50 protein-coding genes and 1 pseudogene (2 of these 51 cut by a window edge) are annotated in these 56,374 nt (G+C 72.6%); 29 read left to right on the top strand and 22 right to left on the bottom strand.

From position 1 onward, the window contains the following. Nucleotides 1-196, bottom strand: partial view of a PRC-barrel domain-containing protein gene (locus tag ACFWFZ_RS02495; RefSeq protein WP_387115390.1) — the 5' portion only. 170 nt of this gene lie to the left of the window's left edge; the window shows 196 of its 366 coding nt (coding positions 1-196); its start codon is at nt 194-196; its stop codon lies beyond the left edge, outside the window. A 199-nt stretch (nt 197-395) separates the two neighbouring features. Here ACFWFZ_RS02495 and ACFWFZ_RS02490 point away from each other — a divergent pair, with 199 nt between their 5' ends. Beyond that, nucleotides 396-1,046, top strand: coding sequence for an HAD family hydrolase (locus tag ACFWFZ_RS02490; RefSeq protein WP_387115387.1), 651 nt, complete (start codon nt 396-398; stop codon nt 1,044-1,046). Nucleotides 1,047-1,260: 214 nt separating this feature from the next. Continuing rightward, a complete protein-coding gene (gene nadE / locus ACFWFZ_RS02485) occupies nt 1,261-2,091 on the top strand; it encodes an ammonia-dependent NAD(+) synthetase (RefSeq protein ID WP_387115385.1) in 831 nt (276 codons plus the stop codon). Nucleotides 2,092-2,240: 149 nt separating this feature from the next. Here nadE and ACFWFZ_RS02480 read toward each other — a convergent pair whose 3' ends face one another. The 3 genes from ACFWFZ_RS02480 to ACFWFZ_RS02470 all read right to left on the bottom strand — a co-directional run bounded on the left by ACFWFZ_RS02480 (nt 2,241) and on the right by ACFWFZ_RS02470 (nt 5,810). Beyond that, nucleotides 2,241-3,086, bottom strand: coding sequence for an IclR family transcriptional regulator C-terminal domain-containing protein (locus ACFWFZ_RS02480; RefSeq protein ID WP_387116287.1), 846 nt, complete (start codon nt 3,084-3,086; stop codon nt 2,241-2,243). An 836-nt stretch (nt 3,087-3,922) separates the two neighbouring features. Further along, complete coding sequence (locus ACFWFZ_RS02475) at nt 3,923-4,501, bottom strand: RNA polymerase sigma factor (RefSeq protein ID WP_387115382.1); 579 nt, start codon at nt 4,499-4,501, stop codon at nt 3,923-3,925. Nucleotides 4,502-5,159: 658 nt separating this feature from the next. Continuing rightward, a complete protein-coding gene (locus ACFWFZ_RS02470) occupies nt 5,160-5,810 on the bottom strand; it encodes a hypothetical protein (RefSeq protein ID WP_387115379.1) in 651 nt (216 codons plus the stop codon). 135 nt (nt 5,811-5,945) lie between these two features. Here ACFWFZ_RS02470 and ACFWFZ_RS02465 point away from each other — a divergent pair, with 135 nt between their 5' ends. From ACFWFZ_RS02465 to ACFWFZ_RS02450, 4 genes are all read left to right on the top strand, one after another. Next, nucleotides 5,946-6,623 (top strand): response regulator transcription factor, encoded by a 678-nt coding sequence (locus ACFWFZ_RS02465; protein ID WP_387115376.1) that lies wholly within the window; start codon nt 5,946-5,948, stop codon nt 6,621-6,623. A 76-nt stretch (nt 6,624-6,699) separates the two neighbouring features. Further along, nucleotides 6,700-8,097: a sensor histidine kinase gene (locus ACFWFZ_RS02460; RefSeq protein ID WP_387116284.1), complete on the top strand. Its 1,398-nt coding sequence runs from the start codon at nt 6,700-6,702 to the stop codon at nt 8,095-8,097. 54 nt (nt 8,098-8,151) lie between these two features. Beyond that, a complete protein-coding gene (locus ACFWFZ_RS02455; RefSeq protein WP_387115374.1) occupies nt 8,152-8,382 on the top strand; it encodes a hypothetical protein in 231 nt (76 codons plus the stop codon). A 285-nt stretch (nt 8,383-8,667) separates the two neighbouring features. Next, entirely contained in the window at nt 8,668-9,306 is a 639-nt protein-coding gene (locus ACFWFZ_RS02450) for a GNAT family N-acetyltransferase (RefSeq protein ID WP_387115371.1), read from the top strand. A gap of 35 nt (nt 9,307-9,341) precedes the next feature. Here the strand turns inward: ACFWFZ_RS02450 and ACFWFZ_RS02445 are convergent, their stop codons facing one another. Then, complete coding sequence (locus tag ACFWFZ_RS02445; RefSeq protein WP_387115368.1) at nt 9,342-9,626, bottom strand: hypothetical protein; 285 nt, start codon at nt 9,624-9,626, stop codon at nt 9,342-9,344. Nucleotides 9,627-9,637: 11 nt separating this feature from the next. Beyond that, the gene (locus ACFWFZ_RS02440) at nt 9,638-10,531 is read right to left on the bottom strand and encodes a nuclease (RefSeq protein ID WP_387116281.1); all 894 of its coding nucleotides are present in this window, start codon (nt 10,529-10,531) and stop codon (nt 9,638-9,640) included. Nucleotides 10,532-11,022: 491 nt separating this feature from the next. On the opposite strand from ACFWFZ_RS02440, the gene fusA reads away from it, so the two are divergent. From fusA to ACFWFZ_RS02395, 9 genes are all read left to right on the top strand, one after another. Continuing rightward, nucleotides 11,023-13,095: an elongation factor G gene (gene fusA, locus ACFWFZ_RS02435; protein WP_387115365.1), complete on the top strand. Its 2,073-nt coding sequence runs from the start codon at nt 11,023-11,025 to the stop codon at nt 13,093-13,095. A 112-nt stretch (nt 13,096-13,207) separates the two neighbouring features. Then, nucleotides 13,208-13,747 carry an FABP family protein gene (locus tag ACFWFZ_RS02430; protein ID WP_387115362.1) on the top strand — a complete coding sequence of 180 codons (540 nt, stop codon included), beginning with the start codon at nt 13,208-13,210 and terminating at the stop codon, nt 13,745-13,747. Nucleotides 13,748-13,942: 195 nt separating this feature from the next. After that, a complete protein-coding gene (locus tag ACFWFZ_RS02425; protein WP_387115359.1) occupies nt 13,943-14,695 on the top strand; it encodes a polysaccharide deacetylase family protein in 753 nt (250 codons plus the stop codon). 201 nt (nt 14,696-14,896) lie between these two features. Then, nucleotides 14,897-15,367: a DUF6069 family protein gene (locus tag ACFWFZ_RS02420; protein ID WP_387115357.1), complete on the top strand. Its 471-nt coding sequence runs from the start codon at nt 14,897-14,899 to the stop codon at nt 15,365-15,367. Between the two features lie 120 nt (nt 15,368-15,487). Next, nucleotides 15,488-16,192, top strand: a complete 705-nt coding sequence (locus tag ACFWFZ_RS02415; RefSeq protein WP_387115354.1) for a DsbA family protein — start codon at nt 15,488-15,490, stop codon at nt 16,190-16,192. A gap of 158 nt (nt 16,193-16,350) precedes the next feature. Then, nucleotides 16,351-16,701, top strand: coding sequence for a hypothetical protein (locus ACFWFZ_RS02410; RefSeq protein ID WP_387115351.1), 351 nt, complete (start codon nt 16,351-16,353; stop codon nt 16,699-16,701). Between the two features lie 603 nt (nt 16,702-17,304). Beyond that, on the top strand, nt 17,305-19,311 hold the full coding sequence (locus tag ACFWFZ_RS02405; protein WP_387115348.1) for an RICIN domain-containing protein: 2,007 nt from the start codon (nt 17,305-17,307) through the stop codon (nt 19,309-19,311). A 143-nt stretch (nt 19,312-19,454) separates the two neighbouring features. Then, nucleotides 19,455-20,129 (top strand): hypothetical protein, encoded by a 675-nt coding sequence (locus ACFWFZ_RS02400; RefSeq protein WP_387115346.1) that lies wholly within the window; start codon nt 19,455-19,457, stop codon nt 20,127-20,129. Nucleotides 20,130-20,504: 375 nt separating this feature from the next. Continuing rightward, a complete protein-coding gene (locus ACFWFZ_RS02395; RefSeq protein ID WP_387115343.1) occupies nt 20,505-20,840 on the top strand; it encodes a hypothetical protein in 336 nt (111 codons plus the stop codon). 153 nt (nt 20,841-20,993) lie between these two features. Here the strand turns inward: ACFWFZ_RS02395 and ACFWFZ_RS02390 are convergent, their stop codons facing one another. From ACFWFZ_RS02390 to ACFWFZ_RS02375, 4 genes are all read right to left on the bottom strand, one after another. Then, entirely contained in the window at nt 20,994-21,965 is a 972-nt protein-coding gene (locus ACFWFZ_RS02390) for an NAD(P)-dependent alcohol dehydrogenase (protein WP_387115340.1), read from the bottom strand. Further along, the gene (locus ACFWFZ_RS02385; RefSeq protein WP_387115338.1) at nt 21,962-22,195 is read right to left on the bottom strand and encodes a helix-turn-helix transcriptional regulator; all 234 of its coding nucleotides are present in this window, start codon (nt 22,193-22,195) and stop codon (nt 21,962-21,964) included. The genes ACFWFZ_RS02390 and ACFWFZ_RS02385 overlap by 4 nt, the downstream gene beginning before the upstream one ends. Beyond that, nucleotides 22,189-22,617, bottom strand: a complete 429-nt coding sequence (locus ACFWFZ_RS02380; protein WP_387115335.1) for a hypothetical protein — start codon at nt 22,615-22,617, stop codon at nt 22,189-22,191. Before ACFWFZ_RS02380 ends, ACFWFZ_RS02385 begins: the two co-directional genes overlap by 7 nt. A gap of 73 nt (nt 22,618-22,690) precedes the next feature. Further along, complete coding sequence (locus ACFWFZ_RS02375; RefSeq protein ID WP_387115332.1) at nt 22,691-23,443, bottom strand: SOS response-associated peptidase; 753 nt, start codon at nt 23,441-23,443, stop codon at nt 22,691-22,693. Between ACFWFZ_RS02375 and ACFWFZ_RS02370 the strand changes: the two genes are divergently transcribed. The 5 genes and pseudogenes from ACFWFZ_RS02370 (at nt 23,442) to nhaA (ending at nt 34,535) form a co-directional block, all read left to right on the top strand. Further along, a complete protein-coding gene (locus ACFWFZ_RS02370) occupies nt 23,442-23,708 on the top strand; it encodes a hypothetical protein (protein ID WP_387115329.1) in 267 nt (88 codons plus the stop codon). The genes ACFWFZ_RS02375 and ACFWFZ_RS02370 overlap by 2 nt on opposite strands. A 271-nt stretch (nt 23,709-23,979) precedes the next feature. Next, nucleotides 23,980-26,064 carry a flotillin family protein gene (locus tag ACFWFZ_RS02365; protein WP_387115326.1) on the top strand — a complete coding sequence of 695 codons (2,085 nt, stop codon included), beginning with the start codon at nt 23,980-23,982 and terminating at the stop codon, nt 26,062-26,064. 98 nt (nt 26,065-26,162) lie between these two features. Then, nucleotides 26,163-31,030, top strand: a pseudogene (locus ACFWFZ_RS02360) (DNA repair ATPase). A 399-nt stretch (nt 31,031-31,429) separates the two neighbouring features. Then, nucleotides 31,430-32,971, top strand: a complete 1,542-nt coding sequence (locus ACFWFZ_RS02355) for an alanine/glycine:cation symporter family protein (RefSeq protein WP_387115323.1) — start codon at nt 31,430-31,432, stop codon at nt 32,969-32,971. A gap of 262 nt (nt 32,972-33,233) precedes the next feature. Beyond that, on the top strand, nt 33,234-34,535 hold the full coding sequence (gene nhaA, locus ACFWFZ_RS02350) for a Na+/H+ antiporter NhaA (RefSeq protein WP_387115320.1): 1,302 nt from the start codon (nt 33,234-33,236) through the stop codon (nt 34,533-34,535). Nucleotides 34,536-34,654: 119 nt separating this feature from the next. Here nhaA and ACFWFZ_RS02345 read toward each other — a convergent pair whose 3' ends face one another. From ACFWFZ_RS02345 to ACFWFZ_RS02330, 4 genes are all read right to left on the bottom strand, one after another. After that, complete coding sequence (locus ACFWFZ_RS02345) at nt 34,655-35,215, bottom strand: hypothetical protein (RefSeq protein ID WP_387115317.1); 561 nt, start codon at nt 35,213-35,215, stop codon at nt 34,655-34,657. Then, nucleotides 35,212-36,492: a molybdopterin-dependent oxidoreductase gene (locus ACFWFZ_RS02340; protein ID WP_387115314.1), complete on the bottom strand. Its 1,281-nt coding sequence runs from the start codon at nt 36,490-36,492 to the stop codon at nt 35,212-35,214. The genes ACFWFZ_RS02345 and ACFWFZ_RS02340 overlap by 4 nt, the downstream gene beginning before the upstream one ends. A gap of 163 nt (nt 36,493-36,655) precedes the next feature. Further along, the gene (locus ACFWFZ_RS02335) at nt 36,656-36,973 is read right to left on the bottom strand and encodes a hypothetical protein (RefSeq protein ID WP_387115311.1); all 318 of its coding nucleotides are present in this window, start codon (nt 36,971-36,973) and stop codon (nt 36,656-36,658) included. 133 nt (nt 36,974-37,106) lie between these two features. Next, complete coding sequence (locus ACFWFZ_RS02330) at nt 37,107-39,005, bottom strand: NAD-binding protein (RefSeq protein ID WP_387116278.1); 1,899 nt, start codon at nt 39,003-39,005, stop codon at nt 37,107-37,109. A gap of 303 nt (nt 39,006-39,308) precedes the next feature. Between ACFWFZ_RS02330 and ACFWFZ_RS02325 the strand changes: the two genes are divergently transcribed. Together ACFWFZ_RS02325 and ACFWFZ_RS02320 are read left to right on the top strand one after the other, a co-directional pair. Continuing rightward, entirely contained in the window at nt 39,309-39,596 is a 288-nt protein-coding gene (locus ACFWFZ_RS02325; RefSeq protein ID WP_387115309.1) for a hypothetical protein, read from the top strand. A 191-nt stretch (nt 39,597-39,787) separates the two neighbouring features. Next, nucleotides 39,788-40,228, top strand: coding sequence for an STAS domain-containing protein (locus tag ACFWFZ_RS02320; RefSeq protein WP_387115306.1), 441 nt, complete (start codon nt 39,788-39,790; stop codon nt 40,226-40,228). 183 nt (nt 40,229-40,411) lie between these two features. Here ACFWFZ_RS02320 and ACFWFZ_RS02315 read toward each other — a convergent pair whose 3' ends face one another. Together ACFWFZ_RS02315 and ACFWFZ_RS02310 are read right to left on the bottom strand one after the other, a co-directional pair. Then, the gene (locus tag ACFWFZ_RS02315; protein ID WP_387115303.1) at nt 40,412-40,621 is read right to left on the bottom strand and encodes a hypothetical protein; all 210 of its coding nucleotides are present in this window, start codon (nt 40,619-40,621) and stop codon (nt 40,412-40,414) included. Nucleotides 40,622-40,786: 165 nt separating this feature from the next. Next, nucleotides 40,787-42,646: a hypothetical protein gene (locus ACFWFZ_RS02310; protein WP_387115300.1), complete on the bottom strand. Its 1,860-nt coding sequence runs from the start codon at nt 42,644-42,646 to the stop codon at nt 40,787-40,789. Between the two features lie 463 nt (nt 42,647-43,109). On the opposite strand from ACFWFZ_RS02310, the gene ACFWFZ_RS02305 reads away from it, so the two are divergent. Next, complete coding sequence (locus ACFWFZ_RS02305; protein WP_387115297.1) at nt 43,110-43,484, top strand: hypothetical protein; 375 nt, start codon at nt 43,110-43,112, stop codon at nt 43,482-43,484. Between the two features lie 194 nt (nt 43,485-43,678). After that, nucleotides 43,679-44,035, top strand: coding sequence for an ArsR/SmtB family transcription factor (locus tag ACFWFZ_RS02300; protein ID WP_387115294.1), 357 nt, complete (start codon nt 43,679-43,681; stop codon nt 44,033-44,035). A gap of 54 nt (nt 44,036-44,089) precedes the next feature. On the opposite strand, the gene ACFWFZ_RS02295 is transcribed toward ACFWFZ_RS02300, so the two are convergent. Continuing rightward, nucleotides 44,090-45,703: a phospholipase gene (locus ACFWFZ_RS02295; RefSeq protein WP_387115292.1), complete on the bottom strand. Its 1,614-nt coding sequence runs from the start codon at nt 45,701-45,703 to the stop codon at nt 44,090-44,092. Nucleotides 45,704-45,887: 184 nt separating this feature from the next. Between ACFWFZ_RS02295 and ACFWFZ_RS02290 the strand changes: the two genes are divergently transcribed. From ACFWFZ_RS02290 to ACFWFZ_RS02280, 3 genes are all read left to right on the top strand, one after another. After that, the gene (locus ACFWFZ_RS02290) at nt 45,888-46,787 is read left to right on the top strand and encodes an NAD-dependent protein deacetylase (protein ID WP_387115289.1); all 900 of its coding nucleotides are present in this window, start codon (nt 45,888-45,890) and stop codon (nt 46,785-46,787) included. A gap of 148 nt (nt 46,788-46,935) precedes the next feature. Then, nucleotides 46,936-47,394, top strand: a complete 459-nt coding sequence (locus tag ACFWFZ_RS02285; protein ID WP_387116275.1) for a VOC family protein — start codon at nt 46,936-46,938, stop codon at nt 47,392-47,394. Nucleotides 47,395-47,433: 39 nt separating this feature from the next. Beyond that, nucleotides 47,434-47,931 (top strand): hypothetical protein, encoded by a 498-nt coding sequence (locus tag ACFWFZ_RS02280; RefSeq protein ID WP_387115286.1) that lies wholly within the window; start codon nt 47,434-47,436, stop codon nt 47,929-47,931. 109 nt (nt 47,932-48,040) lie between these two features. Here the strand turns inward: ACFWFZ_RS02280 and ACFWFZ_RS02275 are convergent, their stop codons facing one another. The 5 genes from ACFWFZ_RS02275 to ACFWFZ_RS02255 all read right to left on the bottom strand — a co-directional run bounded on the left by ACFWFZ_RS02275 (nt 48,041) and on the right by ACFWFZ_RS02255 (nt 55,115). Beyond that, nucleotides 48,041-50,473, bottom strand: coding sequence for a SpoIIE family protein phosphatase (locus tag ACFWFZ_RS02275; protein WP_387115283.1), 2,433 nt, complete (start codon nt 50,471-50,473; stop codon nt 48,041-48,043). Nucleotides 50,474-50,867: 394 nt separating this feature from the next. Further along, entirely contained in the window at nt 50,868-51,068 is a 201-nt protein-coding gene (locus tag ACFWFZ_RS02270; protein WP_387115280.1) for a hypothetical protein, read from the bottom strand. A 176-nt stretch (nt 51,069-51,244) separates the two neighbouring features. Continuing rightward, a complete protein-coding gene (locus tag ACFWFZ_RS02265) occupies nt 51,245-52,603 on the bottom strand; it encodes a serine hydrolase domain-containing protein (RefSeq protein ID WP_387115277.1) in 1,359 nt (452 codons plus the stop codon). Nucleotides 52,604-52,925: 322 nt separating this feature from the next. Further along, a complete protein-coding gene (locus ACFWFZ_RS02260) occupies nt 52,926-53,624 on the bottom strand; it encodes an HAD family hydrolase (protein WP_387115274.1) in 699 nt (232 codons plus the stop codon). A gap of 48 nt (nt 53,625-53,672) precedes the next feature. Beyond that, nucleotides 53,673-55,115 carry an Ig-like domain-containing protein gene (locus ACFWFZ_RS02255; RefSeq protein ID WP_387115271.1) on the bottom strand — a complete coding sequence of 481 codons (1,443 nt, stop codon included), beginning with the start codon at nt 55,113-55,115 and terminating at the stop codon, nt 53,673-53,675. 166 nt (nt 55,116-55,281) lie between these two features. Here ACFWFZ_RS02255 and ACFWFZ_RS02250 point away from each other — a divergent pair, with 166 nt between their 5' ends. Together ACFWFZ_RS02250 and ACFWFZ_RS02245 are read left to right on the top strand one after the other, a co-directional pair. Continuing rightward, nucleotides 55,282-55,788 carry a GNAT family N-acetyltransferase gene (locus ACFWFZ_RS02250; RefSeq protein ID WP_387115268.1) on the top strand — a complete coding sequence of 169 codons (507 nt, stop codon included), beginning with the start codon at nt 55,282-55,284 and terminating at the stop codon, nt 55,786-55,788. Between the two features lie 77 nt (nt 55,789-55,865). Further along, nucleotides 55,866-56,374, top strand: partial view of an NAD-dependent epimerase/dehydratase family protein gene (locus ACFWFZ_RS02245; protein ID WP_387115265.1) — the 5' portion only. 490 nt of this gene lie beyond the right edge of the window; only the first 509 of its 999 coding nucleotides appear in the window; it begins with the start codon at nt 55,866-55,868; the stop codon falls past the right edge of the window.

Below are 56,374 nucleotides of genomic sequence, written 5' to 3'. Positions count from 1 at the left end.
TGCTGGCCGGCAGCAGGACTTCCTTGCCGAAGATCCAGACCCCGGTGTCCACGACCAGGTAGGCGTCACCGACCTCGTCGGAGTGCTTGTCCACCTTGCCGATGCTGCCGTCGGTCGCCTCGACCTTGTAGCCGGTCAGATCGGTGCCGGCCAGGTGGCCCGAGGTCGACTTGTAACTCCACACATGCTCAGTCACGCGGAAACAACTCCTCCGATGGACGGGGGACGGCGGGGGACCCCGGCCGTCCGTCCTTCTTCGTACGTCGTGCACGGGGGTGTTCGTGCGCCCCGCGAACTCCGCCTGCCCCGCCTCCGGCGCCTCATGCACGCGGCCGGGACCGCAGGGGCCGCGGGCCCGGGCGCCGCCGGCCCGGCCCGGACCCTATGCTGCGGGGATGATCAGGCCGATTGAACTCGTCATATTCGACTGCGACGGCGTCCTCGTCGACACGGAGCGCATCGCGACGCGCGTCCAGGTCGCCCTGGGGTCGGAGCTGGGTTGGCCGCTCACCGAGGGCGATGTGATCGACCTGTTCATCGGGCGGTCCAACGCCTCGGTACGGGACCAGGTCGCGGCCCGGCTCGGCGAGGAGACGGCCGATGTCTGGGCGAAGCGGTTCGAACAGCTGCACCGCGAGGCGGTGGACGCCGGCCTGACACCCGTCGAGGGGCTGCCCGAGGCGCTCGACGCGATCACCCTGCCGACCTGCGTCGCCTCCAGCGGCTCGCACGAGAAGATGCGCCACACCCTGGGCCGCACCGGTCTCTACGACCGTTTCGCGGGCCGCATCTACAGCGCCACGGAGGTGGCGCGCGGCAAGCCGGCGCCGGACCTGTTCCTGTACGCGGCGCAGCGGATGGGCGTCGATCCGGCGTCCTGCGTGGTGGTGGAGGACAGCCGTCCGGGTGTCGACGCGGCCCGCGCCGCCGGGATGCGGGCTTTCGGTTTCGGGGGCGGGATGACCCCGGCGGAACGGCTCGAAGGGCCGGGGACGCGGGTGTTCCACGACATGCGCGACCTGCCCGCTCTCATCGCGGCGGGATGACGGGGGCCGGGGCCGGCCGTCCCGCCGGCGTGCATCCCGTCGCGCGCTTCCCCGCCGGCCTGTTCCCCCGCCGGCCTGTTCCCCCGTCGGCGGCCACGGCCCCTGAGCAGGGCTTCGCCGCGCTTCCTTTAGAGTGCTTCCGGCCCCTCCTCGCGCCTGCGGCCCGCCCCGCGGCGCGAACCGAACTGTCCGAGGGCCCGACCGAGGAGCAATCGTGACCGACCAGGCGTCCATATCGCTGCAGCAGGAGATCGCCCGGGACCTCCAGGTGAGCGCGTCCTTCGACGCCCGGCAGGAGATCGAGCGCCGCGTGGCCTTCCTCGCCGACCGGCTGCTCTCCACCGGCCTGCGCTCGCTGGTCCTGGGCATCAGCGGCGGTGTGGACTCCACGACCGCGGGCCGGCTGTGCCAGCTCGCGGTCGAGCGGGTGCGCGCCGCCGGGCACGAGGCGACGTTCTTCGCGATGCGGCTGCCGTACGGCGTCCAGGCGGACGAGTCGGACGCGCAGTTGGCGCTGGAGTTCATCCGGCCCGACCGGGTTCTGACGGTCGACGTGAAGGCGTCGAGCGACGCCGCCCTGGAGGCGGTGCTGGCCGCAGGCGCGGTCTTCCGCGACGAGCACCAGCAGGACTTCGTACACGGCAACATCAAGGCCCGCCAGCGGATGGTCGCCCAGTACGCGGTGGCGGGCGCGCACGCGGGCCTCGTGGTGGGCACGGACCACGCCGCCGAGGCGGTGTCCGGCTTCTTCACCAAGTTCGGCGACGGTGCGGCCGACGTGGTCCCGCTCACCGGGCTGACCAAGCGCCGGGTCCGGGCGACGGCGGAGGCGCTGGGCGCGCCGTCCACGCTGATCTGGAAGACCCCGACCGCGGACCTGGAGACGCTGAAGCCGGGTCTGGCCGACGAGGAGGCGCTCGGCGTCACCTACGACGACATCGACGACGTCTTGGAGGGCAAGCCGGTCGACGCGGCCGCCCTCGACATCATCGTCAAGCGCTACCGCGCCACCGAGCACAAGCGCCAACTGCCGATCGCCCCCTGATGTCCGTCAGACAGCCGACCGGGCCGGGCACGGCCTCCGCGTGACCGTGCCCGTGCCCGTGCTGCCGTCACCGTACGTCGGGGAACAGGCCCGGGTGGTGTCCTACCGGGCCCGCGCCGGGGAGCGGGGCGTCGCCCGCTGCGGGACGCTCAGGCGGAGGTGGACAGGATGGGGTCCTCCGGCCTGCGGGCCGCGGGCCGGGTGCTGTCGGCGGCGACCAGGGCGAGCAGGACGGCGGCCGCCTCGCCCTGCAGGATCCGCGCGGCCTGCTTCAGCCGGCCCGGGTCGGGGACGGGGATGGACAGGGCCACGCATTCCGGGCTGCGGCCGGCGGTGATCGGCACCGCCGCGCACACCGTGCCGAGGGCGTACTCCTGGAGGTCGAGGAGGGGCGTGGTGGGCGGGCGGCCGTCGAGTTGCAGGAAGAGGATCCGCTGACTGGTGAGGGTGTGGGTGGTGAAGGGCGTGAGCGGGTGGCGGGACAGGTGATCGCGCCGGTCGTCGTGGTCCAGTTGGGCCAGAAGCGCCTTGCCCAGCGCGGAGGCGTGGGCGGCGGCACGGAAGTCGACCCACTCCTCGACGACGGGTGCGGCCGGGCCGTCCGCGTACTGGGTGATGGCGACCTCGCCGTCGGTGTACCGGGCGACGTAGACGGCGGCGCCGACCGCGTCCCGCAGCCAGGCCAGGGTCTCGCGCAGATGCCCGCGGCCCTCTCCGCCGTCCGTCTCGCTCGGCAGCAGGGCGTGACCGGCCGCGTAGGCGTCCGGTCCGATCGGCGCGGCCAGGTTGGCGCGGACCAGTTGCTCGACGGCCCGTACGAGGACCAGCTGCGGCAGCTTCGTCTCACGGGCGATCTGCGTCAGGTTCACCCCGCCCGAGTAGCGGTTGACGACCTCCAGGACGCGCAGGGCCTGGTGGACGGATTCCAGCGCCGGCGGCGCCGGGCGTTCTTCGGGGGATCTGCGGGCGGCATGGGTCGGCTGCGGCTGTTTCAGCGCTTCGAGGGGCCACCCGTTGGCCTGCTCCGTGAGGTGCAGCGGGTTGAGCCGGGCGTTCTGGGCGACGGCCACGGCGACCTGCGGGCCGGGGGTGTAGACCTCCCCCAGGTCGGGGTGCTCCTTGCGGGGGCGTGCCATGAGGGCCTGCCGCAGCCGCGCCGGGAGCCGCAACGGCGGCCGACAGGCCCGGCCCGTCCCGCTCCTCAGGGAGGTGAGGTCCTGGGTGGTGATGGGCGGGGACGTCCAGATGACGGAGGCTCCGAGGGCCTCTTCGAGGTCGGGCGGCAGTTGGGGCAGGGGCGGCAGGTGTTCGTCGGGCGGCAGGAGGCGGGCCTGACGCTTCCAGTACCGGGCGGTCGCGACCTCGGCGCGCGAGAGGTGATGGAGGTAGAGGCAGCGGGCGGCGGTCTGCGAGCCCGCGCCCGCCGCGTACTGGAACCAGAACTGCGCGCCCTCCGTGCGGTCGGCGAGGTGGAGCAGGCAGCCGAACAGCAGCGCCGAGTCCATGCCGTGGGGCCAGGAGTCGGCGGCCAGGGCGAGTTCGGCGAAGTCCCGGCTCTCCACGAGGCACCAGGTGAGGTCGTCCAGGCCGCGGGCGGCCCGCACGTGGCAGGCGGCGTCGAGGACCAGGTCGTCGGTCTCGGCGGGGACGGTCCGCCCGGGCCGGGGTGGGGCCGCGCCGGGGGCGGCCCCGGGCGCCGAGCGGGCACGGTCGGCGGCGATCCGGCGGGCGATGCGGCGCCGGGCGGCGCCTTCGTCGTATCCGGCGTACTCCTCCGCGAGCACCGTCGCGTCCGCCAGGGCCGCGTCCAGTCCGCACAGCGGCATGTCGCTCACTGGTCCTTCTCCTCTCCGGGGATCCGGTCCACCCCGAGTTCGCGGGACAGGGTTCGGCGTGCGCCGCGGATGTGCGAGCGGACGGTGGCGGGGGAGATCCCCATCATCCGGGCGACCGTGTCGCAGTCGTTGCCCAGCAGGAAGGCCAGCAGCACCACGTCGTACTGCCGCTCGGACAGGCCCGCGATGGCCGCGTACAGCCCGAGCTTGGACTCCAGCAGCTCCAGCCGTTCCCGGGAGGAGCGGCGCAGGGCGGCGAACCAGGCCGTCTCCACCATGGCCACCTGCCGGCCCAGCACGGCCAGCCGCCGCTCCACGTGCTCGCGCAGCACCGCCCAGGCGAAACCGTGCAGGCTCGCCTCCTTCAGTGCCTGGCGCCACACCTTCAGCAGGAAGGTGAACACGTCGTCGACGACTTCCTCGGCGTCCTTGGGATTTCCCAATTGCAGGTGGGCGTAGCGCAGATAGGCGCGGTGCTGCTGGGAATGGAAAGCGGTGAACTCCACTGGCAGCACTCCGGCCAGTTCGCTGGAGACGGCTCGGTCTCCGGACGGGTCGAATTCTCCTTCGTTCATACGCTCCCCCACAGCTGTTCACAGCCGCCCGCCGGGGTGGCGGGGGCGTGACGCCGGCGGGCCGCGGGGCGGGCTGGGAGACGTTCGGGGGACGGCCCGTCGGATCCTCTCCCCGCCCCGCGGCCCGGCAGGCGCATGCGCTCCCGGAACACATCGGCTACGTCAACGCTGGCCACGGTGGTGGCTGACAGCGCGCGGGCGACCGTCTCGGCGACATTCACTTCGGAGCGAACCTTCCCGGTGGATGGTGCGTGACCGGCTGCCTGCCCCCGCACCAGCAGCCGCGGAGCGCCGGGCGCTCTCACTCACCACCCCATCGGAAAACGAGCCCTATCGTGCAAGCCGGTCCCCGGGAATCCCTGGAACGAAGCGCATTCACTTCTCCGCGCGCCCCTGACCCCCCGCGCACGCCCCCGACCTGCGGACCGCTCATCGCACCGGACAAGGCCTGCCCCGCCTCCACCGTGACAGACCCACACCAACCCTGACCTCTAGTGCCGCGCCAGGCAGCGTGTGCCCGTCAGGAGCGGCGTCCGGTGCGTGCTCTCGGCGTGCCGGCCGGAAGCGCTCGTACGGGACGTACGCGGCTTTCGGCCGGTGCGGCGAGAGTGCGTGCCGGACGCCGCTCCTTGCTCCACGGGGCAACTCGATACAGGCCCTAGCCGCGGAGAGCGGTGTTGCCGGTGATCGTGCCGTCCGTGCCCGACACGGTGACCGCGTGACGGACGCCGTCGGGGCCGAGGACGACGGCCAGCCAGGCGCCGCCACCGCCGTCCTGGGCGACCGCGCGCAGGCTCTCCACCTTGCCGCCCGACACAGCCGCCGCGGCCTTGGCGGCCGCGTCGCCGATGGACAGGGACGGCAGCGGCGCGGGCGCCTGGGCGCCCTTGCCCGAGCCCCCGCGCCCTTCGAAACGGCCGGGAACACCGGGGAGACCGGGGGCATCGGGGGCATCGGGGTGGCCGAAGCGCTCACGCACCCTGGGGCCGTTCTCGCCGCCGGGGGCCTTCCGTGCGCGCTCGTCGTCGGGCGCCTCGCCCTGCGGCCCCCGCTTGAGCCCGCCCGCGTGGCCGGGGTCGAGGCGGAGCACGTGCGGTCCCCGGCCGGCCCGCTCGTGGTGATGGTGGTGCTCGGCCACGGCCACCGCCGTGACCCCGCCGCCCACGACCACCACGACCGCGCCCGCCGCCACCCAGCGGGCGCGCGGGCCGCGGGGCACCAGCCGGGACAGCACCACGCGCTTGCGGGCGCCGGCCTCCGGCGCGTTCACGGGGCCCTGCTCGGGCGGCGGCGGAACGGATTCAGACATACGGTTGCTCCTTCTGACGACCGGACGCGGTGCCCGGCTCGCCCCAGAGCATGCCGAGCGGATGCTGAAGCCCGGCTGAAGCCGCCTGAAGACCTCTTCAGCCGGGCGCCGCGGGGGCCTGCGATCCTGTTCGGCATGCGCGTACTGGTGGTGGAGGACGAACGGCGGCTCGCCGTGGCCCTGCAACGGGGTCTGCAGTCGGAGGGGTTCTCGGTGGACGTGGCCCACGACGGGCCCCAGGGCCTGTGGATGGCGACCGAGCACGACTACGACCTGATCGTCCTCGACATCATGCTCCCCGGGCTGAACGGCTACCGGGTCTGCGCGAAGCTGCGCGCGGCCGGCAACGAGTCGGGGATCCTGATGCTCACCGCCAAGGACGGCGAGTACGACGAGGCGGAGGCGCTGGACACCGGCGCCGACGACTTCCTGTCCAAGCCGTTCTCCTACCTCGTGCTGGTCGCCCGGCTGCGCGCGCTCGGCCGGCGCACCGGTGGCCGGCGCCCGCAGGTGCTGCGGTTCGGCGACCTCCTGATCGACCCGGCCCGGCGCACCTGCTCGCGAGGCGCGGCGGAGATCCGGTTGACCGCCAGGGAGTTCGCGATCCTGGAGTACCTGGGCCGCCGGTCCGGCGAGGTGGTGTCCAAGCGGGACATCCTGGAGCAGGTGTGGGACGCCGCCTTCGACGGTGACCCCAATGTCGTGGAGGTGCACGTCAGCGCGGTCCGCCGCAAGGTCGACGCCCCGTTCGGCCGGGCCGCGCTGGAGACCGTACGGGGAGCGGGATACCGGCTGGCGGCCGACGGTGGCTGAACCCTCCCGCCTCCGCGGAAGTGTGGGCGACGTCCTGCGCTCGCTCCCCCGCACCGCCCTGCACCGGTGGCCGGTCCTGCGCCGGCTGTGGCCCACCACGGTCCGGGCCCGGGCCACCGCGGGCGCCGGTCTGGTGGTGGGCGCGGCCCTGGCGCTCGCCTCGTTCTCCCTGCTCGGGCTGCTGGAGGCCAATCTGCTGCGCAACGCGGAGAACGACGCGCGGCGGCAGGCCGAGACCGTGGCGCAGCTCGCCGCCACCGGGAAGCTCGGCCGGGCCCGTCCGGCGGGCCGCGCGGTGGAGTTCGTCCAGGTGGTGAGCGCGGACGGCCGGGTGCTGTTCTCCAGCCCGAACCTCCTCGGGGTGCCCCCCTTCCCGCCGGCCCCGCCCGAGACGCCGGGGACCCGGCTGCACACCTGGCGGGTCCGTCCCGTCGACGGCGATCACCGTCAGCGGGTGGTGCAGGTCGTCACGCAGACGCCGGACGGCCCGGCCACCGTCTACGCGGGTGCCTCGCTGCGCGACGCGGACGCGGCCGACGATGTCACCACCGCGGCGCTCGTCATCGGCATGCCGTTGCTCCTGGCCACCGTCGTCCTCGTGACCTGGCGGGTCACCGGGCATGCGCTGCGGCCGGTGGAGGCGATCCGTGCGGAGGTCGCCGGGATCTCCGACCGGGACCTGCACCGCCGGGTGCCGGTGCCCGCCACCCGCGACGAGGTCGCCCGGCTGGCCGAGACGATGAACGCCACGCTGGACCGGCTGGAGGCGTCCGGCATCCGCCAGCGGCAGTTCATCGCCGATGCCTCCCACGAACTGCGCAGCCCCATCACCGTGCTGCGCACGCAGCTGGAGGTGGCCCTGGCCGTCCGGGACCCGGAGCTGTGGCCCGAGCTGATCGGCGGCGCCCTGGAGGACATCGAACGGCTGCAGCGTCTCGCGGCGGATCTGCTGCTGCTCGCCCGTATCGACGCGGCCCAGCCCGTGGCGGCCGTTCCGCTGGACCTGGCCGCCCTGGTGCGGGAGGTGCTGGAGGCCCGGCTCGGCGACCGGGTGCCCGTACGGGTGGACCTCGCAGCAGATGTCGAGGTCACGGCGGGGGCCCTGTGGCTCGGCCGTGTCATCACCAATCTGGTGGACAACGCGCAGCGGTACGCCGAGCGGGCCGTGGACGTGACGCTGCGCACCGCGGGCGGCGGCGCGGGGCGGCGTACCGCCGTGCTGGAGGTCGTCGACGACGGGCCGGGGATCCCCGGGGCCGACCGGGAGAGGGTCTTCGAGCGGTTCACGCGGCTCGACGACTCGCGCAGCCGTGACCACGGCGGAGCCGGCCTGGGCCTCGCCATCGCCCGTGACCTGAGCGCGCACCACGGGGGAACGCTGACGGCCGAGGACTGCGCGGGCGGCGGCGCCCGGCTGGTCCTCAGGCTGCCGCTGACGCCGCGGTCCCGGCAGGGTGCGAAGGACGCGCTCTAGCGGGTCTCGCCGGCGAGCGGGCATTCGCGGCGGGATGACGGGCAGATGGGGCATATGGCCAACGAACGAGAACCCCACGCGTCCGGGACCGCCGAGCCGGAGCTGCCCACCCCGGTTCCGGAGAACGAGGACCCTGTCACGCCCGACCTTCCCCCGCTGGGCCCTCCGGCGCCCGATCTGTGGACGGCCGAGGAGGACGGCGAGGACGGCGAGGACGCGCCGCGGTCCGAGGCGGACCACCCGGCCGAGGCCGAGGATCCCGAACCTCAGGAGCCCACCGACTGAGCCCCGGGGTTCAGCGGGTGTGGCGGTGTCGGCCGTGCTTGGGCGGGTGGTGGTCGGTCGTCAGCAGGACGAGAGCCAGTCCGAGCGGCAGCAGGAACAGCAGAAGAAGTGTCATGGGGCGCTTGTGCCCCGCCTGCTGCGGCCGACACGGCCGACCTCCCGTCCGCCGTCCCGGGGCCCTCCGGGGCCAAGATCCAGGGGGTCTATAGTTAGGTGACCCTAACCGGGGTTCCCGCGAGTGCTCCGCGTTCGCCCGAGCCCTGCCGAGCAGAAACCGGAACCTGCATGAGACCCGACTCCACCGCCCTCACCCCGCCGCGCGCCGACGTGCTCACCGAGACCGTCGAAGGTTTCGGCACGGTCCGCTTCACCCCGGTCGACCCCGCCACGGACTCCGCCGTGCTGCACTCGTGGGTCGTCGAGGAGCGCGCACAGTTCTGGGGTATGAACGGCGCCAGCCGGGAACTGGTCCAGGAGATCTACGAGGACGTGGACCGCCGCGACACCCACCACGCGTACATGGTCCGGCTGGACGACGAGCCGGTGGCGCTCTTCCAGACGTACGAGCCGACCGAGGACCGGATCAGCGAGTGCTACCCGGTGCGGGAGGGCGACATCGGCGTGCACCTGATGCTGGCGCCGGTGACCGTCCGGCCCCGGCCCGGGTTCAGCAGGACCCTGATGGGGTCGCTCATCCGGTTCACCTTCCGCGACCCGGCCGTCCTGCGCATGGTGGCCGAGCCCGACGCCGCCAACGACAAGGCCGTCGCCCTGGTGGACCGCCTCGGCTTCGTCCGGCAGGGGGAGATCACTCTCCCCGAGATCGACCTGCCCGAGGTGTACCTCCCCGAGAAGCGGGCCGTGCTCGCTTTCATGGAACGCCCGGCCGTACTCCCGACGGCCGTGGCGGTCGACGCCTCGTAGCGCTGTGGCCCGGATGGTGTGCCGGGGGCCGTGTGCTACCCGGCAGCCACCACCTGGCCCGCCGTGACCTGGGGAGGGTTGGGGAGCAGCGAGGCGAGGTTCTCCCGGACGAAGTCGGCCGCTCTGCCGACCGATTCATCCGCCCCGGCCCGGTCCTCGTAGACGCTGGTGGACACCATCACCCCGTCCCCGGCGTCGACCCAGTAGTAGGCCACGAATCCCGGGACTCGGCGGAGGACGGCCACGAAGCCCTCGTCCACCAGGCGTCCCGCCTCGGCGGGGTCGGTCACCCCTTCGTAACGCCGGATCACCGCGAACACGGATGGTCTCCTCACTTGTCGAGAAAGAGGATCTCGTCGGAAGGACGCGGCATCCGCAGGGTCTTCCCGTCCTCGCTGATCCTGATGAGCCTGTGCAGTCCGGTCTGGGTCCTGCCGTCCGGCAGGAAGCGGTACTCGTCGGCGGCTCCGGCGAGGTAGGCGGAGAAGCCTGCGAGCGAGGTGATGTCCGAGCCGGAGTCCAGGTAGTCCTTCAGCCGGCGGAACAGTTTGGGCAGGATCACCACGCCCGTGTCGTCGTCCGTGATCGATCCGATGTCGGCGATCAGCGCCCCTTCGGCGGTCCTGTCCGCGCCCCACAGCCCCTTGGGCGGCACTGCGGCGCGGGCCGCGCGGGCGGCGTCCCGGAGGACGTCGCGCAGATGGCCGGGCAGGCCCGGATAGAACATCGGGTACGCCAGGCCGTCCTCGACCAGGCGGTAGTTGGCGCTCCTCTTGATCAGGGCCTCGTCGACCGTGACCTCGTAGCCGCTGTACACGGGCGGGCGGACGCTGCCGTCGAAGGCCAGCGCGATGCAGCGACCGTAGGCGTCGGCGCCGCTGGTGAGGATGAATCCCGGGACCTGGACGGGTTCGGTGGTGACGGTTTCGTTCTCGTGACGGTCGATGCCGGTGAATCCGAGGTACCTCAGCAGCGCGTCGGCGGCCTCGCGCCCGAACTTCCTCGGCTGGTGGCGCTCGGGACCGTAGCCCGGCTTCCTGTAGTGCGTCTCCAACGCGTCCACGCCCTCCAGGCGCACGGCGGCCCGGCCGTCCGCCTTGGGCACGACGCGGGCCCGGCCGCCCACGAGCTTCCAGTCCGCCACGTCGTCGGGGATGAAGGGGAGGGTGTCGCCGTCCGGCTCGGCACCGCCGTCCACCCGGAACGACCCTTTGATCAGCAGCATGGACACGATGCCTCCCGGGAGACGACGCAGACTGTCACTTTCCGTAGTGAACGTCACTCACGGTACACGGAGTTCCCGGAAAAATGCGGTGCCCCGGCCCCGGCCGGTCCCTAGACTCGCCGTGCGCGCTGCCGCCAGGGCCCTGCGCGCCGCATACCGAGTCCGAAGAGAAGGGGAGCAAGCGCCATGTGCACCTACCGCACCGCCGCCTTCGCTCCCCCGTCCCGGTACGACGTGATCCCGGTGTCTCGTGACGCCCGGTGCCGGCTGCGCGGCCGTCACCGTATGCCCGTGACGCACCTTTAGGTTCCGTCCCCCTCGCCCGTCTTCCGTACGCCACCGCCTGCCCGGACCCGCTCCGGACGGGACGGCCGGCCACGGCTGCCGCCGCACACGGCTGCCCGTCGCGGCTGCCGGTCGCGGGTGAGGGGGGCCGTCGTCAGGGAATTCGCGCCGCCCTCTTCATCTCTTCACTCGAAAGGCCTCGGGCCATGCGCGCCAACGGACGCCCCCTCACCACCACTTCCCCCACCGCGGTCCGCAATCTGGGCATCCTCGCCCATGTGGACGCCGGCAAGACCACGATCACCGAACGGATCCTGTTCGCGACGGGTGCCATCCACAAGCGGGGCGAGGTGCACCACGGCACGACCGTCACCGACTACGACCCGCAGGAACGCGACCGCGGCATCACCATCTTCGCCGCGGCTGTGAGCTGCACCTGGAACGGGCACCACGTCAATCTGATCGACACCCCCGGGCACGTCGACTTCTCCGACGAGGTGGAACGCTCCCTGCGGGTGCTCGACGGCGCCGTAGCCGTGTTCGACGCCGTCGCCGGGGTCGAGCCGCAGAGCGAGACGGTGTGGCGGCAGGCCGACCGGCACGGCGTGCCGCGGATCGCGTTCGTCAACAAGCTGGACCGGGCGGGCGCCGACCTCGACACGGCCGTCGCGTCGATCCGCCGTCGCCTGGGCGTCGTCCCCCTGGTGGTCCAACTGCCCATCGGTCAGGAGGACGCCTTCACCGGGGTCGTCGACCTGGTGGCCATGCGCTCGCTGCGCTGGACGACCGGTTCCGCCGCCGTCGAGTCCGGGCCGGTCCCCGAACCGCTGCGGGAGGAGGCCGGCCGGCGGCGCAGGCTGCTGGAGGAGACGGTGGCCGAGCTGCACGCCGAGGCGCTGGAGGAGTTCTGCGCGGATTCCGCGCTGAGCGACGGAACACTGGCCCGGGCCCTGCGGGAGCTGACGCTGCGCGGGGACGGCGTCGTGGTGCTGTGTGGATCGGCGTACCGCAACCGCGGGATCGAGCCGCTGCTGGACGCGGTCGTCGCGTACCTGCCGGCGCCCGCCGACATGCCGCCCGTACGCGGTACGGCGGACGGGTCGGAACAGGAGCGCGCCCCCGACCCGGCGGAGCCGTTCGCGGCCCTCGCCTTCAAGGTGACGTCGACACCGACGGGGCGGCTCACCTACCTGCGGATCTACGCCGGCACGCTGCGCAAGGGCGGGACGGTACTGGACGCGGCCACGGGCCGTACGGAGCGGGTGGGCCGGATCCTGCGGGTCCAGGCCGACCGCCACGAGGAGAAGGAGGAAGCGGTGGCCGGTGACATCGTCGCCGTGATCGGGCTCAAGTCCGCCCGCGCGGGCACGACCCTGTGCGCGCCGGGCGCGCCTGTGGTCCTCGAACCGCCCACGGTGGCCGAGCCGGTGGTGTCCGTGGCGGTCGAGGCACGTCGGAATGCCGACACCGGCCGGCTGGCGTCGGCACTGGCGCGGCTCGCGGAGGAGGACCCCTCGCTGGTGGTCCGGGCCGACCCGGAAACGGGGCAGACCGTGCTGTCGGGGCTGGGTGAGCTGCACCTGGAGGTGGCGGTGGAGAAGATCCGCCGCGGCCACGGGGTGGAGGTCGTCGTGGGCCGCCCGCAGGTCTCGTACCGGGAGACCGTCGTGCGCGGGGTGAGCGGCCTGGTCCACCGGCATGTCAAACAGGACGGTGGCGCGGGCCAGTTCGCGCACGTCGTGCTGGACGTCGAGCCGCTGGAGGAGCCGGTCTTCGAGTTCCGCTCGACGGTCGTCGGCGGGCGGGTGCCTCAGGAGTACGCGCGCGCCGTGGAGGCCGGCTGCCGGGACGCGCTCACCGAGGGCCCGGTCGGCGGGTACCCGGTGACGGGGCTGCGCGTCACGCTCACCGACGGGGCGACGCACTCCAAGGACTCCTCGGAGATGGCGTTCCGGGCGGCGGGCCGGTTCGGGCTGCGCGAAGCGCTGCGGCTGAGCACGATGGAGCTGCTCGAACCGATCGTGGAGGTCACGGTGAGCGTCCCGGAGGACGGCGTCGGGAGCGTGCTGGGTGACCTCGCGGCCCGCCGCGGCCGGGTCTCGGGCCAGGCCGCCGAGGCCGGCGCCGCGGTGATCACGGCGGCCGTGCCGCTGGCCGAGCTGTTCGGGTACGCGTCCCGGCTGCGGGGCCGGACCCAGGGCCGGGGCGTCTTCACCACCAGGCCGGCCGGTCTGGCACCGGTACCGGCCTCGGTCGCTGGGGCCCTGCCGGGCCGGTGACCCGCGCCGCACCTCCGCCCCGCCCCGGCTTCGGGGGCAGGGCGGGGGTGCACCGCCTATGCTGCTGCGGGTTCCGCTTCCGGGGGCTTTCCGGCAGACAGGAAGGGTGAACATGTTCGAGTCGGTGCAGGAGAATCCGTACCCCGACAGCCACGTACTCGGCGAGGGTCCGGACCCGCATCCCCTCCTTGAGCCCGTGCTGCCCCTGCTGGGGCGCTGGCACGGCCGGGGCCAGGGCGGGTATCCGACGCTGGAGGACGACTTCCGCTACGCGCAGGAGGTCACCTTCAGCCACGACGGACGCCCCTTCCTGCGCTACGAGGCACGGGCCTGGCTGATCGACGGCGCCGGGGCTCCGGTGCGGCCGGCGGGACGCGAGGCGGGGTGGTGGCGGGTGACGCCCGACGCCTCCCTGGAGGTCGTGCTCGCGCACCCCACCGGGATCGTCGAGACCTGTGTGGGGCGGGCGTCCGGTACGCAGTTCGAGATCGAGAGCAAGGACGTGTCGCTGACGCCGCTGGCCAAGGAGGTCACCGGTACGCGGCGCCGGTACACCGTCCAGGGCGGGGAGATGACGGTCGTCCACGACATGGCCGCGGTGGGCCGGCCCCTCCAGCACCACCTGACGACGCAGCTGCGCCGGCGTCCCTGAGGGGGTGTCCGCACAGGAGCGCCGGCCGCCCGCAGACGCCGCCCGGCCCGGCGCACTCCCAGCGGTGCTGGGGAGCGGCTTTGCGGACACGGCCCGGCGGTTCACCCGGCTGCGCGGCCAGGGCTGCGGCGGCTCCGATGAGTGCCGTCGCATAGTCGTGGCAGGCCGGGGCGAGGCGCCGTGCCGGAGGGAGCGATGGTGGTGGACATCAGACGACGCGCCGCGCTGGCGGCGCTGCTCGCCGCAGGGCTCGTACCGTGCTCGGGTGCCCGGGCCGCGAACGGCGCGGCTGTCCCCGCCGGCCCGCGCCCGCCGGCCTCGCTGCTCGGCGGTGAGATCCGCCGGCTTCCCACTTCCCGCAAGGTCGTGGCGCTCACCTTCAACGCCGCATGGGACGAGGCCGGGATCGACACCGTCCTGGCGGAACTGCGGCGGCGCGGGCTGCCCGCCACCTTCTTCCCGACCGGCGCCTTCGCCGACGCGCACCCCGGGGCGGTGCGCACGATCGGTGCGGCGCACGGCCTGGGCAACCACTCGTACAGCCATCCCTACTTCGAGGACCTCGGCACTGCGCAGCGGGTGGCGGAGGTACGCCGCGCCGACGCGGCGATCCGGTCGGCCTCGGGTACGGAGCCGCTGCCGTTCTTCCGCTTCCCCTACAGCGCCACGACGCGGGACTCCGTCGCCGACGTCAACGACCTGGGATACGCGGCGGTCGAGTTCACCGCCGACACCAACGGCTACCTCGGGCCGCGGGGCGGCATGAGCGTGGAGGCCGCCGCCGAGCGCGCCATCGACGCCCTGTCCCCCGGAGCGATCATCCAGATGCACGTCGGCAGCAATGGCGACGGCATCGTCCTCGACGCCGAGGCCCTCCCTCTGATCATCGACGCCGCCGAGGCCGAGGGCTACACGATCATCGACCTGCGTGCATTCCTTGTCCCGTGACCTGGTTGCTGTGGCACGGGGCACGGGGCACGGGGCACGGGGCACGACATGGTGGCATACCGAACGGGCCGAAGCGCCTGCGGTGGGCTGACGCCGAGTGGGAAGGGACTTGACCTCAAGTGAGGTTCAGGTCGGAGGCTTCTGCGTATGGCGCGGGCGGACCACCGCCCGCCCGGTACTTCATACGTTGGGGGAACTCTCATGTCGAGCGGTGCACTGCAGAACTCCGGCCCTGCTACGGCCGCGGCCGCCGCCTCACCGCCGGCCCGCCGTTCCGGCTTCGGCTGGTGGAAGGTGCTGGTCACCGGCGCGGCCGGCGCGACGGTGGTCAATCTGGTCGTCTTCGCCGTCGCCAAGCTGGCCGGTGCGTCGCTCGTCGTCATGGACGCCGGCGAGCAGCACCCGATCACGATCGGGGGCGTCATCGGTTCCTCCGTCGTCCCGCTGGTCGTCGGGACGGGCGCCGCCCTGGTGTTGGCCCTGTGGAAGCCGGTCTTCCTGCGGATCGCGCAGTACGTGGGCAGCGGGCTGGCACTGCTGTCGGTCGCCGGCCCGCTGTCGGCCGACGCCGACGGCGGTACCGTCGCGGCCCTCTCCCTCATGCACCTCACCCTCGGCGTGGCGGTCTTCACCACCCTTCAGCTCCACCGCCGCCACCGCCGCCACCGCTGAGGCCGCGGACGCCTCCCCCGGTCGTGCTGCGGTACGCCCGGGGGCCTGCGGAAAACCCGGTGCGTGAGGGGGTGGGGGAACGCGTAAGGTCTCCCTGTTGATCAGGGGGAAGGGACACACGTGCAGGTCAGAACCAGACGCGGGTTTCTGGGCGCGGCCGCGGCCATCGCCGTGGCATCGTCCGTCGGCGCCTGTGGAGGACGGGGCGCGGCGGGCGACGACCCGCTCGACGTGTCGGATGGCGCGAAGCTGCCCGGGGCCCCGGAGTCCATGGCCGCGGACGGCACCACGATCGTGCTCGGCAACCCGTCCGCTTCCCTCTCGGTCCGGATCTACGAGGACCTGAGCTGCCCCGCGTGCGCCGAGTTCGAGCTGGAGGGCACCGGCCCGTACCTGAAGCGCGCGGCCCAAAACGACGCACTGCAGCTGCAGTTCACGCTCGGGTCCTTCCTCGGTCCCGGGTCGAAGTTCGCCGCGAACGCGCTGCGCGCCACCGTGGACCGGAACAAGTTCGCCGAGTACCACGAGCTGCTGTACCGCCACCAGGCGAAGGTCCGTAAGTCCGGCGGCTTCACGCGGGACCGGCTGCTGGCCCTGGCGGTCATGGTCCCGGGCCTGCGCGGCCCGGAGTTCGACGCGGCCGTACTGGAGACCAGGCACCGGGAGTTCGTGGAAGCCTCGGACCAGGCGCTCGACACGTCGGGGGTCACGGCGACTCCCACGATGGCGATCAACGGCGCCCTGGTCCCGTCGGGCAGCCGCGCGCTCTACGAGGACCGCGACCGCCTCCACCGCCGGCTGAGGAAGACCGGGGTTCCGCGGTGATCGACGGGGAACCGGTCAGGCTGCGCCTGCTGCGGTCCGACGACGCGGAGCGTCACCTCCGCCGGCGCAACGGTCCCGACGTGGTGCGCTGAGCCGCCGCCGGTGACCCGTGCTTCGGCCCCGTCACCGCGGAGGTGGTCGGGCTCGGCGCCGTCACCATGCTGAGGCCCGTCCCGAGGGGCCGGCCGCGCAACGGTGGCGAACGCGCCCTCCGCGCCTTCGACGGGTTGGGCTTCCGCGAGGAGGGCTGCCGCCGGTCGGCCGTGTCGGTGGTTCTGACGCTCCCTCCGGCCGAACGCCTCGCCTTCGTCCTGCACGACCTGTTCGCCGCGCCTTTCGACGAAGTCGCCCCGGTCCTCGGGCGCATCGCGGCCGCGACGCGGCAGCTCACCAGCCACGGCCGCCGCCGGGTGCAGGGCGTCGTACCCCGCTCCGGATCCGGACCCCGCCTCGACGACCTTGAGCGCCTCGCGCGCATGGACCTGAGCGCCGTCGCCGTCGCCGACTGACCGGCCGACTCGGCCGGCCCGACCGACTCGGCTGACTCGGCTGACTCGGCTGACAGAACCGAACCGCGGGCCGGCCTCGTTCCAGCCCTGCCGCCCGTCCGCCCACACCGCTTGGCTGCCCCGCCGTGGGACGACCCACCCTCGTACCACAGCACTTGGGGACGGGCCGACCGTTGGGTTTCGGCAACTCGCAGGCTGCGTAAGGGAGCCGTGGGGCCTGCGGGCCCGCAGTCCGGGCACCGGTCCTCACCGCTCGTGACGGAGAGAATTCGGCAGGTAGTAATTAGGTGAATTCCTGACTGAATTCCCGTCAACAAGCCTCCGCATCATATCTCGATTTGGTAACAACCCACCCTGAAAGGACTGGACCTTTCGCATGCAACGCGCGTAACTGGCCTGCAATTACTGCAAGTTGAGTGTTCGTCAAATCATGCCGACAGGTAACGGAATGATTTCTCGGACCGCGCCCCCGTTTGTCCGAATTCTCCGCCGCATTTGTCTGGCAGGCTTCCGCGCACCCCACTAGTCCGACAACGATTTGAGGTGCCCATGACAGGACGTCGCAGACGCGCTGCAACCGATCACCGCCGCAAACCCCGGCGCTTGATACTCGCCACCGCCGCCGTGGCAGCGGGGGCGGTGATCGCCGCGGGCATCGCCTACTCCGGGCTCGGCGACGGTGCCCAGGCCGCCGGATCCGTCGAGGCCGCCGCCGCCTCCGCTCCGGCCGCCGCACCCGCCCGGGACCAGGAGCCGGAACCCCTCTCCGCGCCGCCCGCCAACGAGAACGCGCGCGGCATGGTCTACGACGGTCTGCAGCCGGCGCCCAAGGGCGACCGCTGCGTCGGCGTCTACCGCACCGGGGACGGGCTGTGCACGCACGGCCCCGACGCCCCGCCGAAGGGCGTCGACATCACGAAGGAGATCCCGCCGGCCGTCAAGGAGACGGCCCCGGCGGCCGATCCGGCCAAGCCCTCCACCGACGACCCGGCCACCAAGGAAGGCGGCGGGCGCCCACAGGACGCGCCCGCGGCCGACGCCGCGGCCACCAAGGACAGCGCGCCCGCGCCCGCCGCCGCCGAAGGCGGCCAGGCCGTCGCCGCGGGCCCCGCCGGCCAGACCGTCCAGTGCGACGGCGACGGCAGCACCGGCAACCGCGTACAGGTCGTGTACGTCCACGCCCCCGGAAAGGACCGCTACTCCGAGTACGTGGCCTCGTTCCGCAAGTGGGCGGCCGACGCCGACCTCATCTACTCGGCGAGCGCCAAGGAGACCGGCGGCGTCCGGCACATCCGCTACGTGACCGCCGCGGACTGCACCCCCACCGTGCTCAACATCGAGCTCCCGGCCAACGCCCTGGCCGAGTTCAGCGCGACCAACAACGCGCTCGCCGCCAAGGGCCTCGACCGCCGCGACCGCAAGTACATGATCTTCGCCGACAGCCAGGTCTACTGCGGCATCGGCACCTTCGCGGGCGACGAGCGTCCCGGCCAGAACAACCAGAGCAACTTCGGCCCGTCCTACGGCCGCACCGACTCGGGCTGCTGGGGCGGTCACACCGCCGCGCACGAACTCGGCCACAACCTGGGCGCCGTCAACAACAGCGCCCCGAACACCAGCCGTGGCGCGCACTGCACCGACGAGTACGACGTCATGTGCTACTCGGACACCCCGTACTACCCGAAGATGCGCAACATCTGCACCAACCAGGCGTCCGAGAACATCCTGGACTGCAACCACGACGACTACTTCCACACCAGTCCCAAGCCCGGCAGTTACCTGGCCACGCACTGGAACATCGCCGACAACCAGTTCCTGATGAAGACCAGGGGCGGAGGCGGCGGCACGGACCCCGGTCCCAACCCGACGCCGACGCCCACGAAGAAGCCTTCGCCGACGCCGACCAAGAAGCCCACCGGCGGACCGACGGCGACGGCGGCCCAGATCCAGTCCAACTCCGTCGTGGTGAGCTGGCCCAAGGTCGAGGGCACCGCCTGGTACCAGGTGATGCTGAACGGCAAGCACCTGGCCTGGGTCCAGTCGCAGGTGCTGCGCATCTACAACCTGCAGCCCAACACCTCGTACACGGTGACCGTGTCCGCCCGTGACGGCTCCGGCCGCGACAGCGGGCCCGGCAAGGCCGCGACGTTCCGTACGACCGGGGCCGGCGGCGGGGCGACCACCCCGGGCAGCCGCTACACGCTCGGCAACGGCAGCACCGGCATGGCCGCGGAGGTCTGGGGCGGCCGCACCGCCGACGGCACCGTGCTCGTCGGCGGCCGCGCCAACGGCTACGCCCAGCAGCAGTGGTACTTCGACGACGCGGGCAGCGGTCAGGTCCGCATCCGGTCCGCGGCTTCCGGCAAGTGCCTCCAGCCGGGCGGCGCGCCCGCCCCGGGCATGTGGGTCTCCCAGCAGGCCTGCGACAAGAACAACGGCGCGCAGGCCTGGAAGCTGACGTCCCGCGGTGGCGCGGTCACCGTGACGGATCCGAGCGGCGGCTTCGCCCTCACCGTCAGCAACCGCCCCTACTACGGGAACTGGCTGCTCGACCTCCAGCGTGCGGACGGCCGCGCGGCGCAGGCCTGGACCCTCCAGAAGTCCGGCTGAGCACTGCCGCCACGCCCGGTGCCGAGGCGCACTCCACGCCTCGGCACCGGGACCACCCCGTGACGCCGTGATCCCGCCCCGGCGGACGGCCGCCCCGTGCGGCCGTCCGCCGGTTCCCTCATCTCGACCGGAGCACCCCGACGATGCGCATACGAATCGCTCTCTCCGCCACCCTGGCCGCACTCGGTCTCATGTTCCTGATCCCCGCTGCGGCCCACGCCCACGGAGACACCCTGAAGGTGGTGGTGACCGGACAACGCGCCGGCCATGTCACCGCCGACATCACCTGGGAGAACGACGGGGACGCCGTCGACGAGACGGTCGCCGCCACCGTCAACGCGGTCAGCCCCGACGGCTCCCGCACGATGGGCCCCTGGCGCCTGGTGCGCGACCCGGCGGCGGCGCCGACCGGCTGGACCACGGCCGAGGTACTGCCGCCCGGATCGTGGAAGGTGACCGTCGAGGTGGGGTTCCCCGCACTCGGCAAGGGTGAGCTCGAAGTCGGCGTACCCGTGGTGGACCCGGCTCCGACCACCGGCGCGGGGACCACTGCCACCGGGGCGACGGACTCCGCGACCGGCGGCACTCCGGCCGTGTCGGCCCCGAGCCCCGCCTCCGCCTCCGGTTCCGCCGCATCGGGCCCCGCGGCCCCGTCGTCCCCCGCTCCGGCCTCCTCGGGCGCTCAGGCGGCCCCCGCTTCCGAGGGCGACGCCATCTGGTGGACCACGGCGGGTGTCGCTGCGACCGCCCTGGCGGGAGCCGGCGTGGGCCTGCTGCTGCGCCGGCGCCGGATGCGCGGCGCGTGCAGGACGTCGTAGCGCCCCTGCGATCGGGGCCCGCCACCACGCCGCGGGCGGCAGCGGTACGGCACGCAGCGCGCGCCGCGGCGGCGGCGGGTGGCAGGCAGCCACGGCCGGGCGCGTGCTCGCCCCGCTGACCGCCGCCGTGCCGGCGTTCCACTCGGCCGTGCCCCCTGCGGTGGGCCGCCTCGGCAGCGCGCCGAATCGTTCCCCCTGCCACCGTACGGATCAGCCTCCGGCGCCACCTACCCACGTGCTCAGGTACTCAGGTACGCCGTCCGTTGGGCCGCGTGGGTGAGGCAGAACGATACGTCCCGGGTGGGACCATCACCCCAGGTCCGGGACCCGCAAGGGTGGGGGCGTTCCTCCCCCACCCACCTCACGGGATACGTCATGCGTCTGCGCTCGGCCCTCACGGCCGCCACCACCGCCCTCGTGCTCGTCCTGTCGACCGCCGGGGCCTCCACGGCGGCAGTCGGAGAATTCCGCTACGCCTCTGTGGACCTGGACAACGTCCAGGTCCAGCACGCACTCTCGGACCCGGAGAGCGGGGTGTGCCACAACCTCGACATCACCGCAAACCTCCCCGCCCTTCTCGGACGCAACTACACCAACTCGACGGCCACCGTGTTCCGAGAGGCCGACTGCGAGGGCGACACCTGGTGGGTCGTGAACCCCGGCCTGCGGACCCCCGCCCTCGCACGCTTCCGCTCCGTCGTCTTCAGCTGACCGTTCCCCTGCCCCACCGCCCAGGGCCGCTCCCGTCTCCCGACGGGACCGGCCCTCCTGGCATCCTCACGGTTGCGATCACGCCTCACATCCGCCACCGGGAGCGACCACCTGCCGGTCGTCGCCCGCATCACGCTGGACCGGCCGTCCGCGTCACAGCCGAATCGCGATCTTGCCGCGTACCTGACCGCTTCTCAGCCGCCGGATGGCGTCGGGTACCTCGGCGAGCGGGTAGGTGCGGTCGACGACCGGGGTGACGGAGCCGGCTTCGATGAGTTCCGTGAGGAGGCGCAGGTCGCTGTGGTGCTGCTCCATGACGGCGAGCGAGCGCAGGCGCCCGCCGACGAAGGGCGACAGCAGGAGTGCGCCCAGCTGGCGTTCGTTGCCGCCGAGCCACCGGCCGCCGCCCTCCCCGCCGACGATGACGAGCGTCCCGCGGGCGGTGAGGGCGCGGCGCAGCCGCGACAGCGGCCGGTTGCCCGCGATGTCGAGGATGAGGTCGTAGCGGCGGCTGCCGTCGACCGGGTCCTCCCGCGTGTAGTCGACGACCTCGTCGGCGCCGATGGCGCGGACCAGGTCCGTCTTGGCGGCGCTGCAGACCCCGGTGACGTGCGCCCCGAAGGCCTTGGCCAGCTGCACGGCGTACGTACCGACGCCGCCCGAGGCGCCCAGTACGAGGACGCGCTGCCCGGCCCGGACCCGGCCGGCGTCGCGCAGGGCCTTGAGGGCGGTGACGGCGGACACGGGCACGGTGGCGGCCTCTTCGAAGCCGAGGCCTGTCGGCTTCGGGGCGAGGGCGTCCTCCTTGGCGCACGCGTACTCGGCGAACGACCCCTGGCAGCTGCCGTACACCTCGTCGCCGGGCCGGACCCGGGTGACGTCGGGCCCGACGGCCTCCACCCGCCCGGCGAGGTCCATGCCGGGGGTGCGCACGCGGGGCGCCCGGAGGCCGAACACGGGACGCAGTGCGTAGGGCAGGCCCGTCAGGAGGTGCCAGACGCCCTGGTCGACCGCGGCGGCGTGGACCCGTACGAGCACTTCGCCGCGCCCCGGGACCGGCCGGTCCACCTCGTCGAGCCGCAGCACGTCCGGGGGGCCGTACCGGTCCTGCACGATCGCTTTCATGAGTCGTCTCCTTCGTTGGCGGAGTACTGGAACACCGAGTCGAGCGGTACGGCGAAGACGCGGGCGATCTCGAAGGCCTTCTCCAGCGAGGGCGAGTAGCGGCCCTGTTCGATCGCGATGACGGTCTGCCGGGTGACGCCGATCCGGCGGGCGAGTTCGGCCTGCGTCATCTCGCCGGTGGCGAAGCGCAGGGCCCGGATCCTGTTGGTGACCCTCGTGGGCCTCACCACGGCTGGAAGCCGGTCCGGTAGGCGACGATCTTCGCCGTGGAGCCGAGCAGCGCCGACAGGACGAAGGCCAGGTAGACGGCGTTGGCGATCCAGAACCGGTCCGCCTCGGCCATGGCCAGGACGAGCGCGGCCACACCGCCCACGACGACGAACGACTGTCCGATGTGGTCGCCGAAGTGGTGGATCTCGCGGTCGCGCTGGTCCTTGGTCCTGCCCTCCTCGGGCGAGAGGAGGGCCACGGTGATGTGCAGCACGATGGAGGCGGCGATGGCCGAGCCGACGGTCCACAGCAGCGCGGCGACGTAGGGCTCCTGGGTGATCGGGCCGCCCCCGGACCGGCCGAGGACGACTGCCAGGTATGCCGTGTACGACACCACCGTGACCACGATCATGATCCAGGCGCGTTTCTCCTCGACGGCCATGCCCACCCTCCCCATGTAAAGAAAACCTGACACCCGAAGTGTCAAGCATGCCGTACACGGTGTCAATAATTCTTTACTTCAGGGCGGGAGCGGGATCCGCGGGGTCGTCGAGGAGCTCGGGGCCGTTGTTGCGCACGTCGTTGACCGCCGTCGAGACGGGGCGGACGTCCAGTCGGCCGCTGCCGGGAGCGGCGAGGAGGGCGCGCAGTTCGTCCGCGTCCTGGTGGGAGGGGTCGAGCCAGGCCTCGTAGTCGGCCGGGGCGAGCGCGAGCGGCATACGGGGGTGGACGCGTCCGGCCGCGTCGGTCGCCTCGGTGGTGATGATCGTGCAGGTCGCCCACCACGCCGCCGGATCGTCGTCGTCGATGACGCCCGGGTCGCGCCAGAACTCGTACAGCCCGGCCATGGCCATCACCGCGCCGTCCTCGGGGCGGATGAAGTACGGCTGCTTGTACGCCTTCGCCCCGGCAGAGGCGGGGACGGCCTGCCACTCGTAGAACCCGTCCGCGGGGAGCAGGCAGCGGCGCTTGGCGAAGGCGCGCCGGTAGGCGGGCTTCTCGTGCACCGTCTCCACCCGCGCGTTGATCATCTTCGCGCCGCCGGTCGGGCTCTTCGACCACGACGGCACCAGGCCCCATCGCAGCGGCCGCAGCCTCCGCTCCAGCAGCCCGCTCTCCCGGTCGGCACGCTCCAGCACCGCCCAGACGGCGTCGGTGGGGGCGACGTTCCAGCTCGGTTCCAGCGCATGCCCCGGATCCGGGGGCGCGGCCTGGAACAGGCCGGAGAGATCTTCGGGACCACGGGTGGAGACGTAGCGGCCGCACATGCTTCCACCCTGCCACCTGCGGCCGCCTCCCGGCGGCTGCGCCGCGAACCACGCCGCCCGGGACCGTTTCCGGCGCCTGTTCGAGGGGGCGGCGGAGAAGTCCGGTGTGGACGGTCGGGCGGCCGCGCCGGGTGCCGCCGTGGTCGGTCAGGTCGTCGTGGACGACCGCGGCCGCGTGGACCGACCGCTGCCCCGGCGGGCCGCACTGACGGCGTACTCCACGATGCGGGATCCCACAGGCCTGGGCCGCGTCAAAGGGGCGTAAAGATTGCCGGTCACCGGCAATGACCGAAGGGCAAGTCCCAAGACAGTATGGGGACTCCAGGGCGCCCCAAGGATCCTCCTGCCGGGCGCCGGAACCGCGTGGCGATGCGCGGTGGACGCCGGGCCGGAGGCCGGAAGGACGCGCTCCGTCCGCGCGGTGGATGCGGCAGGCCCTCCGACTGCGGCACGCCGCGTCGGTCGGTCCGTCCGCCGTCCGCTTGCGGCGGTTCATCCGTGCCACGCAGGCACTCACTCTCAAGGGGGGATTCCTCATGGATGCCATCACGTCGGGCCTCAGCCTGCTCATCCTCAGTCTCCTGGTCGTCGCGCTCGTCGTGGTGCTCGTCCTGACTCGGCTGTTCCGCAAGGTCGAGCAGGGCAAGGCCCTGATCGTGTCGAAGATGCGGAAGGTGGACGTCACCTTCACCGGTCAGGTCGTCCTGCCCGTCCTGCACAAGGCCGAGGTCATGGACATCTCGGTGAAGGCCATCGAGATCTCCCGAACCGGCCGCGACGGGCTGATCTGCCGGGACAACATCCGTGCGGACATCCGGATCTCCTTCTTCGTCCGGGTGAACAAGACCGCCACGGACGTCGTCAGGGTCGCGCAGGCGATCGGAACGGCCCGGGCCAGCGACAAGGCCACCCTCCAGGAGCTCTTCAACGCCAAGTTCTCCGAGGCGCTCAAGACGGTCGGCAAGCAGATGGACTTCACCGACCTCTACACCAAGCGGGACGAACTGCGCTTCAAGATCATCGAGATCATCGGGATCGACCTCAACGGCTACAGCCTTGAGGACGCGGCCATCGACTACCTCGAGCAGACCCCGCTCGCCCAGCTCGACGCCGGCAACATCCTCGACGCCCAGGGCATCCGCAAGATCACCGAGTTGACCGCCATCGAGAACGTCCGGACCAACGAGTTCCGGCAGCACGAGCAGAAGGAGATCACCCGCCAGAACGTCGACGCACGCGAGGCCATCCTCGAACTGGAGCGCCGTCAGGCCGACGCCGAGATCAAGCAGCGGCGCGAGATCGAGACGTCGCGGGCACGAGAGGAGGCCGAGATCGCCCGGGTGGTGGAGGAGGAGCGCCTGCGCTCGCAGACCGCCTTCCTCAAGACGGAGGAACAGCTCGGCGTCCAGCGTGAGAACCAGGCCCGGGAAGTCGCCGTCGCGGCGAAGAACCGCGAGCGGGTCATCGCGATCGAGAGCGAGCGCATCGAGAAGGACCGCCTGCTGGAGGTGATCGCGCGGGAGCGGGAGACCGAACTGACCCGGATCGCGGCCGACAAGGAGGTCGAGACCGAGAAGCGGGACATCGCGGAAGTCGTGCGGGAGCGGGTCGCGGTGGACCGGACGGTCGCCGAGCAGGAGGAGTCCATCAAGCGGCTCCGGGCCGTGGAGGAGGCCGAGCGCTCCCGCCAGGCGGTCGTCATCGCCGCCGAGGCCGAGGCCCAGGAGCGGCTGGTCAAGGACATCAAGGCCGCCGAGGCCGCCGAACAGGCCGCCGTGCACCGGGCGGCGGAGGAGCTGACCCTGGCCGAGGCCCGCAACAAGGCCGCCGACCTCGACGCCCGCGCCAAGGTCCGCCTCGCGGAGGGCATCCAGGCCGAGGCCGCGGCCGCGGGTCTGGCAGCAGTCGCCGTACGGGAGAAGGAGGCGGACGCCATCGAGAAGGCCGGCCGGGCCGAGGCCGGGGCGACGGCGGCGCGGCTGAAGGCGGAGGCGGACGGAGCCCGGGAGCTGGCCCTGGCCGAGGCGGCGGGGATCGGCGAGAAGCTGAAGGCGGAGGCGTCCGGGCTGACCGACAAGGCGGCGGCGATGGCCGCGCTGGACGAGGCTTCGCGGACGCACGAGGAGTACCGGCTGCGGCTGGAGGCGGAGAAGGAGATCCGACTCGCCGGCCTCGACGCCCAGCGGCAGGTGGCACAGGCGCAGGCCACGGTGCTCGCGACCGGCCTGGAGAGCGCCGACATCAGCATCGTCGGAGGGGAATCCGCCTTCTTCGACCGGATCGTGGGCGCGATGTCGATGGGCCGCGCCGTCGACGGGTTCATGGACAACTCGCAGACGGCACGCGCCCTGACGGCCGACTGGCTGGACGGCACGGGCTCCTTCACCGAGGACCTCACCCGCGCTCTGGGCGCCGTCTCCACCGCCGATGTCCGCGACCTGACCGTCTCCGCCCTGCTGATGAAGCTCATGCCCGCCGGATCGGGGCAGTTGGACGAGCTGATGGCCAAGGCACGTGATCTGGGCCTGGCCGACCTGCCGGTGAGCGGACTCACCGGTGCGGCGAAGACGGCCATGGCAGCCCCGTCCGCCTCGGTGAACGGCGCCGCCACCAAGAGCTGACCGCCACGGGGGTGCGGTCACCGGCAGGGAAGCCGCCGAGCGAGAGCTCAGCGGTTTCCCTGCCACGTCACGATCTTGTACGCGAAGGAGCAGCACGGATGACCACGGGCACGGGCACGGACACGGGGACGTACGAGGTACTGCGGGACCGGCTCGCGGCCCAGGCCCGGGAGCTGGCGCGCGGCGCCGAAGCCCTCAACGAGGCCCGGATCGCGGTGTTCGGCTCGTCCGAAGTCACACTGACTCGGTCCGGGCACCTGCGCACGGACCGCAGCCGCACCGCCGTCGACCTGGCCGGTGTGGGCGACCACCTCCTCTTCGGCTACGACCGGTCCGCCGACAGCGGCGGCGAGACGGAGGTGCGGGACGTCCTGGCGCTGTACGACCGCGACCTGAACCCTCTTCCCGAGGACGCCGTGCCCGGCCTCCTGGACGACCCCGCCTTCCGCCAGGAGTTCCAGACACTGCACCGCTACTACCACGACGCCCGGCTGCAGCGGCTGCGGCATGTGGACGGCAGGCTGCTCGCCGTCTTCCGGACCGGCGAGCGCGCCGAGGACATCCGCGTCCTGCGCTGGTCGCTCGCCCCCTCCGGCGAGGTCCGCTTCCTGGACGCCCAGGGTGAACGCGACCACGTCATGCCTCCCCCGCACGACGTCCACTGGCAGACGACCACACGGGAGGACCACGTCGCGGGCCGGCACCCGCACGTGTCCGTCGACGGACGGATCTTCGTGTCGACGGTCGGCGGCGCCCTCACCGTCAAGACCGAGAACGACACCGAGTCCCAGGACGCCCTCCACCGCGAGCCCGTGGACGAGGTCCTCCAGTCCCTCGCGGACGCGGAGATCGCCTACGCCGTCGTGGGCCCTCTGGTACTCCTACGTGTCCTGCCCTACAAGGAGCGGGCCCGGCGCCACCTGGTCTACAACTCCCTCACCGGTACCGTGGTCCGGCTGGACGGCGTCGGCGGATCCTGCCGGCGTCTCCCCGACGACGCGGGCATCGTCTTCCCCGGCGGATACTGCCTGGCCTCCGGCACGGTCAGGACGTTCGACACCGATGCCGCCGAGCTGCGGTTCGAGCAGTCCGTCCCGGCCCCGAACGGCGAGGACCTGCTCTTCGTCTTCCGGGCCCGGCACGGGGGGCGGAGCCTGCTGCTCCCGTACAACCTGATCCGCAAGGAAGTCACCGCACCCCTCCCCTGCCACGGCCACGCCCGCTTCGACGACGGCACCCTGGTGGTGCTGCGCCCCGGCCCGGACCGGTCGGCCCGGGCGCACGCCGTGCAGCTGTGGTCCACCCCCTTCGCCTCCGACCTGCACCCCACGGCCGCGGCCGACGGTCCGCTCGCCCGTATCGGGAACCCCGAGCTCGTCCGCGCCGTCGCCGACACCCTGGCCATCGCCCGACAGGCCGCGGACACCCGGGACGCGCCCCCCGCGACCGCCGCGGCGCGGTACGAGTCGCTGCTCGCCGCCTGCGGCCGTACCGCGGACCGGTTCCCCTGGCTCGCCGAGTTCGCGGAAGAGGGCTCCGGCGGTCCTGACCTCAGCGGCCCGCTGGAGGCCGTCCGCGCGACCACCGCCGGGGTCCTGGAGGAGTTCGAGACCGTCCGCAGCCTGACGGGGCAGGCGGCCGACGCACTCGCCGAGGCGCACCGGACCGCCACCGCCCTGATCCGCCGCATCCGCAGCGAGGCCCCGGCAGCCGCAGAGGAGTGGACGGACCGCATCACCGAGCTGCGCCGCGCCCAGGGTCACCTGGTCACCCTCAGGGACATGCGGTACGCGGACACGACCGGCATCGACGCCCTGGCGGCGGACGTGGCCGCCGCCGTCGAATCCACCGGTCACCGGGCCCTGGCCCACCTCCAGAGGGACGACGCCTTCGGCGCGTACGCGAGCGAAGCCGATCGGCTCACCGCCGAGGCCGAGGCGGTCGCCACGGTCGCCGAGGCCGAGCCGCTGCGCCGGCGCCTGGAAGGTCGCGTCCTCGGGCTGCACCACCTGACCGAGGTCGTGTCCGGCCTGGACGTCAGTGACGTGACCGTACGCATCACCGTCCTGGAGCGCGTGGCGGAAGCCATGGCGGCCCTGAACCGGGCACGGTCCAGCGTCGACGCGCGCAGGCGAGAACTCCTGCGGCAGGAGGGGAGCGCCGAGTTCACCGCCGAGTTCGCGCTCCTGGCCCAGACCGTCACCGGCGCCCTGGCGGCCGCCGGCACCCCTGAGGACTGCGACGCCCAGCTCGCCCGCCTCCTGCTCCGGCTGGAGCACCTGGAGGCACGGTTCGCCGAGCAGGAGGACTTCCTCGCCCAGATCGCCGAGAAGCGCGCCGAGGTGCACGACGCGTTCTCCTCCCGCCGCCAGGCCCTCCAGGACGCCCGGGCCCGACGCGCCGAGGCTCTCGCGGGCTCCGCCCACCGCGTACTGGAGTCCGTCGCCGGCCGGGCGGCCGCCCTCTCCGACGAGGACGAGGTCAACACGTACTTCGCATCCGACCCCCTGGTGACCGGTCTGCACCGCAGCATCGGCCGGCTCCGGGAGCTCGGTGACGAGGTGCGGGCGGAGGAGCTGACCGGCCGTCTCGCGGCGGCCCGGCAGGAAGCGGGGCGCGCGCTGCGCGACCGCACCGACCTGTACTCGCAGGACGGCGGCACCCTGCGCCTGGGGCGGCACCTGTTCGCCGTCACCCGGCAGCCCGCCGACCTCACCCTCGTACCGCACCGGGACGGCATGGCGTTCGCTCTGGCGGGCACGGACTACCGGCGCCCGGTCACCGATCCCGCGTTCGCCGCCACCCGCCCGTACTGGGACCGCGTACTGCCGAGCGAGTCGGCCGAGGTGTACCGGGCCGAGCACCTGGCCGCCCGGCTGCTGGCGGAGCACGGGCCCGCCGCCCTGGCCGGGGCCGGCGACGGACTCGGTCCACTGATACGGCGGGCCGCCGAGGCCGCGTACGACGAGGGCCATGAGCGGGGCGTCCACGACCACGACGCCGCCGCGATCCTGCGCGCGGTCCTCCGGCTGCACGAGAGCGCGGGCCCCCTGCGCCATCCGGCTCGGGACCGCGCCGCCGCCGTGCTCTTCTGGGCCCACGGTCTGACCGACGGCGAACGCGAGGCGCTCGGCCGCCGGGCCCGCTCGCTGGGCCGCGCCCGCGCACTCTTCGGGTCCAGCCCGGCCCTCGACGACTTCCAGGCGGAACTCGCCCGCACTGCCGCCGCTTTCACAGCCGACGAGCGGGTACATCCCGAGCGGATCGCCACCTACCTGTTCGAGGAACTGACGTCAGGGGTGTCGGGCTTCGCGGTGTCGGCCTCCGCCGTCGGGCTGCTCAAGGGTTTCCGACGCTGCGTCCGGACACACGATGCCTCCTACGCCGAGGACCTCGCGGCCCTGCCCGGTCTCGCCGAACGCAGACAGCTCGTGGAAAGCTGGCTCGGCTCGTACGCGGCATCGACCGGCGAGGAGATCGCCGAGGGTGACGTGTCACCGAGGCGACCGCGGTGGAGCTGTGCCCGTCCCTGGCCCGCTACGAGGTCGAGGGCGCGACCGCCTCGACCGTCACGGGGCTGCTCGGAGCCCATCCCCGTATCGTCAGCGGCTCACTCGACCTGCGCCTGGACGAATTCCTGTCCCGCACCGCCGAGTTCGCGCGGACCGAGGTCCCGGGCTTCCGCTCGTACCAGCGCCGGCGCACCGCTCTGGTCACGGCTGAACACGAGCGGCTGCGGATCGACGCCCATCGGCCGCGCGTCATGTCCTCCTTCGTCCGCAACCGCCTGATCGACGAGGTCTACCTCCCCCTCGTCGGCGACAGCCTCGCCAAGCAGCTCGGCGCAGCCGGCGACGCCAAGCGCACGGACACCCACGGTCTGCTGCTGCTCCTCTCGCCGCCCGGCTACGGCAAGACGACCCTCATGGAGTACGTCGCCCAGCGTCTCGGGCTGCTCCTGGTCAAGGTCGACGGCCCCGCCCTCGGCGCCGCGACCACCTCCCTCGACCCGGCCGCCGCCCCGGACGAGGCGGCCCGGCGGGAGCTGGAGAAGATCGCCTTCGCGCTGGAGGCGGGCAACAACATCCTGCTCCACCTCGACGACATCCAGCACACCTCTCCCGAACTGCTCCAGAGGTTCATCCCGCTGTGCGACTCGACCCGCACGCTGAACGGCCGCGACCTGCGCGGCAAGCGGTTCGCCGTCTGCATGGCCGGCAATCCGTACACCCAGTCCGGGCAGCGCTTCCAGGTCCCGGACATGCTCGCCAACCGGGCCGACGTGTGGAACCTCGGCGACGTCCTGACCGGCAAGGAGGACGTCTTCGCCTTCAGCTTCATCGAGAACGCCCTCACCTCCCACCCGGTCCTCGCCCCGCTCGCCGGACGCGACCGCGGCGACCTCGGCCTCCTCGTCCGGCTCGCCGAGGGCGACCCGACCGCCCGCGCGGACCGCCTGACCCACCCGTACGGTCCGCAGGAGCTCGACGAAGTCCTCGGCGTGCTGCGGCGGTTGGTGGCCGCCCGCACCACCGTCCTCGGCGTCAACGCGGCCTACATCGCCTCGGCCGCCCAGAGCGACGACAGCCGCACCGAGCCCCCGTTCCGGCTCCAGGGCTCCTACCGCAGCATGAACAGGATCGCGGCCCGGATCTCGCCCGCCATGGACGACGCCGAACTGGACGCGGTGATCGACGACCACTACACCGCGGAGGCCCAGACCTTGACCGCGGGGGCCGAGGCCAACCTCCTCCGGCTCGCCGCGCTGCGCGGCTCCCTCTCCCCGCAGCAGGCCGCCCGGTGGAAGGAGATCACCACCGCGTACCGCCGCGGCCGGCAGGCAGGCGGCACGGACGCGGGTCCGCTGAACCGGGCCGCGGCCGCCCTCGACCTCATCGCCGACCGCCTCGCCGCCGTCGAAGGCACCCTCAGGAAGGTGGAGACGTGTGGGACCGCCGAGGCCTGATCCGCGGGGGTGACACCCCACGAACGGGAGGAGAGGGGCACCTGGCCGCACCTGTTCGCTCAGAGAAACCTCAGATCCGGATAACGATCGCATCACCGAACCAGGGCAAACACCACAGAAAACCTGCCACTGTGACACCCATCACTAAAGAAGACTTAAAGAACGTGCTAGGAATACGCAACTCCGCTTCAGCCCACCCATAGCCGGACCGGAGCAGCGGCCGACACCAGGCCGGGCAGCACTTCGCAGCATCAGTACGACCAAGGCGCCATACCCCGTTCCGTGTCCGCGGACCGGCGGCGCCACGGGTCGCCGATCGACAACGGCGTTCGCCCAGAGCCCGCCTTCTCACACCGGTCCTCCGCACGGGGCCGGTCTGCGCCAACGAGGTTTTGCCACATGTCACTCGACTCCTTCACCGATTCCGTCGACACGGCTGTCAGCGGATTCTTCGAGCCCATCGCCACATGGCTCGGCGAGGTCGTCTTCTATTCCGTCCCCGTAGGGGGCACCCAGGTTCCGCTGATCGTCGCCTGGCTGGTCGTCGCGGGCATCGTCTTCTCCCTCTGGTTCGGGGGCGTGCAGATACGCAAGTTCCGACTCGCGGTGAACGTGGTCCGCGGCAAGTACGACGAGAAGGGGTCGGCCGGTGAGGTCAACCACTTCCAGGCCCTGACCGCCGCGGTCTCGGGCACGGTCGGCCTGGGCAACATCGCCGGTGTCGCCGTCGCCGTCTCCATCGGCGGCCCCGGCGCCACCTTCTGGATGATCCTCTGCGGCCTGCTCGGCATGGCGACGAAGTTCGTCGAGGTGACGCTCGGTGTGAAGTACCGCGAGGTGCACGCCGACGGGACCGTCTCCGGCGGCCCCATGCACTACCTGCCCAAGGGCCTCGCCGACCGCTTCGGCGCCCGCGGCAAGACGCTCGGCAAGGTCCTCGCCGTCCTCGCCTCCGCGTTCGTGCTGTTCTTCGGCCTCTTCGGCGGCAACCTCTTCCAGGTCAACCAGTCCTACGCCCAGCTGGTCTCCGTCACCGGCGGCGAGTCCGGCATGCTCGGCTCCTCGACCGGCGCCCTGTTCTTCGGCATCCTGATCGCCGCCATCGTCGGCATCGTGCTCCTCGGCGGCATCCGCTCCATCGCCTCCGTCACCAGCAGGCTCGTCCCCGCCATGGCCGGCATCTACATCGCCGCCTGTCTCGTCGTGATCCTGGTCAACGTCACCGCCGTGCCGGCCGCGATCTCCACGATCATCGAGGGCGCCTTCAACCCGCAGGGCGTCGCCGGCGGTGTCCTCGGCGCGCTGATCATCGGCTTCAAGCGGGCCGCGTTCTCCAACGAGGCCGGTCTCGGCTCCGCCCCGATCGCCCACTCCGCGGTCAAGACCAAGCACCCCGCCAGCGAAGGCCTCGTCGCCCTGCTGGAGCCGTTCATCGACACCGTGATCATCTGCACCATGACCGCGCTGACGATCGTGATCGCCAACCCGGCCAGCTGGGGCGAGGCCCGCAAGGGCGAGTCCATCGGCGGCGTGACCATCACCTCCGACGCCTTCGCCACCGTCCTGCCCTGGTTCCCGTACATCCTGACCATCGCGGTCATGCTGTTCGCCATCTCCACGGTGCTGACCTGGGGCTACTACTGCATGAAGGCCTGGACCCACCTGTTCGGCCGCAGCAAGGCCAGTGAGATCACCTTCAAGGTCATGTACACGCTCGTCGCGGTGGCCGGGTCGCTGCTGACCCTGCAGACCCTGATCGACATGGCCGACGCGGTGCTGTTCATGCTCGCCGTCATCAACATCATCGGTCTGTACCTGCTGGCCCCCGTCGTCAAGCGGGAGCTGAACTCCTTCCTCGAATTCGTCCGCCGCCGCGACGCCGGTATCGCAACGGACGGCGACGAGGACACCGACCAGGAGCCGGTGAAGACCACCGTCTGACCGCCCCCGCGGCCCGGCTCCCGGAGGACCCGTACCCACCCTCGCGCCTTGGGTGGGTACGGGTCCTCTTCCCTGTTCGCGAACACCGTCATCGCACGTCAAGCACCCCCTGGCGACATCCCGCACCGCCCGATAGGGTGTGAAGAACGCGTCAATACGCTCATCACACCGAAGGGCGGACGCGGGGTGTGCCGGGAAGTCTGGTCGGCGTCCTTGGGGCCGTGTGCCCGCAATGCCGCCGACGCCCCGGAGGTTCCCCGCCATGACCGCTGCCCCGCCGCCCGAGCGCTCCCCGTTCCTCGGCCTCCTGCCCTGGCCCGAGCGGCGCGCCATCGCCGAGGCCCTGCGTACCGAGACCATCGGCGGCCTGGTCCTCCTAGCCGCCGCCGTCATCGCGCTGATCTGGGCCAACAGCCCTCTCGGCGACGTCTACCAGCAGGTGCGCGACTTCCACTTCGGCATACCCGCCCTGGGCCTCGACCTCTCGGTCGGCCACTGGACCGCCGACGGCCTCCTCGCCGTCTTCTTCCTCGTCGCGGGCATCGAGCTCAAGCGTGAGCTCGTCGTCGGCGAGCTCCGTACGCCGGCGACCGCGGCCCTCCCGGTGGTCGCCGCCGCATGCGGCATGGCCGTCCCCGCCGCCCTGTACGCACTGACCGCCGGACTCGGCGGCGGCAGCCTCGACGGCTGGGCCGTACCCATGGCCACCGACATCGCCTTCGCGCTGGCCGTCCTCGCGGTGATCAGCACGCACCTGCCCGCGGCCCTGCGCGCCTTCCTGCTCACCCTGGCCGTGGTGGACGACCTCGGCGCCATCCTCATCATCGCGATCTTCTTCACCGCCGATCTGAACTTCTGGGCCCTCGGCGGCGCCTTCGCCGGACTGGTCGCCTTCTACGCCCTCCAGCGGTTCCGCGTCCGCGGCTGGTGGTGGTACGTCCCGCTCGGCATCGCCGTCTGGGCGCTGATGTACAACAGCGGCGTCCACGCCACCGTCGCCGGCGTCGCCATGGGCCTCATCCTGCGCACCACCCGGGACAAGGGCGAAGAATCCTCCCCCGGCGCCCGGGTCTCCCACCTCGTCCACCCCTTCTCCGCGGGTGTGGCCGTCCCCCTCTTCGCCCTGTTCGCCGCCGGTGTCACCGTCTCCGGGGGTGCTCTCGCGGACGTGTTCACCCGGCCCGAACCGCTCGGCGTCGTCATCGGCCTGATCGCCGGCAAGGTCCTCGGCGTGTTCGGCGGCACCTACCTCGCCGCCCGCTTCACCCGCGCCCGCCTCAACCCCGACCTCGCCTGGGCCGACGTCTTCGGACTGTCCGTCCTCGCCGGGATCGGTTTCACCGTCGCCCTGCTCATCGGCGAACTCGCCTTCCCCGGCCAGGACATCACCGAACAGATCAAGGCCGCCGTCCTCATCGGCTCCGTCGGCGCCGCCGCCCTCGCCGCCATCTTCCTCCGCCGCCGCAACAAGGTGTACAAGCGCCTGTACGAGGAGGAGACGCTGGACGCCGACTCCGACGGCATCCCCGACATCTACCAGCGTGCGAACGCCGCGGAGCACTGAGCGCGGCGCCCGCGGGCCCGGCGTCGCGAAGCCCCTCCGCGGCCGGTCCGTCAGCCGGGTCGACGAGCCATGGCTGCGGCCACGTGGGGCTCGGCAGGTCGGGCTCGGCAGGTCGGGCATCACCCGCCGGGGTGGCGCCGCGCTTGACCGGTCGCGGCCCTGCGTGCCCGCGCCTGAACGCGTGCGGCACGCCGGGCGGGTCTCGTCCCGTGCCACATCCGTACGAGCAGGACGGCTGCCGAGGCGGCGAAGAGGCCGGCGGTGATCAGCAGCCACCGTGCGAGGAACCCGTCGTCGGGGAGGCCCGTGGCCGCGGTGAAGTGGTCCACCCGGCGCAGGACCAGGGGCCACCACACGAGCAGGAGGACACCGGCGACGAAAGCCGGCACGCGAACATAGGTGACGCTCACCCGCATCGCGGTACTTCCGACGCCCACCCCCCTCCCGAACGCCACCTGCACCACCCGGTCGGTCACCGAGTACAGGGGCAGCAGCACCAGATCGTGCAGCAGCGCCGCGCCGACGAACCACAGGGCCACGCCGAGGGTGTCTCCCCTGAGCAGTCTCAGGCCCGCGTACCCGGCGAGGGCGAAGGAGGCCAGGACGAGAAGCAGGTGGAGCGGGGAGGCCCCGTAGCGGCGCCGGAAGGCGGCGGCTGTACCGGACAGGGGAGGCCTCATGCGGGTTCTCCGAAGGTGAGGCGGGTGACCCACTTGGTGTTGTGGACACCGGGGGCTCCTGGGACGATCACCCGCGCCGGGTAGCCGTGGTCCTGGGAGAGCGCGGCACCGTTGACGCGCACGGCCAGCAGCGAGCGGGCATCGCGGGCCTGGTTGTCGCGCAGGACCACCGATCGGAACGACCCGCCGCGCTGCGCCGACTCCACGAAGACCTGCGGGGTGTTCGTGCCGAGCCCGACCAGCGCGGCCAGGTCCGTGAGCCGGACCCCGCTCCAGTGCTGGTCCGGCGTCGACCAGCCCTCCACGCAGGCGATGGGCAGCAACGACTTGTTCTGGGGCAGGGCCAGCAGCTGGTCGTAGGTCAGGTCGACCTGCCGGCCGGGACCTCTCACGGTCAGCCGCCAGGCGGGTCCGATGTCGCCGGGCCGGATGCCGACCGAGGCGGCGGTCTTGTTGATCTGGAAGCCGTTCGGGCCGGCGCCGGGGTCCTGGCCGTGCGGGGCGAGCAGCGCCGTCTGCCGGAACCAGCCGCCCACGCTCTGCCCCGCCGTCACCGCCAGCAGGGCGAACGACCCCAGCCCGATCATGCCGAGCGCGCCCCGGCGGGAGATCGTCGGCGCCGCCGGGCGGGGCGAGACCAGTCCGGCCGCGTCCTGCGTACCGGCCGCCGGCTCACCCGGCCGGTACCCCACCGCGCGCAGTGCCCTCGGCAGCCGAAATGCCACGTGGACCACGAAGGCGCCGATGAACACCCAGGCGCCGTAGAAGTGCAGTGTGTAGAAGGATCCGGGAAAGATGTAGTGCAGCTGCACGTTGAGGATGCCGGTGGCGAACTCGAACCCCGCACCTCCCACCAGCAGGAGCAGGGACAGCCGCTCGACGCCGTGGGCCACGGACCGCAGCGGCGGCCATGCGAAGAGCTTGGGGATCACCGACCACAGTTTCGCCAGGAGCACGGGCACGAGCACGATGCCGAGCGTGACGTGGATCCCCTGGGTGACCCTGTAGAGCCAGTACGGGGAAGTCGGCCAGGAGAAGAGGTAGAAGCCGAGCCACCCCTTGTCGGGCGTCTGGTCGTTCACCGCCGCAAGGTCCGGGTTGTACGCCGCGTAGGACATCAGGCCCGTCACGAACACCACGGTGATCCCGCCCAGCAGGACCAGCCCGAGCACCGAGGTCAGCCACGGGCCGCGCAAGGGGCTGCGCCAGAACTCCGGACGCGAGGGGCCGGGCGGCGCTCCGGCCGTCCCGCTCCGCCCGCCACCGCTCGCGCCCAAGGGACACCTCCGCAGACTCCGGGACACCAGGGTTTACGGGATGCCACCCGCCCAGGAGAATTCCGCCCAGGACAACCCCGCCGAGGAGAACATGCCGTACCGGGGCCGGGAGAGCCCTCGTGACACGCCAGACCCGAGTGGGGTCAGCCAAGCCCCCGCACCGTCAGCACGGACCCTCGGGGTGGGCACGTCGGCCACGTGCCGCCGCCTGCAGGAAGAACACCGCCGCCGCGACGCCGAGCGCCACTCCGGCGGCCGAGCACGCCGTCGTCAGGCCGACGGGGGCGTCCAGCATGCGCGGCACGGTGTTCAGGCACGCCTGTGCGTACAGGCCGAGCATGGCGAAGGCGTAAGCCCGGGCGACGGCCCGGCTGCGCAGCCTTTCCGGCGTCCACCCTCGCAGGAGTGCGACGGGGAGGGGGAGCAGGAGGAGCGTAGCCGCCACGAGAACGACGGCCTGGACGGAGGGGTTTGCGTTCATGGGTACCTCTCTGGTGCGGATGCCCACCGTACGGGCCGGCCACCTGTGGCTCACATGCCGGAGTCCGGCAGTCTCGCCACGCCGTGGCTGCCGTTGGAGACGCGCCGATCCGCCCTTCCCGGAACGGGCCCTGTCACGGGCGGGAGGCGGAGACGGCACCGCGGCCGAGCAGCTCCGCCAGGCCTCGGCGGGTGGCCGCCAGCACCACCCGGTCCTGCGCCTTGAGGACGTAGCCGGGGTGCAGGTCCCAGACCAGGCCCGCCTCGGGACTGCGGGTCTCCTCGGGCGTGGCGGCCAGGTCGGGCCGCCGGTCCTCCGGAGCGCTGGTGTCCAGGGCGATCACCCGCCAGGACCCGGGCCGGAACGACTCCGCGACGGTCCGTCCCTCCAGCTGCGGATGGCCGGCCACGACGAGCGCGGCGAACAGCAGCACGCGCCGCTCGACCGGAATGGCCCCGAGGACCTGCCGACCCATCATCGCGCCGGCGAAGGCGGGCGCCGCCAGGTGGGTCACGCTGCGGCTGCGGGTGAGCGCCTCGGGGTGGGCGGCGCGCAGGGTGCGGTACACGGCCGTCGCGAAGTCGTCCTCGTAGAGCCGCATCACGACCCTCACGTCGGGCCGGACGGCCCTCGCGTACAGGGCGGCCTCCAGGTTCGTGATGTCCTCACTGGTCAGGGCGAGCAGGGCATGTGCCCGGCCCACCCGTGCCGCTTCGAGCACGGCTTCCTCGGTCACGTCGCCGAGGACGACGGGGACGCGTAGACGCCGGGCGAGTTCGATGCCCCTGGCCTCCGCGTCCGACTCGACGCACACCACGGGGATCTCCAGTTCCCTCAGACGGGCCAGCACCCTGGTCCCCACCTTGCCGAGGCCCAGCAGGACGACGTGGCCCGAGGTCCTGCGCGGCGGCCGGCGCAGTGTGGTCGCGGTCCGGAACGCCCCCAGCCCCTCCAGCGCCGCCGCCACGAGGACCGGCAGCAGGAGCAGCCCCACGAAACCGGCGAGGATCTGCAGTGTCTTGCGCTCGGGCGGCTCCTCCACCGCGGGGTCGTTGATGGCGAAGAGGTCGAGGAGGGTGATGTACGCCGCGTGCAGCGGGTGGTCCCCGGTCGTGATCCAGGAGGCCACCGCCAGCGCGCCCACCGCGGCGACGATCCCCGCGAGGGACCACCGCAGGCGCCGCGAGAACAGCGAGGCGACCGGGAAGGCGGCCCCCGCCAGGCGGCCCGCCGATACGGCAGGGCCGGCGTGGGAGACCGCTTCCAGGGCCACGATGCCGCGACCGGTCGCGGCGGCGACCGCCCGGTCGTCCGGCAGCAGCTGCGGCCCGCGCTCACCGCTGTGTTCCGAGCCCTCCGCTCCGGCCGGGTCGCCCGTGGTCGCCGAGAGCAGCGCCAGGGTGCACAGCCCCGGGTCGGCGACCTCTCCCCGGCCCGGCGGCGTACGTTCGACCGCGCGCAGCAGCAGACCGTCCGCCTGCACGATCTTGCTGGTGCCGGCGACGGCGGAGGCGGCGAGGGCCGGCGCGGCGGTGTCGGCGTCGGACAGGACCGTGGTCGACGCGTCCAGTTCCCGCAGGTCCAGTCCGGGCTCGGCGATGATCGCCGCCTGGTCGAGCAGCTCCTCCAGGTGCTGTCCCAGCTTGCGGTTGTAGAGCCTGATCACCAGCCGGAGCCTGGGGTTGAGCCGGCGGGCCACCAGCGCTGCCCGCACGTTCACGTCGTCGTCCTCATACACCAGCGCGAGTGCGGCGGCCCGCTCCACTCCGGCCTCGGCCAACAGCTCCTCGTCCGGCTCGGCCCCTTCCACCACCCGCAGGTGCGGGTCCGCCTGCCCGGCCCCCGGGAGGCGGGAGTTCCTGGCCACCGGAACGCGGCTCAGCAGTCCGAGGGCCGAGCGCCTGGACCGCAGCCCCACCGCCGGCTGCTGTGCGCGGGCCTCGGGCACCACGAGCGTCACGCGCTCCCGGTACACGTCACGAAGTTCGCCTGCCAGCCGTCTGGCCAGACCGTCATCGCCGCAGACGACCATCCAGCCATTGGGCAAGGGAAGTGGGGACCGAGAGTGATTCGACACTGATCAAGAATGCCTCGCCAGGAGGGCAGTTGTCCCCAGCGGGCCCCCTCGTGAACGGGTCACCTGGGGCCGGACGGGCCGCGCCCGGGCCGGACGCGCAGACCGACACCCCGACACACCGCCACCGACGTCCGGCCACAGACTGCGCAGGGGGCCGAAGCACCGTCAACTGGCCGCACAGCGAGAGGAATCGGCCTGCCTGTGACCGGGTTCGACGAGGAGTCAGAAGCGGCTCTGCTTCGAAGTACGCTGACCCACATGACCGATACCAGCACGAACGACGAGCAGGTGTACGACGACCTGCGTGCCCTGACGGACCAGTACATGCAGGCGGTCCGTACGCGCCTCGCCGGGATCGAGTCCCCTCTCACCCGAGAGCGCGGCGCCCGGCTGGTCACAGATGAACTGCTCACCGGCGCCAAGCAGGCCAAGCTCATACGCAGCGCCGCCGTGGGCGAGTTGAAGCAGGGCCGCACCCTCAAGCAGGTCGCGGAGCTCACCGGTCTCTCCGTGCCGCGGGTCGACCAGCTGCTGAAGGCGAAGTAGCCGGTCGGCGCCACCCCGCACCCCTGAAGGGGCCCGGAGGCCCCCTTCAGGGGCTCCTTCGTCCTGACACGCCCGCCCCGGACACGTCCGGGTGGAATCTTTCCCCCTACCGGGGATAAGGGCTGGTCGCATGGGGTGAATGGGGCGCGCCACTCGTTTCCCCGCCCCGGGCGGGAGGCGTTGATGAGGACGTGAATACCTCAAGCACCGCCCCGATACTGCCCGGCCCCCTCGCGACCGAGGCACCGCCCACCGTGCAGGACTCGGGGGCGGACACCGCGCCCGGCGTCATACTCATCCACTCCCGCACCGCCCTCGGCACCACCCTGGTCGCCCACCTCGCAGGCGAGATCGACCACTTCAGCGCCGCTGAGCTGCGTGCCTTCCTGGCCTCGGCAGCGGACAGCGGCGTTACCGGCCTGGTGCTGGACTGCTCTCGGGTCACCTTCTGCGACTCCGGTTTCCTCGCCGCCCTGGACTGGTGGCCCCGACAGGGGCGCCGTCTCAGGCTCACCCATCGCTCCCGCGCCGTGGAACGCCTCCTGCGCGCGGCAGCCGCAGTCTCACGGTCTCCCCACAGGCCCCTGATCCACGCCCAGCGGACTCCCCCGCGCCGGGGGCCCGCGGGGTAGGCGACGGCCAAGTGACGGGGCTCGCACCGACCCGCGAGCCCCACCGCACAGGCGCAGCCGCAGCCGCTTCTGCACACTCAGCCATCGGCCCACGGGGCGAGGCCGGCGGCACGGCGTCTCACCCCGTTCCATGAGCGCGGCCTGCCCGGCCTCACAGGCCCGGCAGGCCGATCGGGCCGCGGATCAGCCGAAGCTGCGCCGGTGTTCCCGAGTCTGCTGCGGTGGGATGTTGCGCAGTCGGCGGGCAGGAGGCCGCCCCGTGCCGGTGCTGCGTGGGTCCTCGTCGCCGGACCGGCCTGCGGTCTGGTCGGGTTGCGCGGGTGCCACTGCCGGGACGAGCGCGATCGCAGCGATGACCGCCGCCACCACGACGAGGATGACTGCAATGCTCACGGACATGAATCCCGCCTTTCGCCTTGGCCCTTACACCTTGTGACTACTCAGCGTTTCCCATATTCACTCACCTAAACACGGTAAGTGATGCCGGGGTGCGCCTCCTTGGCGCATTGCGCACTGCACACCTTCATCCGACCTCCCGCCCACGCTGGTCACACGCCGTCAGGTGAGCGAGAGCAGGCTCCGGGCCAGAGTGCGCAGTTCCTCGTCCGGGTGGACCTCGGCGAAGGGGATCGCCGGGAGCAGGCGCAGCGGGGAGAAGGCGAAGGAGCGGAGGGTGGGACGGAGTTCCTCCGGGACCCGGCCGATCGCGGCGAGGGCCCTGAGGGCGCTCAGCCCGACCGGGGTGGCCCCGATCAGCGCGGCGAGGATCGGGACGGCACGCTCCGGGGATCCGGTGACCTTGTAGTGGGCCTCGGCGGCCGCCATCCTGGTCCACTCGTACCTGGCCGTCAGCAGCGGCTCGATGAGCGGCAGCAGCGGAGCGGCGGCGCTGCCGAGCGGCTGGAGGGTGCCGAGGTGCCAGTGGACCGGACCCCGCGCCGACAGCACGCCCTCAAGGATGCGCAGAGCCGGATCCGCCTCGCCGGTCAGCCGGTGGTGGGCCAGGGCCGCGGCGGCGCTGAGCGAGGGGTCGGCGCTCTGCGCGGCCTCGTGCAGCAGGGCGGTGGTCTGCGGCGTCACGACGCCGTTGCCGCCGATCTGCCGGGCGGCCACGACGGCCGCGCGACGGGTGCGAAGGCAGTCGAGGAGTTCCGGCTGCGCCTGGCGCGCGGCGGTGCCGAACTGCGCCAGGGCATCGATCAGGGCGATGGCCGCGTTGCCCGTGGCTCCGTCGGCCAGCGCGCGGCGTACGAGGGGGACCAGCCGGTCGGCGGCCTCGGGGAAGGACGTGGCGGCTGCTCTGAGCGTCTCCGGGCCGGGGTTGCGCAGCACCAGTTCCAGGGCGCGGGGGTCACGCGAGCGCACCAGGGCGAGGAGTGCGGGTGCGGCGGTCTCCTCCTGCGTGTGGGCGTAGCGGTGCAGTGCGTCCCTCAGATCGGCGCCGGGTGCGGGCAGGCGCTCGACCCAGTCGCCGACGGTGGTGAGGCACCGGGCCGCTGCGCGGCTGTCCCGCTGGTGCGGCAGGGCGGCGAGCAGCAGGTCCAGTACCTCGGGCTCCCGGTCGCGCCAGGTCTCCTGGATCTCCCGGGCGAGCCAGGATCCGCGCGAACCGATGTCGCCGGCCGTGATCCAGCGGGCGGCCGCGGTGAGTCCGGCGTCCACGTCGCGGGTGAGCAGGCGGGTGAGGTGCTCGTCCGGTGACCAGGTGCCCGTCCAGGGGAAGTCGTCGGTCCCCGGATCGGGTTCGGCTCCGTCCTCGGCGAGGATGTCCACCAGCCGCTTCTCGTACGGCGGCCCGGACTGCTCGGCGGCGAGCATGGCAGCGGCCAGCCTGACCTCGGTGAACGGGCTGTCGTACCCCTCGATCTCTCGACCGAGACGGGTCAGGACGACCAGGGCGTCCGCCCGGACCACCGCGACGGGATCGGCGGTGTACAGCTCGTCGACCCGGTGTTCCGCGGAGGCCCGCACCTCGGCCGGCAGCAGCCCGGCCACGGCGGCGACCACGCGGAGCGCCGCCCTGCGCACCGCCCGCTCGGGGTCCCCCAGGCAGGGCAGCAGGTCCGGGAGCAGCCGGGTGAGCTCGGCGCAGATCGCGGCGACCGGACTGCCGGGCCAGTCGGGCGACTCGGTGTCCTGCGGGTCGTGGTCGGCGAGGGCGGCGAGCAGCATCAGCAACTCGTCGCGTCTGCGCGGGGCGTGGAGCACGGCGTGGGCGAGGAAGGGGACGGCGGGTGCGGATGCGGGGTAGACGGTGCCCTGGTGGTGGATGTTGCCGTAGAGCTCGTGGACCGCCGCTTCGGCCGTGTCGTCGTCCGTGTAGAGCGCCCTGATCAGTTCGGGCACGTCCGCGGCCGGGCCGTAGGCGTGGGTCAGGTCGTGCCACTGGACGTGGTCCAGTTCGGCCGGAGATCTCATGGTGGGCGCTCCTCGGTGATCAAGTGTGCCGACCGTACCGATCACCACTGACAACGAGTGGCGTCCTGTGGGGAGTGAGGCCGGTCATCGCGGCGGAACCGGTATCCGGGACAGAGCGGACCGGCACCTGTCGGCCAAACCCTGCAACCAGTTCTGTACGTGCGCCAGTTGGCGCCGGAGGGGTCCGCCGACGGCGCACCGGTCGGCGCTGAGCTGCGCGGACCCGTTTCCTGCGGCCTCGCCTGCGGCTCGCGAGAGCCTTCTTCTACGGCACCGACTGCCGTGCGTTTTGCGGCAGTCGGGCAATCGCGGGCTCGCACCTTAGCGGATGGAGGTCCATATGCTGCCGGAATATCTGATGTTCACCACGTCCCCGTCGTCCGGCGCGTAGCGTCCCCTTCGTCCAACCCGGCCGGAGATCGGAAGCCGGTCAGGGCCGTGAAGAAACGAGGAGGCTGCAACGATGGTCAACGTAGAGACGTCCCTGAAAGAGGCGATGACCTCGATCGAGGGGAGCGTGGGAGCGGCGCTGGTCGACTACACGAGTGGCATGGCCCTCGGCACACTGGGCGGCGGCAAGGACCTCGACCTGACGGTCGCGTCCGCCGGCAACACCGACGTGATCCGGGCGAAGATGCGCACCATGGAGATGCTGGGCATCAAGGAGGACATCGAGGACGTACTGATCACCCTCGGCGGCCAGTACCACCTCATCCGGCTGCTCAAGGGGCGTGGAGGCAACGGCCTGTTCCTCTACATCGTCCTGGACAAGGCCAAGTCGAACCTGGCCATGGCCCGCCACCAGCTCAAGCGCATCGAAGTGGACCTGGAACTTTAGCCGCCTTCCTGTGCCCCGAATTCGCTTGCCCACAAGTTGAAGAAATCTTCAACTCGGCACATCCGAATGTGGTCACCGAAGGGTGCGGCGGGGCCGGGGTACAGGAGAATGGCTGGTCATGGTCACCGGGGGCGGGCGCGGCAGGACCGGAGCCGTCCCCGTCCATTGGTCAGAACCCGGGTAGGAGTTGCCACATGCAGGTCCCGCTGTACCAGGCCAAGGCGGAGTTCTTCCGGATGCTCGGGCACCCCGTCCGGATCCGTGTTCTCGAACTCCTCCAGAACGGCCCCGTACCCGTGCGCGAGCTGCTGAACGAGATCGAGATCGAACCGTCCAATCTCTCCCAGCAACTCGCGGTACTGCGCCGATCCGGCATCGTGATCTCGATACGCGACGGCGCGACGGTCAGTTACGCGCTCGCCGGTGGCGATGTGGCGGAACTGCTGAGGGCCGCTCGACGCATCCTCACCGAGCTGCTGGTCGGGCAGAGCGAGCTGCTGGCCGAACTGCGTGATGCCGACACGTCGGTCCACACGGGTCCCCCCTTGTAGACCGGCCGGGCGCGCCGCCGGGGCACCTCGAACGGGCCCCGGCGGCGCGGCGCGTCAGCCCTGGCAGAGGCCTCGGGCGTAGTCGTACGTCGCGGTGGCCTGGGAGTAGCGCCACTGCGGGTCCAGCAGGTCGCTCTTGAGCTGTGCGGCCGCCGCCGGGCTCTCGACGACGTAGCCGAAGTCCTGCAGCCATGACGGGTAGAGGTTCTTGGAACCGATGTAGAAGGCCGACCCGTCCACCGAGACCAGCTTGTGGTGCTGGGCGTAGGGCTTGCCGTCCGCCCAGGTCGGCTGGTCGGAGGCACGGAACGTGGCCAGCTGGAGGTTTTCGCAGAGGGCCGTCCGCGCCCGGCCGCCGTCACCGGTCAGGGCCGCCACCCGGCCGCGCAGGGCGTCGCTCACCTCGGAGAGCGACTTGATCTGCGAGTAGCCGCCGCTGCCGATCGTGCCGCGGTTCGCCGGGTCGCTCACCACGATGCGGACCTTCACTCCGGAGACGAGCTTCGCGGCGAGGGCGTCGTAGAGGCGTACGTCGTAGCGGGGCAGCGGCGGGCAGGTGGCGTGCACGTCCTGCTGGGAGATCTCGATGTGCGAGTTCGCGCTGGAGACGAGGGCGCGCAGGGCGCTCTCCTCCGGGTTGACGGTGTCGTAGTCCCGGTCGGCGTTGGTCTTGTCGGGCAGACCGATCCCGCACTTGGTGTCGCCGGCCGTGGGCAGGACGGGACGGAAGGCCGAGGTGGGGTCGTTCTGGCGGATGCCGACGCCGAGGCCGCCGACCGCGAGTGCGGGGACGTTGCCGCCGCCGGCCGCCGCGGCGGGCCGCGGCAGGGCGGGCATGCAGTCCGCGCCGGGTGAGGCGGCGAACCAGACCGAGCTCCAGTTGCCCTTGTTGCGGCAGGTCCAGTCCCACAGGGAGTCCAGGTAGCGGCCCGCGGAGCCGGCGGCGGGCCCGGACAGTGCGAGGTCGACGTCGCTGACCGGGTGGGTGGTGTCGAGGTAGTCGTCCTTCCAGCTGTTGATTCCGCCGGTGATCACCGAACCGCCGTCCACCACCACCAGCTTGGAGTGGTTCCAGGAGAAGGCGGTCTTGGAGGTGGTCATCGAGGCCACGTTGAGGGTGATGTTGGCCGCGGCGGCCGGCCCGAGCTTCGCGATCAGCTCGTCGCGGTAGGACGAGGGGATCACCGTGGAGTGGTAGACGGGGGCGGCGCCCACCATGATGCGGACCTTGAGCCGGTTCCCCTTCTGGGCGGACTCCTTCAGGCCCGCGACGATCGCGTCCTGGTAGCCGCCGTTGGGGAAGGGTGCCAGCGTCGATATGTCCACCGTCTCCCGGGCGCCGGCGATGTCCTGGCGCATCTTCTCCAGGAGGCGGCGCGATCCGGGCCGGTCGGTGCACGCGGCGTCGCCCCAGCAGCCGGGGGTCTGGAGCAGCCAGTCGGCGCCCCCGGGGGTGGAGGAGCCGAGCCGGTTGCCGGAGGTGCGTTCCCAGACCGAGCCCTCCAGGCCCGGCGAGACCTGACGCAGGATCTGCTCGACCGAGTCCAGGTGCGGTGTGGGCGCTTCCGCGGCGTACGCGGGGGCGGTGGCGATGGCGCCGAGGAGGGAGAAGCCGAGTGCGAGGGCCGAGGTGGAGACGAGGGCCTTCGTACGGACGGTGCGTGCCAATGTGGTTCCTTGACTGGGGGGTGGCTCGGGCCGGGAGCGTGGGCCGGCCACGCCTCCGACCTTGATCAACTGACGCAAGTTACCAGTCCGTAGCCTCTTGTTCTCCCGCCTCGGGCGAGTTCCGGCCACAGGGGCCGGGCAGCGGGACGGAGCCGCTGACCGGCCGGTTCCGTACCCTGGTCGCATGCGCATGCGCCCCACCCTGAGCTGGACGCCCACCGAGGACCTGCCGCCCGGCAGTACGGATCCGGAGCCGGTGGCCGAGGCGCTGAGCGCCGGCGGTGTGCTGGTACTCAGCGGGGCGGGCATCTCCACGGAGTCGGGCATCCCCGACTACCGGGGTGAGGGCGGGAGCCTGCGCAGGCACACCCCGATGACCTACCAGGAGTTCACCGCGAGCGCGCAGGCCCGGCGCCGGTACTGGGCGCGCAGCCACCTCGGCTGGCGCACCTTCGGCCGGGCCAGGCCCAACGCCGGGCACCGGGCCGTCACGGCGTTCGGGCGGCACGGACTGCTGTCCGGGGTGATCACGCAGAACGTCGACGGCCTGCACCAGGCCGCCGGCAGCGAGGACGTGGTGGAACTCCACGGAAGCCTGGACCGGGTCGTGTGCCTCTCCTGCGGCGCGTCCTGCCCGCGCCGTGACCTCGCGCGCCGGCTGGAGGACGTGAACGCGGGGTTCGAGCCGGTGGCCGCCCGGCTGAACCCGGACGGTGACGCCGACCTCACCGACGAACAGGTCGGCGACTTCTCCGTGGTGCCGTGCGCGCAGTGCGGGGGCGTCCTCAAACCGGACGTGGTGTTCTTCGGCGAAACGGTTCCCTCGCTACGGGTGGAGCACTGCCGCGAACTGGTCCAGGAGGCGACCTCGCTGCTGGTCCTGGGCTCCTCACTGACAGTGATGTCCGGACTGCGCTTCGTCCGCCAGGCGGCGCAGGCGGGCAAGCCGGTCCTGATCGTCAACCGGGACCCCACCCGGGGTGACCGCCACGCCGTCACCCGTCTCACCCTCCCCCTGGGCACAGCACTCACCACCCTGGCCGCCCGCCTCGACATCCCCGTGGACGCCGAGGCGGCGCCCTGACGCCGACGGCGCACCGCGCCCGGGGCGCCGGTCGCGAGGGGGCGCGAGGGGATCCGGTCGCGAGGGGGTCCGGTCCAGGTCGGGGGCATGCGCCATCATGGGGAGTTTCGTCACCGACACTGAGGGAAGAGGGCGGGCGATGTCCGACATGCCGTCACCCGGCCCCGAGCCGCAGCCGGCGTCCGGCGCGGCTCGGCCGGTCGGCGGGATGCTGCACCATGTCGAGATCTGGGTGCCCGACCTCGGCCGGGCAGCGGCCTCCTTCGGCTGGCTGCTGGAGGCCCTGGGCTACACGCCGTTCCAGAGCTGGAGCGACGGACGGAGCTGGCGGCTCGGAGCGACCTACCTGGTGTTCGAGCAGTCCCCGGCCCTGACGGCCGACCGTCACGACCGGTGCCGGCCGGGACTGAACCACCTGGCCTTCCACGTGGAGGACCCCGAGACGGTGGAGGATTTGGCCGCCGAGGCCCGGAGGCACGGCTGGAGCCTGATGTTCCCCGATCGCCACCCGCACGCGGGCGGCCCCCGGAGCTACGCCGCGTACCTGGTGAACACCGACGGCTTCGAGGTCGAACTGGTCGCCGTCGACCGCCCCGAACCCGGGTGACCGCCCCCGGAGCAGACGGCTCCGCCACCATGGCGGCCCATGACCGACCCGTTGGGCGCCGTACCCCCGGTTCGCCGTACCGGTGACGAACCCCTGCACCCGCACGGCACCGCGCACGGAAACCGTGCTCGGCTGCTGGGCCCGGGCGTACTCGGGCCTCGCGGGCAGCACCCACCCGCGCGGAGCCCCGGCGGGGACCCGGTGGCCGGGGCCGCGGACCCCGTACGGCTGCGGCGCTCCGACGGGTACGTCTTCTGCCTGCTGGAGCACCTGGACAAGCCGGCCGGATCCGCTGGACCTCTCCAGTGGGCCTTCCACGTGCTCCCGACCCGGGTACTCGACGAGCACAAGGGCGGCGGCACCACCGCCGCGGTCGCCCTGGCGCTGAGCGCCTTCATGCTCACCATCGCCTCCCTGCTGACGGCGAACTGGCCGCTCTGCGCACTCGCGGGTGCGGTCGCCATCGTCTTCCACGCGAAGATCGCGGCATCCGCCCGCGCCTGCCGCGAGTGCGCCCTGCTGCCCGCCACCGCCTGACGGGCCAGAGACGGCGCAGGCGACATCCGCTCAGCGGGCCGTGACCGTCTGCCACTGCGCCCCGCCTGCGGGCACCCGCTCACCTCCCCCACACGGTGTTCTGCCTGCGTCAGCCGGTCGGGGCGTGCCAGGGGATTTCGGCCCAGACCTGTTTGCCGCCGCTGAGGGGGACCGAGCCCCAGGCCGTTGCCGTCGCCTCGACGATGAGCAGGCCGCGCCCGCCGGTCGACTCCCAGCTCACCGACACCGGTTTGACCGGGCTGCGCGGCGACGCGTCGTTCACGGCGATGCGCAGCCGGTCCGTCGACAGGGTCAGGTCCATGCCCACCTCGCCCTGCGTGTGCGCGATGGCGTTGGTGACCAGTTCGGACACGATCAGCAGAGCCGTGTCGAGTTCCTCCACCACTCCCCAGGACCGCAGTGTGCGCGCGGTGAAGCGGCGCGCGTGCAGGACCGCCTTGGGCAGCCGCCATACCGTCCAGTGACTCCGCTTGGGCCGGCCGCCGGTGCCGTCGTAGCGCAGCAGCAGCAGCGCCACGTCGTCGTCGCGCCGGCCCACGCCCATGACCAGTTCGTCGGCGGCCCCGCCGGCGTCGACCGGGTCGACCTCCGCGAGCGTCTCGCACACCCGCCGCATGCCCTCCTCCAGGGGCAGCCGGGCGGATTCGACCAGGCCGTCCGTGAGCAGCACGAGCAGGGTTCCGGGGAGCAGCCCCTTCTCGGTCATCGGGAACTCGGCTTCCGCGAGCACGCCCAGGGGCGGCCCGCCCTCGACGGCCATCTCCTCGGTGACGCCGTCGGGGTGGCGCACCACCGGCGGCAGGTGGCCTGCCCGTACGACGCGGGCGATGCCCTCCTGCATGTCGAGGTCCACATACGAGCACGTGGCGAAGAGGTCGGTCTCCATGCCGACCAGCAGCCGGTTGGCGCGCGCGACCACCACGTCGGGCGGGTGGCCCTCCACCGCGTAGGCCCTGACCGCCGTGCGCATCTGGCCCATGATGGTGGCGGCTCCGGCGCTGTGCCCCTGTACGTCCCCGATGACGAAGGCCACGTGTCCGTCGCTGAGCGGGATGACGTCGTACCAGTCGCCGCCGACCTCTAGTCCCGCCGTCGCGGGCAGGTAGCGGGCGACGGCGACCCCGCCCGGCAGCTCAGGGAGCTTGCGGGGCAGCAGGCTGCGCTGGAGCATACTGGCGAGTTCGTGGCGCGCGTCCAGTGCGTGGGCCCGTACCAGGGCCTGCCCGACCAGTCCGGCGGTCGCGGTCAGCAGCGAGCGCTCCTCCGGTCCGAAGCGGTGCTCCTCGTCCCACCCTACGAGGCACACGCCGACCAGCCTTCCTTCTGCGGGCAGCGGCAGCACCGCGAGGCCGCCGGGCCCTACGCCCAGGAGTCCTGGTTCGAGAGTCGCGCCGGGCGGCCACAGGCTCATGTGGCCGGCGCGCAGCGCGCTCTCCAGGGTGGGGAGGTCGCCGAGGGCGACGTCGGGCCACTCCGAACGCCATTCGGCGCGCCAGGTCTCCGGCCAGGCGTCGGGCTCCGGGGGGTCGAGGGCGGTGACGATGAGCCGTTCGGGTTCCAGTTCGCCGACCGCGACCCGGGAGGCCCCGAGCGGCTCGCGCAGGGCGGCGACCGCCAGCCGGCTGACCTCCCGGATGGTCACGGCTCCCGCGAGGGTGGCCGACAGGCGCTGGACGAGGGAGACCTCGTCGGCGCTGGGCCGCAGGTAGGAGGCGTCGGCGACCACACCCAGGACGCGCAGCGGTGTGCCGTCGGGGTCCACCTCGACCCGGCAGCGCAGGCCCAGCCAGCGCAGCTCGCCGTTGGGGCGGCGGATCCGGAAGGCCAGCTGCTGTCCGGTGGCGGCCAGCCGGTCCGGTTCCACGACGGCCATCAGCGCCGGCATGTCGTCGGGGACGGCACAGGCGAGCAGGCTCTCCACCTGCCCGTCGAACTGCTCGGGAGCCAGGCCGAGCAGTTCCAGCACGTGCGCGTGGGCCTCCATGCGGCCGGTGACCAGGTCCAGGATGAAGGCTCCGCCCTGGTCGGGGACCAGGGACTGGACCAGGTGCGCCTGGGGGGCCCTGCGTCCGGCGAAGCGGGCCGCTACCGATTCGAGTCCGGCGGCCACCTGGTCTGCGTACAGCTCCAGGAGGCTGCGGTCGTCGGCGCTGAAACCCTCGCCGACGTCGCCGGCGACGATGAGGCATCCGAGTTCCTGGTCGCCGTGTCCCAGGGGCAGGGCGCCCAGTGAGATCCTGGCCGGAGTGCTCGGGGCGCCGTTGCGGACCCGGGTGGGGAAGTGGTGGGGGTCTTCCTCGATGAACGCGGCGAGCTCCTTGGGCGTCAGCCAGAGCGGGCGGCCGGAGCGGAAGGCGTTGGCGGCCGGTGAGTGGCCGGCCACGGCGAGGACGGCGGGCAGTCCGTAGAGGACCCCGCGGTTTCCGGTCAGCTCGGCCAGATGGAGCTCCCTGTCCTGGTCGGCAGCCACGTAGACGGCGGCGAGCTGAGCCCCGCAGAACGCAAAGCGATGCCTGGTCACTGGCCGTGTCGCCTCCTCCCGAGGCCGCCCGTCGAGCGCCGGGTCTCCCTCCATGCTGTCGCGCACTGGACGCATGCGGCGAGTCGGGAAGCCGACGGGCGGTGATACGGAGCCCTCCGGTTTCGGAGAGCACCGCCCACGATCCGGCGTCCTGGCTGGCCCCCTGCGTCTCGGTCGCCAGGCAGCCTGGCCTGCCGCGCGCATGCCGGCTTGGACCGGTGGCACGTGTCGGTGCCCTGCCGTTCAGCTAGGGTCTGTATCGAGTTGCCCATCGCGGTGTGGGAGCCGGCCGGCTCGCCCGCCGGCGGCTGGAGGGGCCGGCGGGCGCGCCCCAGGCGACGCCCTCGTCCGCGCCGTTCCGCGCCGTTTCGGGGCCGCGCGCGGGTGGACGCCCCTACGGCGACCTGCGGGGCGCGGGGAGGGTCAGGCGGGTGGCCGGGTCCGCGGTCGGCAGGGCGATGGGGCTGGCGCCGTCGTGGTCGTGCTCCACGTCCGCGAGCGGGCGGGTGCGCTCGGCCGCGGGGGCCAGCCAGGGCCGGATGCGGAAGGTGTCGTCGGGCCCGGCGGTCGCGGGCCGCCGCGTACCGCGAGACACCCCGTGGGGCGTGCGCCGGCGCACCCGTGGCACCGGCACATCGGCCGGTTTCGAGGTCGCGCCTCGGCCGCGCGGGCGGCGTCGTCCGGGGGGACGATGGAGCGTGCAAGGGCCGCGTTCGGCAGGCCCGGACAGGGGGTGGAGCCCAAGTCTGAACTGCCGGACGCGGCCTGGGTTCAGCGCGCGGTCAGCGCCGGCAGGGCCGGGGACAGGGGTGCCGGGCCCTCGACGGAGTTCTTGCGCGGAGTCTGCGGCGCGGTCGTGCTGCACAGCGCCTGATCGCGGTAGCGGCCCATGGCGGCGTCGGCCGGGTGCGGGTCGAGTGCCGTACCCGCCTCGTTGATGCGCTGGTACTTCATCAGGTTGTACCCGAGGGCGAACTGCCGGGCTCCGTCCGGGCTGGACAGGGCCGTGGTGCCGGCGCCCCAGACCCCGCCGTTGTGGCCCCAGGCCGGGCCGCACGGCGTGTCCAGGGAGTAGATGCCGAGGCCGTAGCGCAGGGCCACCGCTCCCGTCTCGTCCTTGATCTCGACGGTGGTGCGCATCTGGTCCAGCTGGCGGCGCGGCAGGAGGTCGCCGGTCAGCAGGGCCCGGTAGAAGGTGTTCAGGTCCTGAGGGGTGGAGACGAGGGCGCCCGCGGTGCCGCCCCAGGTCATGTTGTAGACGCTGTAGTCGCGGGGCGGGTCGATGAGCCCGTGGAAGCTCTCGTACATGCGGGCGTGGGCGCCGCGGATGTACGGGTCGGTGCCGGGGAAGTAGGTGTCCCGCAGGCCGGCCCGCCGGATGACGTCCTTGGCGATGAGCCGCTCGGGGTCCTGGCCGGTCGCCTTGCGGAGGATCTCGCCCAGCAGCACGTAGTTGGTGTTGGAGTAGTACCAGTCGGTGCCGGGCTCGAACCGCTGGGGCCGGGCCACGCCGTAACCGATCAGCTCGGCGGGGCGGATCGTCCGGTAGCGGTGGTCGTCCAGGCTGCTGGTGGTGCCCTGCTGGAGGGAGGGGAAGGCGTCCGCGATGTAGTCCTCGATGCCGCTGGTGTGGTTGAGGAGCATGCGCACGGTCACCTTGCGGCCGCGCTCGCCGGGCAGGAGGTCGGGCACGTAGTCGCCGACCGGCCGGTCCAGGTCTATTCGGCCCTTGGCGTTCTGCTGGAGCACGGCGACGGCGGTGAAGGTCTTGGTGACGCTGCCGACGCGGTGGCGGAGGTCGGCGCGGACCGGGCGCCCGGTGGAGAGGTCGGCGACGCCGGCGGCGCCGTCGAAGCGCTCGCGGCCGTCTCGGGCCGCGGAGAAGACGCCGTACACGCCGGCGTCCCGGATCGCGTCGAGCCCGGCCTGGAGTTCGGCCCGGTCGAGGCGGCGGCCGGCGGCCGCCGCCTGGACCTGTGCCTGTACCTCGGCCTGGGCGGCCGGTGAGCTCGGGCCCGCGGCGCTCGCGGCGGGAGCGAGGCCCGCCAGCAGGGCCGCGGCGACGGCGGTGGCCGAGGCCGCGCGACGCAGGCGCCGTGAGGATCGGTCGACGGGACGGGTGTGGATCATGGCGGCTCCTCGTCGGCGGCCCGGTGGGGCCGGTGATCGGTACACCTCGATTCTTCGGGACCGGCCGTGGCGGATCTTCCTCCTTCGGGACGAAACGGGTTTCAACCTCCGGAAGGAGAGGCACCTTGACAGTCCATTACATTTGTCACGGCCCGGTTTCCTGTGCGCGCGCAGCACCGTACGGCGGCGGGGTGTGCCGGCCACCGCCGGCGGACCGGACTCGTCGGCGCCGGCGCCGGATGCCCGCCGTGTCGGTGATGGGACCCAAGGTCGCTCGCGGGAGGCGGTCGCGGAGGCGCCGGATGCGGTCGGGCCCCGGGCGCTATCCCAGCAGGCCCAAGAGGGGTGTGAGGCCGTGCGGGCGCCGGTCGACCGGCAGGTGGTCGACGAAGTGCACCGGGCAGCCGAGCGCCGCGGCGCCGCCGTCCGCGGTGCGGTCGTCGCCGACCATCAGCACGTCGGCGGGCGGCAGGCCGAGCCGTTCGCAGGCGGTCCGGAAGATCAGCGGATCGGGCTTCTGCACGCCCAGTTCGTAGGAGAGCACGTACGCGTCGACCAGCTCGTCCAGGCCGTGCGTGCGGAAGACCGGCCGCAGGTCCCATCCGATGTTGCTGACCACGGCCACCGGGATGCCCCGCCGCCGCAGTTCGCGCAGCGTCGGGCCGGTGTCGGGGTAGGGCCGCCAGGCGGCGGGGCTCATGTGGCGGTCGTAGAGCGCCTGGGCCAGCTCCGGCTCGGGCTCGGGCAGGCCGGCCGCCAGTGCCAGGCCGCCGTAGGCGGCCCGGTGCTGACCGGCGCTCACGTCCCGTTCGCCCCAGAGGGCCTGGAGGTGTGCGGGCATCCGCCGGGGCGCGGAACCGCCCGGCAGGGCGCCGTACTCCGTCAGCCGGCCCACCGCCGCGCGGAACTCCTCCTCGGACAGCCGGACACCGGTCGCCGCCAGGCCCGCGCGGAGCCAGTCCTCGGTCGACTCGATGCGCAGCAGCGTCCCGGAGAAGTCGCACATCACTCCTCTGATCATGTGGTGCTCGTAGGCCAGGCGGGGTGCCGGGTGCCGGGGCGCCCCGGATCAGGTCGTGGGGTGCAGGCGGGACGGCGTGAGCGGTGAGCCCTGCGCGGACGCGTCCGCGTCGGCCAGGGCGCTGCCGGCCAGCCAGCTGGGCCAGTCCACGTTCCAGTCGCCGAAGCCGTTGTCGAAGGGGGCCATCTTCGCCCCGCCGCTGTTGACCACCTCCACGATGTCGCCCTCGCGGACCGTCTCGAAGAACCAGGCGGCGTTCTCGGTGCTCATGCCCGTACAGCCGTGGCTGACGTTCTCCTCGCCCTGCGACGCGACCGACCAGGGCGCGGCGTGGATGTACTCGCCGCTCCAGGTCACCCGCGTCGCGTAGGAGACGGGAAGGTCGTAGAACTCCTTGGTGCCGCGCTGGATGCCGACGGTGTCGCCGCGCATGCGGACCTTGGGCTCCTTGCGCAGGACGACCTTGATGCCGCTGCGGGTCCTGAACCCCTCCTTGCCGGTGGTGACCGGGATCGTCCTGATGACGCGTCCGTTGCGGCGTACGGTCATGCGGTGGGTGGCGGAGTCGGTGACGGCCTCGATCCGGTCCCCGATGGTGAACTCCAGGTCCTCGGAGGGGCCTCCGTAGGCGTGGTCCCCGAGCTCGACCCCGTCGAGTCCGCTGCGGACGCGCACCACCGTGTGCGCGGGCCAGTACGTACGCGGCCGGAAGTGCAGGGTCGAATCGTCGACCCAGTGCCAGGCGCCCTCGACCTGCGGCTCCGACGTCACCTCCAGCGCCTGCTCCAGCCGGGCGCGCGCGACGGGGTCGTCGGCCGGAACGGGCCGGCTGAGGGCGGCCGTCACGATCTCGCCCGCCCCGTACGTCCCGGGGCGCGGCCCGAACTCGACGGTCAGCCTGCCCCCGTCCGCGGGCGGTGCGGTCCGGAACGCCATGGTCACGCCGACCGGGCTGCCGGCCGCGTCCTGCGCGCCGACCTGCACGGTGTAGGTCTCCCCCGCGCGCAGCGACTCGGTGTTCAGCCAGCGGTCGCTGTGCGGGCCGAGCGCACCCGCCAGGTGGCGGCCGTTCCCGTCGCGGACGGTCACGTCGGTGATGCGGCCCGGTTCGGTGAGGGTGATCTCGAGGGGGCCGCCGGGGTCGGTGGGCAGCACCTGTGCCCGGGCGTCGCGGGCCGCGTCGGCGAGGACCGGCTCCTTGAGTACGGATCCCACCCCGCCCGCGGTGGCCCGTACGCGCTGCTCCTGCCAGCCGCTGCACAGCCCGGGCCGGAACACCCGGGCCGCGCACCGCCCTTCGCCGGCCCCGTGGGGCCCCTCCAGCACTCTGCCCACCAGCAGGGTGACCGCCGCCTCCCGCGGGGGCCCCGCGGATTTCGCGTCCGCGGAGGTCTCGTCGGGCGCGCGGCCCGGCGCCGCGGCGACGACGAGCATGGCACCCGTCACCGCCGCCAGGGCGCCCCACACCTTGGTCGGTCGTGTCCGTCGCATTCGTGGCATATCCGTATCAAACCGATGGATCGCCAACATGATGATCATGCGCTCGGTGCCGGGGCCGAACGGGGACCCGAAGTGAACTCGGACGGAGCACAGACAGCGGCGTCCGGGCCGCGGAAACTCTCGTGCCCGCGGACGCTTCGCGGCGCACAATGCCGCCATGCACGTACGCGCGGTACATCCCGGCGAACTGACGGCCCTCCAGGACATCGAGAGGGCGGCCGGGCGCTGCTTCCGGGACATCGGGATGCCGGAGATCGCCGACGACGAGCCGCCGGCACTCGACGAGCTCGCCCTTTACCAGGAGGCCGGGCTCGCCTGGGTGGCGGTGGACGGCGCCGACGCCCCGGTCGCCTATCTCGTCGCCGAGCGCGTCGAGGGCGACCTCCACGTGGAGCAGGTGTCCGTGCACCCGGACCACGCCCGCCGGGGCGTCGGCCGGTCCCTGCTGGAGCACCTGGCGGAGGTCGCCGCACGCGAGGGCGTGCCCGCGCTGACGCTCACCACCTTCGCCGAGGTGCCGTGGAACGCCCCGTACTACGCCCGTTGCGGCTTCCGCATCCTGGGCGCGGACGCGCTCACTCCGGGCCTGCGGGAGATCCGGGCGCGCGAGGCGGCCCACGGCCTGGACCGGTGGCCGCGCGTGTGCATGCGGCGGGACCTCTGAGCCGGAACGGATCCCGCTGCCTTCGCCGACCGCGAACCGGGGTCGCGTTCGCACCGGCGGTGTGCTGGGGTGGGCTGATGGACCTTCTGATACTGGGCGGAACCGCGTGGCTGGGCCGTGAGATCACCCGGCAGGCGGTCGAGCGCGGACACACGGTGACGTGCCTGGCGCGCGGCGAGAGCGGTGAAGTCGCCCCCGGTGCACGGCTGGTGGCGGCGGACCGCACGGACGCGTCCGCCTACACCGGGCTCCTCGACCGCGACTGGGACGCCGTGGTCGAGGTGTCGTGGCAGCCGGCGTTCGTCCGCGACGCGCTGGTGGCGCTGGCGGAGCGGACCCGGCACTGGACGTACGTCTCGTCGGTCAGCGCCTACGCCGAGCACGGCACGGCCGGCGCGGACGAGTCGGCGGCGCTCCTGGCGCCCACCGGGCAGCAGTACGTGGGGCGGGAGGAGTACGGGGAGGCCAAGGTCGCCTGTGAGGCGGCCGTACGCGCGGCCGTCGGGGACCGTCTCGCCGTCGCGCGGGCCGGCCTGATCGGCGGCCCGGGAGACCACTCCGGGCGCTCGGGGTACTGGGTGGCCCG

This window comes from Streptomyces sp. NPDC060232 (genome assembly GCF_042726555.1).
Taxonomy (GTDB): Bacteria; Actinomycetota; Actinomycetes; order Streptomycetales; family Streptomycetaceae; genus Streptomyces.
The sequence above is the reverse complement of the archived record's forward strand: the minus strand, read 5'-3'. Positions and strand labels throughout refer to the sequence as shown.

Excerpts from the sequence above, each read along its gene's own strand:
- ACFWFZ_RS02375 (WP_387115332.1), bottom strand. The coding sequence starts at position 23,443 with ATGTGCGGCCGCTACGTCTCCACCCGTGGTCCCGAAGATCTCTCCGGC.
- ACFWFZ_RS02300 (WP_387115294.1), top strand. The coding sequence starts at position 43,679 with ATGCAGGTCCCGCTGTACCAGGCCAAGGCGGAGTTCTTCCGGATGCTC.
- nhaA (WP_387115320.1), top strand. The coding sequence starts at position 33,234 with ATGACCGCTGCCCCGCCGCCCGAGCGCTCCCCGTTCCTCGGCCTCCTG.
- ACFWFZ_RS02440 (WP_387116281.1), bottom strand. The coding sequence starts at position 10,531 with ATGCTGCTGATCAAAGGGTCGTTCCGGGTGGACGGCGGTGCCGAGCCG.
- ACFWFZ_RS02475 (WP_387115382.1), bottom strand. The coding sequence starts at position 4,501 with ATGAACGAAGGAGAATTCGACCCGTCCGGAGACCGAGCCGTCTCCAGC.
- ACFWFZ_RS02400 (WP_387115346.1), top strand. The coding sequence starts at position 19,455 with ATGCGCATACGAATCGCTCTCTCCGCCACCCTGGCCGCACTCGGTCTC.
- ACFWFZ_RS02395 (WP_387115343.1), top strand. The coding sequence starts at position 20,505 with ATGCGTCTGCGCTCGGCCCTCACGGCCGCCACCACCGCCCTCGTGCTC.
- ACFWFZ_RS02365 (WP_387115326.1), top strand. The coding sequence starts at position 23,980 with ATGGATGCCATCACGTCGGGCCTCAGCCTGCTCATCCTCAGTCTCCTG.
- ACFWFZ_RS02310 (WP_387115300.1), bottom strand. The coding sequence starts at position 42,646 with ATGAGATCTCCGGCCGAACTGGACCACGTCCAGTGGCACGACCTGACC.
- ACFWFZ_RS02330 (WP_387116278.1), bottom strand. The coding sequence starts at position 39,005 with ATGGTCGTCTGCGGCGATGACGGTCTGGCCAGACGGCTGGCAGGCGAA.
- ACFWFZ_RS02325 (WP_387115309.1), top strand. The coding sequence starts at position 39,309 with ATGACCGATACCAGCACGAACGACGAGCAGGTGTACGACGACCTGCGT.
- fusA (WP_387115365.1), top strand. The coding sequence starts at position 11,023 with ATGCGCGCCAACGGACGCCCCCTCACCACCACTTCCCCCACCGCGGTC.
- ACFWFZ_RS02260 (WP_387115274.1), bottom strand. The coding sequence starts at position 53,624 with ATGATCAGAGGAGTGATGTGCGACTTCTCCGGGACGCTGCTGCGCATC.
- ACFWFZ_RS02265 (WP_387115277.1), bottom strand. The coding sequence starts at position 52,603 with ATGATCCACACCCGTCCCGTCGACCGATCCTCACGGCGCCTGCGTCGC.
- ACFWFZ_RS02410 (WP_387115351.1), top strand. The coding sequence starts at position 16,351 with ATGCTGAGGCCCGTCCCGAGGGGCCGGCCGCGCAACGGTGGCGAACGC.
- ACFWFZ_RS02250 (WP_387115268.1), top strand. The coding sequence starts at position 55,282 with ATGCACGTACGCGCGGTACATCCCGGCGAACTGACGGCCCTCCAGGAC.
- ACFWFZ_RS02420 (WP_387115357.1), top strand. The coding sequence starts at position 14,897 with ATGTCGAGCGGTGCACTGCAGAACTCCGGCCCTGCTACGGCCGCGGCC.
- ACFWFZ_RS02430 (WP_387115362.1), top strand. The coding sequence starts at position 13,208 with ATGTTCGAGTCGGTGCAGGAGAATCCGTACCCCGACAGCCACGTACTC.
- ACFWFZ_RS02305 (WP_387115297.1), top strand. The coding sequence starts at position 43,110 with ATGGTCAACGTAGAGACGTCCCTGAAAGAGGCGATGACCTCGATCGAG.
- ACFWFZ_RS02455 (WP_387115374.1), top strand. The coding sequence starts at position 8,152 with ATGGCCAACGAACGAGAACCCCACGCGTCCGGGACCGCCGAGCCGGAG.
- ACFWFZ_RS02335 (WP_387115311.1), bottom strand. The coding sequence starts at position 36,973 with ATGAACGCAAACCCCTCCGTCCAGGCCGTCGTTCTCGTGGCGGCTACG.
- ACFWFZ_RS02465 (WP_387115376.1), top strand. The coding sequence starts at position 5,946 with ATGCGCGTACTGGTGGTGGAGGACGAACGGCGGCTCGCCGTGGCCCTG.
- ACFWFZ_RS02280 (WP_387115286.1), top strand. The coding sequence starts at position 47,434 with ATGACCGACCCGTTGGGCGCCGTACCCCCGGTTCGCCGTACCGGTGAC.
- ACFWFZ_RS02450 (WP_387115371.1), top strand. The coding sequence starts at position 8,668 with ATGAGACCCGACTCCACCGCCCTCACCCCGCCGCGCGCCGACGTGCTC.
- ACFWFZ_RS02290 (WP_387115289.1), top strand. The coding sequence starts at position 45,888 with ATGCGCATGCGCCCCACCCTGAGCTGGACGCCCACCGAGGACCTGCCG.
- ACFWFZ_RS02380 (WP_387115335.1), bottom strand. The coding sequence starts at position 22,617 with ATGGCCGTCGAGGAGAAACGCGCCTGGATCATGATCGTGGTCACGGTG.
- ACFWFZ_RS02370 (WP_387115329.1), top strand. The coding sequence starts at position 23,442 with ATGCTTCCACCCTGCCACCTGCGGCCGCCTCCCGGCGGCTGCGCCGCG.
- ACFWFZ_RS02425 (WP_387115359.1), top strand. The coding sequence starts at position 13,943 with ATGGTGGTGGACATCAGACGACGCGCCGCGCTGGCGGCGCTGCTCGCC.
- ACFWFZ_RS02285 (WP_387116275.1), top strand. The coding sequence starts at position 46,936 with ATGCCGTCACCCGGCCCCGAGCCGCAGCCGGCGTCCGGCGCGGCTCGG.
- ACFWFZ_RS02345 (WP_387115317.1), bottom strand. The coding sequence starts at position 35,215 with ATGAGGCCTCCCCTGTCCGGTACAGCCGCCGCCTTCCGGCGCCGCTAC.
- ACFWFZ_RS02390 (WP_387115340.1), bottom strand. The coding sequence starts at position 21,965 with ATGAAAGCGATCGTGCAGGACCGGTACGGCCCCCCGGACGTGCTGCGG.
- ACFWFZ_RS02355 (WP_387115323.1), top strand. The coding sequence starts at position 31,430 with ATGTCACTCGACTCCTTCACCGATTCCGTCGACACGGCTGTCAGCGGA.
- ACFWFZ_RS02470 (WP_387115379.1), bottom strand. The coding sequence starts at position 5,810 with ATGTCTGAATCCGTTCCGCCGCCGCCCGAGCAGGGCCCCGTGAACGCG.
- ACFWFZ_RS02255 (WP_387115271.1), bottom strand. The coding sequence starts at position 55,115 with ATGCGACGGACACGACCGACCAAGGTGTGGGGCGCCCTGGCGGCGGTG.
- ACFWFZ_RS02490 (WP_387115387.1), top strand. The coding sequence starts at position 396 with ATGATCAGGCCGATTGAACTCGTCATATTCGACTGCGACGGCGTCCTC.